This window comes from Pseudomonas sp. PKS, assembly GCF_051913525.1.
Lineage (GTDB): Bacteria > Pseudomonadota > Gammaproteobacteria > Pseudomonadales > Pseudomonadaceae > Aquipseudomonas > Aquipseudomonas guariconensis_D.
This window is the reverse complement of the sequence record NZ_JBEGDO010000019.1, coordinates 1-57671: the sequence shown is the minus strand read 5'-3', so window position 1 is coordinate 57671 and position 57671 is coordinate 1. Positions and strand designations below refer to the sequence as shown.

Sequence of the window (57671 nt, the reverse complement as noted above, 5' to 3'; positions counted from 1 at the left end):
CCTCGCGGGCGGGCGCGATCTTCACGGTGGCCGACACGGCCTACCCGAAGGCGCGTATCGCTCAGATCATGCATACGCTGCAACCTGCCTGCGTCTTGTTGGCCGGGGCGGCGCAGCTTGAACTCGATGACGCGTCCATCCGGGTGGAACGGGTACCGGAGCCGGCAGGTGAGGCACTGGCGCGCTTTGCCCATCATCAACAGCAGTTGCCATCGGTCGATCCTGATCAGCCGGCCTATATCACCTTCACGTCCGGCAGCACTGGCGAGCCCAAGGGTGTGGTGACGACCCACGCGCCATTGGTGCACTTCATCGGCTGGCATGTTCGCCAGCATGGATTTTCCCAAGACGATTGCTTCTCGCTGCTCTCCGGGCTGGGCCATGACCCGGTGTACCGGGATGTGTTCACGCCGCTGTCCATGGGGGCCAGGGTTGCGATTCCTGCACAGACTACAGTGATCGACCCGGCTGCGCTGGCGGCCTGGCTGCAGGCCCAGGCGGTTTCGGTGATTCACCTCACACCGCCCCTGGGCAAGCTGATCGAGACCGGCGCCAGGCTCGGCGGCATCAGGCTCGATGCGCTACGCTACCTGTTCTGGGGCGGCGAAGCGCTGGGCAGCGCGCTGTATGGGCAGATGCGCGAAATCGCCCCCAACGCCTGCAGCGTCAACTTCTACGGCACCACCGAAACGCCCCAGGCCATGGCGTACCACCGGATCGATCCGGGCGCCGACCACAGCAGGATCCCCCTGGGCAAAGGCATCGATGGCGCGCAACTGCTGATCGTGGATGACGCCAACCAACTGGCCGGACAAGGGCAGGTGGGCGAGATCCTGATCCGCAGCCCCTATCTATCCCAGGGGTACTGGGGCGATACGGTCCAAACCCGCCAACGCTATGTGCCCAACCCCTTCACCCAAGCCGAAGACGATCTGTGCTACCGCACCGGTGACCTGGGCAGCTACGGTGCCGACGGCAGCGTCACGTTCCTTGGCCGTGGAGACAGCCAGGTCAAGATACGCGGGCACCGGATCGAACTGGTGGAGATCGAAGCGGTGTTGGCCCGGCACCCGCAGCTCAGGCAATGCGTGGTGCTGGCTGACACCGAAGGCCCCAGCACCAAGCTGGTGGCCTATTGCGTTGCCAACGACGCAGCGTCCTCTCAGGCGCTGCGCGAGTACGCTGCCAGCCAATTGCCGGACTACATGGTGCCGGCGTTGTTCGTGATGCTCGAGGCGATTCCGATCACGCCGAACGGCAAGGTCGACAAGCGTGCCTTGCAGGCACTGCGCGGCGACACCGAGGCGAGCACCGCGCAGGCAAACCAGGCGCTATCGCCCGTGGCGCAAAAGCTGGTCAGCGCCTGGTCAGAAATCCTGCAGACGCCAGAGATCGACCCGAACCTGTCATTCGTCGAACTGGGCGGCGATTCGCTGTCGTTCGTCCAGGCCTCGATGGTGCTGGAGACGCTCATCGGCCCGCTACCGGCGCAATGGGAGCTCAAGCCCATCCATGAGTTGTGTCAGTTAAGTGCAACGCGACCGGCGTCCAGGCCTGTGATCCGCGCCGTGGAGATCCCAGTGCTGCTGCGGGTGCTGTCGATCCTGCTGATCGTCATCGGGCATTTTCACGGTGGCTCGGGTTGGCCGATCGTTGGCGAAACGTCGGTGTTGTTCGCGGTGTCCGGGCTTGCCCTGGCGCGGTTTCAACTCAAGGCCATCGACGACTATGGCAGCGTGCGCACGCTGCTCCGCTCGATCGCCGTCATCGTGGTGCCGACCCTGCTCTATACGCTGTTGACCCAGGTCGTGTTCGGCAACGTGCACTGGCAGGCCTTCTTGCTGATCGCGAACTGGTATCCGCCAGCGGTCACGGGAGGTTTTTCGTATTGGTACATCGAGCTACTGGTGCAGATGCTGGCGATCATGGCGGTGGTGCTGTCGTTCGCCCGGATCAGGGCGGTGATCATGGCGGCGCCGTTTCGCGTGCTGCTGGCCGGTGCCTGCGCGGCGGCCGTGGCGGGCCTGTTGATCGATGCCTATGTCTTCGATGCAAGTGCGCTCTACAACCGAGTGCCCCAGCATTACCTTGCGGTCCTGGTGCTGGGCATGGCGATTCATTTTGCCCGGACCACGCCACAGAAGTGGCTGGCCAGCGCGGTGGTGGTGCTCGTGCTGGGCGGGCAGCGTGTGGTGGATGTGGTGGCGCATGGCGTGGACTTCAGCCAATACGTCGATGTGGCCATCCCAGCGGTGCTGACGATGATCTGGTGGCGCGCCGTTCCCCTGCCTGACCTCATTGCCCGTGGGGCTGCCTTGATCGCGTCCTCGACGCTGTTCATCTACCTGACCCACTACCAGTTCCAGTCCGTCGCGCGCCGCCTGGGCGATGTGCCGGGGCTCGACGTGGTCCTGGCCGTCGTCGGCGGGATCGCTGTGACCTATGCCTGGAACAAAGCCGTCCGCTTCGTCTCGATGCGCTGGAGTGGCGGCGCCAAGCGCAGCGCGGAGAAGTTCGAGCGCGTCCTGTGACGGGGCTGTGCGGGGGACGACTGGCCTGCTAACGTGCCCACTTGCACCCGCACAGGCCTCGCCCCATGTCCGTCGTCGACAACCTGATTGCCTTCACCTTCGCCGCCACGGTGCTGACCCTCACGCCGGGCCTGGACACCGCATTGATTTTGCGTACAGCCACGGTGGAGAGCCGGACGCAGGCCATGCGCGCCGCCTTGGGCATCAACGCAGGCTGCCTGCTATGGGGTGCTGCGGTGGCATTCGGGCTCGGGGCCCTGATTGCGGTCTCGGAACTGGCCTACAACCTGCTGAAGTACTGCGGCGCGGCCTACCTGGCTTACCTGGGGCTGAACATGCTGTTGCGCCCGCGCCAGGTGTTGTCGCCTGCCGGCCAGCAGGCCAGGCCTGTGGCCAATTGGTTTCTCAAGGGCATGATGGGCAACCTGCTCAACCCCAAGGTCGGCATCTTCTATGTGTCCTTCCTGCCCCAGTTCATCCCCCAGGGCGAGCCGCTGGTGGCCTGGACCTTCGGTCTGGTCGGGATCCATGTGGTGCTGGGGCTGCTCTGGGCGAGCGCCCTGATCGCCGCGACCCAGCCTCTGGCGACGGTGCTGCGCCGTGGCCCGGTGATCCAATGGATGGACCGTACCACCGGGCTGATCTTCGTCGCCTTTGCCGCGCGCCTGGCCTTGAGCCGGCGCTGAGCAGCACGCGGTTCAGCGGCGCACGGGCAGCACCACCTGCGCCAGCAATCCGCCGCTGTCGCGATTGCGCAGGGTCAGCTCGCCGCCCTGTTCGCGAACGATCGCCCGCGCCGCCGAAAGCCCCAGGCCAACGCCGCCGGTGTCACGGTTGCGCGAGGCCTCCAGGCGAAAGAACGGGGCGAACACCTGCTCCAGCGCGGCCTCGGGAATTCCTGGCCCTTCGTCGCTGACCTCGATGCGCACCGCCTGATCGTCCTGGGCCAGTGTGATGGCCGGGTTTCGTCCGTACTTGAGGGCGTTTTCCAGCAGGTTGACGATCACCCGCTTGATGCCCAGCGGACGCCCCACGTGCACCAGGTGGGCAGGGCCTGTGAAGTCGACGGCGATGTCCTGGTCGCGGTAGTCGTCGACGATGGTGTGCAAAAGCTCGGAGAGATCGAACGCGGTGCTGGGCTCGCGCTGGGTGTCTTCGCGAAAGAACGCCAAAGCGGCGTTGATCATCGACTGCATTTCCTCGACATCGCGGATGAGCTTGCGCTGGTGATCCAGGTCTTCCATGAACTCGCTGCGCAGGCGCATACGTGTCAGCGGGGCGCGCAGGTCGTGGGAGATCGAGGCGAGCATGTGGGTGCGCTCTGCGACGAAATGCTGGATCTGCGCCTGCATGGTGTTGAAGGCGATGATCGCCTGGCGGATCTCCTCGGGGCCTTGCACCTCGATGGGTGGGGCACGCAGGTCATCGCCGAAGCGCCGCGCCGCGCTGGCGAAGCGCTGCAAGGGACCGGCCAGCTGGCGCGTGGCGATCCAGGCCACCAGCAGGGTGGCCACCAGGCCGAGGGCGATGATCACCGCGATGCGCACGTTGGCGCGCAGGCCCCAGCTGCGTTCGGGTGGGGTGAACGACAGCCAGCTGCGGTCTTGCAGCTGCACGAGCGCCACGTAGCGGGCCTTAGGGCTGTCGCTGGGCCAGTCGTCGGGGGTGAAGATGTCGATTTCCCGGCCATCGCCCAGCAATCTGTGTAGCACCGGCACCTGGCCTGCATCGAGCCGTGCGCCATCGCTGGGCAGCTGGAAGTCGGCGCGTTGCGCATTCCAGTCCACCCGCAGCATGGGGTTGCTGGCGGCACTTGCCAATGGCGCTCGCAGGGGGGCGGGCGCGGCTTCGATCACCCGGGTGGTCGAGGCGATCTGCTCCAGCAGGCCGGTACGTTCGATGGGCGGGCGTGCCCAGATGCCGGCGACCTGTACGAACAGGGCATTGAGGGCCAGCGAGGCGAGCATCGCGGCGACGATGGTCAGGGCGATGCGGCGCCTGAGGGTGTCGCGACGCAGCAGTGGCCCGATCATGAGCGGGTGACCTTGGCCGTGAACAGGTAGCCACCGTTGCGCACCGTGCGGATCAGCTCGGGGCGTTTGCTGTCCGGCTCGATCTTGCGCCGCAGGCGGCTGACTTGCACGTCGATGCTGCGGTCGAACGCCTCGTGGCCCTGGCCATGGGCCAGGTCGATCAACTGCTCGCGGGTGAGGATGCGCTGGGGGTGTTCGAGAAACACCACCAGCAAGTCGAACTCGCCACCGGACAAGGGCACCATCACGCCCTCGGAGGAGCGCAGTTCACGGCAGGTGATATCCAGCTGCCAACCTGCAAAGCGGATGACCGGCCGTGTCGGCTCGCCCGCCGGAATGACTGGCTGGCCGGCGCGCCGCTGCAGGGCGCGAACCCGGGCGAGCAACTCGCGTGGCGCAAAGGGTTTGGTCAGGTAGTCGTCCGCACCGAGCTCCAGGCCCACGATGCGATCGCTCAGCTCGGCCATGGCGGTGAGCATGATGATCGGAATACCGGTCTGGGCATGGACCTTCTGGCATAGGCTCAGGCCGTTTTCCCCGGGCAGCATCAGGTCGAGGATCACGGTGTCGGGCCGCTGCGCTGCGATCGCCGCCCACATGGCCTCGCCGTCGGCTGCGACGTCCACCTCGTAGGCGTGCTGAACGAAGAATTTCTTCAGCAGGGTCAGGATTTCCACGTCGTCGTCGACGATCAGCAATCGGCTCACGTTCACAGGGTCCAGGGCTAGAAAGGGCGGTATCTAAAACCATTCTGCTGCTTGGGTCATTTATTTCAATCGAGCAATATTCCTTCAGGCCCGACATCAAGCGGACATCCTTTGGCAAAACGCCTCGGGCACCCTGCACGCCTTCGTTTTTGGGGGCTTGCATGAAGGATTTGAGCAACAGGTACACCACCGAACAGGGTGCGGACGCACGTCCCTTGATCCTGGCCCAGCGCACCACCGCGCCAGGGCAGGATGCGCCGATTCTGTTCCAGCAGTCCTGCCTGGGCGTGGCCGAGGATCAGGAGCGCATCGTCCTGCGTCGCTATTTCGAGCGCTACAGCCCGGACAGCGGGCACTGGGTGGAATACGTCCACTCGATCGCCACGGCCGACTTCATCCACTGGATCATGACCCATGGCCAGCTGCGCATCGAATGCTCGGACAACATCCCGGACACCCACGGCCACGCCTGAACGGCGCCGGCCATCGAGCAGAACAAGGACCTTTGATTGATGAAAAAGCATCGCTCGCTGCCGCTGGTGTTGGCGGCCACCCTGAGCCTGTCGGCGTGCAGCAGCAAGACGGTCAGCCCCAAGATGTACACGGGGTTTCTGAAGGACTACAGCCAGTTGACGCCCCACCAGTCACCCTCGGGCCAGCACGTGTCGAGTTGGGTCAGCCCGACGCTCAAGGCCGGCCGCTACAAGCAGGTGTACCTGGAACCGAGCCAGTTCTATCCGCAGCCTAAGCCGACCGAGCGCATCCCCCGCAGCACCTTGATCAACGTCACCGGCTACTACGATGCGGCGTTGAGGCTGGAATTGGGAAAAGTCGTCCCCCTGGCCTCGAAGCCTGGCCCGGACACGCTGGTCGTCAGGCCTGCCATCACCCGGATCGCCACCTCCACCCAAGGCCTGCGCTTCTATGAGTGGCTACCGGTCACGCTGGTGGCCGCTGGCGTGAGCGCGGCGACGGGGATACGCGACCAGGACAGCGAGATCTCCACCGAGGTGTCGTTCGAGGACGCAGAAACCGGCGCGGTCGTCGCCGAGCTGGTGCGCAAGGGCACGGGGGTGCCGCTGGACAATGACAAGCAGGTGCTGACCGCGCACAACGTCAAGGCGGTACTCGATGGCTGGGCGGGCGACCTGCGGACGGCCTATTCGGCGCGTCTTCAGTAGAGACTTTTGCGCGGGGCGAACGAAAGGGCTGCGTAGCAGCCCTTTGTTTTTGCAGCACCAGACCTCTGAGCTGGCTCAGTCCCAGGTCGGCGCCAGGCCGTCAGGGCTGACCTCGCGGCCGTTGCGCTCGAGCTTGGCGATGCGCGCCATGTCCTCGTCGTCCAGGCGCAGGTCCCGGGCAAGCAGGTTGCTGGCCAGGTTCTCGGGCTTGGTGGAGGAGGGGATGACCGCGTAGCCCAGTTGCATCGCCCAGGCCAGCGCGACTTGTGCGACGGTCGCCTTGTGCTTGGCGGCGATGTCGGCCAGCACGGGGTCCTTGAGCACCTTGCCGTAGGCCAGGGTCATGTAGGACGTGACGGTGATGCCTTGCTCCTCGAGGAACGCCGCGAGCTTGGCGTTCTGCAGGTATGGGCTGAGCTCGATCTGGTTGGTGGCGATCTCGCCCTTGCCGACCACTTCGATGGCCTGGCGGGTCAGTTCGATGTTGAAGTTGGAGACGCCGATCTGGCGCGTCAGGCCCTGCTTCTTGGCGTCAGCCAGGGCGGTCATGTACTCGCGCAGTTCAACGCCGTTGCCGGAGGCTGGCCAGTGGATCAGCAGCAGGTCGACATGATCGGTGCGCAGCTTCGCCAGGCTCTCGCGCAGGCTCGGGATCAGCTTGTCGGCAGCATAGTTGTCGACCCAGATCTTGGTGGTGATGAACAGCTCGTCACGCGGCACGCCGCTTTCGAAGATCGCCTGGCCCACGTCGGCTTCGTTGCCATAGATCTGCGCGGTATCGATGACGCGGTAGCCCAGTTCGAGTGCGGACTTGACCGAGTCGATGACGGCTTGACCGGTGAGGCGGAAGGTGCCGAGGCCGAAAGCGGGAATGTTCATTGATCTGCTCCTGGTGAGTGTGGCAGGGATCGAATCCAGAGATAGTGTGGCCCGGAATCGATCGAGTGAGACCAGTGTGCGGATTTACCGAAGATTGATTAAGACGCCGGTGAACCAAGGTCATTTGACTTCAAATCATCAATGGCCGGTGGCGCGTGCGTGAGGCAGGGGCAATGGGCGAAAACGACACGGCCCGCCAAAGGGCGGGCCGGTCGGTACAGGCTGTGACGATCAGCGGCGGCGGAACAGCGGCAGCGGCTCGTCGGTGGCGCCCTGGTAGGTCACCGAGAAGTCCTTCAGACTCTGCAGCGCGTCTTGCGGGTCCTTGTCGGCGCGGATGGCGAAGGCATCGAAGCCGCAGCGGGCCATGTAGAACAGCTGGTCGCGCAGCACGTCGCCAATGGCGCGCAGCTCGCCTTTGAACTTGTAGCGGTCCCGCAGCAGGCGCGCGTTGGAATAGTTGCGCCCGTCGGTGAAGGCCGGGAAGTTCAAGGCGATGACCTGGAAGGCATCCACGTCTTCGCCGATCTCTTCGGCTTCCTCGTCGCTGTCCAGCCACACACCCAGGCCGCCGTCGCGGGCCTTGAGGGCATGGGCGTGGTCACGCCACATCTGCAGCGGGACGATGTAGTCGTCGCAGTTGGTCAACTCGTCGAACGAGGTGCCTTTGGGCAGCAGGTGCCAGGTTTCGTCGACCAGTTGGTTGTTTTTAATGATTCGCTGCATAGACGCGTTCCTTGAAGGGGTCGATGCCAATACGCTGGTAGGTGTCGATGAAGCGCTCGTCTTCGGTACGTTGTTCCACGTACACGTCGATCAGCTTCTCGATCACATCGGCCATTTCGTCCTGGGCGAAGGAAGGGCCGAGGATCTTGCCCAGGCTCGCATCGCGCGCGGCGTTGCCACCCAGGGAGACCTGGTAGAACTCTTCGCCTTTCTTGTCCACACCGAGGATGCCGATGTGGCCAACGTGGTGGTGACCACAGGCGTTCATGCAACCGGAGATGTTCAGATCGATCTCGCCGATGTCGAACAGGTAGTCCAGGTCGTCGAAGCGGCGCTGGATGGATTCGGCGATCGGGATCGACTTGGCGTTGGCCAGCGAGCAGTAGTCGCCGCCGGGGCAGCAGATGATGTCGGTCAAAAGGCCGACGTTCGGCGTGGCGAAGCCCTGTTCGCGCAGCTCCAGCCAGAGGGCGTGCAGTTGGCGCTGCTCGACGTCGGCCAGGATGATGTTCTGCTCGTGGGAGGTGCGCAGGAAGCCGAAGCTGTATCGCTCGGCAAGGTCGGCCACGGCGTCGAGCTGCTTGTCGCTGATATCGCCCGGGGCAACGCCGGTGGGCTTGAGCGACAGGGTGACGGCGACATAGCCGGGCTTCTTGTGGGCGCGGGTGTTGCGCGAGCGCCAGCGCGCGAAGCCTGGGTACTCCTGGTCCAGCGAGGCGTAGTCGACGTTGTCCAGGGCCAGGTAGGCCGGGTCGACGAAGTGGCGCGAAACACGCTGCAGCTCGGCTTCGGTCAGGGTGGTCGGGCCGCCGCGCAGGTGGGCCATCTCGGCCTCGACCTTTTCGGCGAACACTTCCGGAGTCAGGGCCTTGACCAGGATCTTGATCCGCGCCTTGTACTTGTTGTCACGGCGGCCGTAACGGTTGTACACGCGCAGGATGGCGTCCAGGTAGCTGATCAGGTCCTGCCAAGGCAGGAACTCATTGATGAACGAACCAACCACAGGGGTACGGCCCAGGCCGCCACCGACCAGCACACGGAAGCCCAGCTCGCCGGCCTCGTTGTACACCGGCTCCAGGCCGATATCGTGTACTTCGATGGCGGCGCGGTCTTCCTTCGAGCCGTTGATGGCGATCTTGAACTTGCGTGGCAGGTAGGCGAATTCCGGGTGGAAGGTCGTCCACTGGCGGACGATTTCACACCACGGGCGTGGGTCGATCACTTCATCGGCAGCCACGCCGGCGAACTGGTCGGTGGTGGTGTTGCGCAGGCAGTTGCCGCTGGTCTGGATCGCGTGCATCTGCACGGTGGCCAGCTCTGCCAGGATGTCCGGGATGTCCTCGAGTGCCGGCCAGTTGTACTGCACGTTCTGGCGGGTACTGATGTGGGCGTAGCCCTTGTCGTAGTCACGGGCGATCTTCGCCAGTACGCGGACTTGGCGTGCGTTCAGCTGGCCATAGGGCACGGCGACACGCAGCATGGGCGCAAAACGTTGGATATACAGGCCGTTCTGCAGGCGCAGAGGGCGGAATTCTTCTTCGCTCAGCTCACCGGCCAGGTAGCGGCGGGTCTGATCCCGGAACTGCTTGACGCGGTCCTCGATGATCCGCTGGTCGTACTCGTCGTATACGTACATATAAGTCCTGTCTCAGGCTGCAGGCAGCTATTCGCGCGCACGGCCGCGCACTCCGCTTCGGAGCCGGAGCACGATATCAGGTTGTGTTTATGCGCTAAAGTGATGTTTTTGCATATGAAAAGAACCAATCGAACTAAGTGAGATCCACTGGCATTTGCCCGCCTACAGGCCCCGTCCGTTTATACTCGCGCGTTTGTTTCGCAACGGAAGTCATTGAATGCTCAAGGCCTTGTGCCAGGGCCTGTGCCTGAGTCTGCTCCTGGCAGCAGTGAACGCGCAGGCTGCCTCCGTGGTGTTCCTCAACCCGGGCTTTTCCCATGAGGCCTTCTGGGTCGCCTATTCGCGCTTCATGCAGGCGGCCGCCCAGGAACTGGGCATGGACCTGCGCATCGAATACAGCGAACGGCGCACGGACCTGGCCCTGGCCCAGGCCCGCGCGGTGCTGACCGGGCCCCAGCGCCCGGACTATCTCGTGCTGGTCAACGAGCAGTACCTGGCCCCGGAAATCATCCGCCTGGCACAGGGGCTTGGCGTCAAGTTGTTCCTGGTCAACAACGGCCTGACCGAAACCCAGGCGCGCAGCATCCAGGCCCAGCCGGATCGCTATGCGCAGGTACTGGGCACCCTGACCGCCAACGACGAGCAGGCGGGCTACCAGATGCTGCGCCAGATGGTTGCCACGCTGCCGCCAGGTCCGGGACCGGTGGACCTGGTGGCGTTCGCCGGGGTCAAGACCACCCCAGCCTCCCAATTGCGTGAGCAGGGCATGCGCCGAGCCCTGGCGGACTTCCCCCAGGTGCGCCTGCGCCAGGTGGTCTATGGGGGCTGGAGTCGCAAGCGCGCCTATGAACAGGCTCAGTTGCTGGCAGAGCGCTATCCGGATACGCAGTTGGTGTGGTCAGCCAATGACGAGATGGCTTTTGGTGCCATGCAGGCATTTGTAGAGAAGGGACGCACGCCTGGGCGTGATGTGATCTTTAGTGCCATCAACAGCTCTCCCGAAGCACTGCGCGCGCGAATCGATGGGCGCCTGAGTGTGTTGATGGGCGGGCATTTCACCTTGGGCGGCTGGGCCATGGTGATGTTGCATGACGATGCCTTGGGGCTGGCGATCAATCGTGATGGTCTGCAAGCACACACGATGCCGGTGTTGCAGTCGTTCGACCAGGCCAAGGCCCGCCGCTGGCTCAAATTGCTGGAAACCTGCGATGACATGGGCGTGGACTTTCTGCGCTACAGCGCAGAAGGGCGACCGGAAGATTTTCGTTATCCGTTTTTGGCCAGGCCTGTCGACTATTGAAAGCCCTTGCTTGAGAGAAGGCCATTGCTGGGCTTAACTGCTGGTTGAAGTGCATTCCCATAACCACTACAAGAGGCAATGCAATGGGAAACTCGACCAAGTTGCGCAAAGCTGACAGCACTGTCGACGCCTGGGCGATCCTCTGCCTGATCGTCCTCGTCGTCGTGGCCGCCGTGTATTGGGTCAGCCACCAGTAGCGCCGATCTTCAGACCTTGAGCGAAACCAGAACCGCCCGTGGAAGGGATATCCGCGGGCGGCTTGCGTTCTAGCGGGCGGTCAGGTGCATGGCCAGTTGCACCAGGCCGATCAGTGCCAGGATGAACACCAGGGTGAACAAGGTGCCCAGTGCGATGAAGTGGCTGGCCTTGCCATGGGTGAAGTCGCGCGCGCGGTTCTTGCCGCTCTGCACGCCAAAGGCGGCGGCGAGGATGCTGTGAAGCATCTGCCAGAAGGTGGGCGGTTTGCCGGGGTCGTTGTCATCCATGAAGGGCTCCTGGAAACAAAGACAATCACACAACAGTGTAGACAGGCCTATGGGCGCTGCGCAGGTCTATTCGCGGTAAACCCGCTCCCACAAGGATCACTGCTAACCCTGTGGGAGCGGGTTTACCCGCGAAAGGGCCGCAAAGCGGCCGCCTTGCAGATCAGCCCTCGTAACCGAGGTTCGGTGCCAACCAGCGCTCGCTGACGCTGATGTCCTGGCCCTTGCGCGCGCTGTAGCGCTCGATCTGGTCCTTGTCCACCTTGCCCACGGCGAAGTACTGCGCCTGTGGGTGAGCGAAGTACCAGCCGCTGACCGCCGCTGCCGGGAACATGGCGAAGTGTTCGGTAAGGAACACACCGCTCGGCCCGGTCTCGCCGATGGCTGTGCCGTCGAGTAGGCGGAACAGCGTGGCTTTCTCGGTGTGGTCCGGACAGGCCGGATAACCCGGGGCAGGGCGAATACCGCTGTACTGCTCCTTGATCAGCGCTTCGTTGTCCAGGTGTTCGTCCTTGGCATAACCCCAGTACTGCTTGCGGACCTGCTCGTGCAGCCATTCGGCGCAGGCTTCAGCCAGGCGGTCGGCCAGGGCCTTGACCATGATCGAGTTGTAGTCGTCGCCTTTGTCCTGGTAGGCCTTGGCCACTTCCTCGGCACCGATGCCGGCGGTGGTGATGAAACCGCCGACGTAATCAGTCACGCCACTGTCCTTGGGCGCGACGAAGTCGGCCAGGGAGAAGTTCGGCTTGCCGTCCGGCTTGATGGTCTGCTGACGCAGGTGGTGCAGGGTGGCGAGCTTCTCGCCGTTGTCGCCGTACACCTCGATGTCGTCATGCTCGACCTGGTTGGCCGGCCAGAAGCCGAACACCGCACGGGCACTGATGAGTTTTTCGTCGATCAGCTTGTCGAGCATCTCGCGGGCATCGTTGTACAGCGCGGTAGCGGCCTCGCCGACCACTTCGTCGGTGAGGATACGTGGGAATTTGCCGGCCAGGTCCCAGGAAATGAAGAACGGCGTCCAGTCGATGTATTCGGCCAGCACGCGCAGGTCGATGTCCTCGAGCACCCTGACGCCCGTGAAGGAGGGCACCGCTGGGGTGTAGCCGGCCCAGTCATACTGAGGCTTGGCGGCGATGGCCTGGTCGTAGCCCAGGCGCTCGGTGCGGGCGCTGCGGTTGGCGGTGCGCTCACGGACTTCCACGTATTCCTGGCGGGTCTTCTCGACGAAGGCCGGTTTGAGTTCCTTGGACAGCAGTTGGGTCGCCACGCCGACCGCACGCGAGGCGTCGGTGACATAGATCACCGCGTCGTTGGAGTACTTGGGCTCGATCTTGACCGCAGTGTGGGCCTTGGAGGTGGTGGCACCGCCGATCATCAGCGGTAGCTCGAAGCCCTGGCGCTGCATTTCGCGGGCGACGTGGACCATCTCGTCCAGCGACGGGGTGATCAGGCCGGAGAGGCCGATGATGTCGCATTTCTGCTCACGAGCGGTCTGCAGGATCTTCTCCGCCGGCACCATCACGCCCAGGTCGACGATGTCATAACCGTTGCAGCCGAGCACCACGCCGACGATGTTCTTGCCGATGTCGTGCACGTCGCCCTTGACCGTGGCCATGAGGATCTTGCCCTTGGCCTCGGGGGTGTCGCCTTTCTCGGCCTCGATGAACGGGATCAGGTGGGCCACGGCCTGCTTCATCACCCGGGCGGACTTGACCACCTGGGGCAGGAACATCTTGCCGGCGCCGAACAGGTCGCCGACCACGTTCATGCCGCTCATCAGCGGCCCTTCGATGACCTCGATGGGGCGCGCGCACTGTTGGCGGCACTCCTCGGTGTCCTCGACGATGAAGGCGGTGATGCCTTTGACCAGTGCGTGCTCCAGGCGTTTTTCCACCGGCAGCGAGCGCCACTCTTCGTTTTCCACTTCCTTGGTCGCGCCGCCGCCCTTGTAGTCGTCGGCAATTGCCAGCAGTGCGTCGGTGCCGTGCGGGGTGCGGTTGAGCACCACGTCCTCGACCTTCTCGCGCAGCGCCGCCGGGATCTCGTCGTAGATTTCCAGTTGGCCGGCGTTGACGATGCCCATGGTCAGGCCGTTCTTGATGGCATGGTAGAGGAAGACCGAGTGGATCGCCTCGCGCACCGGGTTGTTGCCGCGGAAGGAGAACGACACGTTGGACACGCCGCCCGAGCTTAGCGCGTAGGGCAGGTGGTCGCGGATGTAGGCGCAGGCTTCGATGAAGTCCACGGCGTAGTTGTTGTGTTCCTCGATGCCGGTGGCCACGGCGAAGATGTTCGGGTCGAAGATGATGTCTTCCGGCGGGAAGCCCACTTCATTGACCAGGATGTCGTAGCTGCGCTGGCAGATTTCCTTCTTGCGCGCGGCGGTGTCGGCCTGGCCGACCTCGTCGAAGGCCATCACCACCACGGCGGCGCCGTAGCGCTTGCACAGGCGGGCGTGGTGCTTGAACTGCTCGACGCCTTCCTTCATGGAGATCGAGTTGACGATGCCCTTGCCCTGGATGCACTTGAGGCCCGCTTCGATCACCTCCCACTTGGAGGAGTCGATCATGATCGGCACCCGGGAGATGTCCGGCTCGCCCGCGATCAGGTTGAGGAAGCGGACCATGGCAGCCTTCGAATCGAGCATGCCTTCGTCCATGTTGATGTCGATCACCTGTGCACCGGCCTCGACCTGCTGCAGGGCGACTTCCAGCGCCTCGGTGTAGTTCTCCTCGCGGATCAGGCGGGCGAACTTGGCGGAACCTGTGATATTGGTGCGCTCGCCGACGTTGACGAACAGCGACTGGCGATCGATGGTGAACGGCTCCAGGCCCGACAGGCGGCAGGCCTTGGGGATGTCCGGAATTTCGCGTGGTTTGTACTTGGCCACGGCCTCGGCGATGGCCTGGATGTGCGGTGGGGTGGTGCCGCAGCAACCGCCGATGATGTTGAGAAAGCCACTGGCGGCGAACTCCTCGACCACCGCGGCCATTTCAGCCGGGGTTTCGTCGTACTCACCGAAGGCATTGGGCAGGCCGGCGTTGGGGTGGGCCGAGACGTGGGTGTCGGCCTTGGTGGCCAGCTCTTCGAGGTAGGGGCGCAGGTCCTTGGCGCCCAGGGCGCAGTTCAGGCCTACGGAGATCGGCTTGGCGTGGCGCACCGAGTTCCAGAACGCCTCGGTGGTTTGACCCGACAAGGTGCGGCCGGAGGCGTCGGTGATGGTGCCGGAGATCATGATCGGCAATTCGACGCCGTCTTCCTCGAACACCTGCTGCACGGCGAAGATCGCCGCCTTCGCGTTGAGGGTGTCGAAGATGGTCTCGATCAGCAGCAGGTCGGCGCCGCCTTCGATCAGGCCGCGGGTGGCCTCGGTGTAGTTTTCGACCAGCTCGTCGAAGGTGACGTTGCGATAGCCCGGGTCGTTGACGTCCGGGGAGATCGAGCAGGTGCGGCTGGTCGGGCCGAGCACGCCAGCGACGAAGCGCGGCTTGTCCGGGGTTTCCAGCGTCTTGGCGTCGGCCACCTGGCGGGCGATGCGTGCGCCTTCGACGTTGAGCTCGTACACCAGCGCTTCCATGCCATAGTCGGCCTGGGAAATCTGCGTGGCGTTGAAGGTGTTGGTCTCGAGGATGTCGGCGCCGGCGTCGAGGTAGGCTTTCTCGATCGAGGCGATGACATCGGGGCGGGTGAGCAGCAGCAAATCGTTGTTGCCCTTGACGTCGCTTGGCCAATCGGCGAAGCGCGTGCCACGATAGTCGTGTTCCTCGAGGCGGTAGCTTTGGATCATAGTACCCATGCCGCCGTCGAGGATCAGTATGCGCTCCTTGAGTGCTTGCTGGAGTGCTTGGAAACGAGCGCTGCGGTCGGACATAGGAACTACCTGGTCGGGCGAATTTCAGAAGGTGCTGAATAATAACAAAGCTGCACGGATTTTAGACGTGTCGGCCATTTGCATGAATTTCCTTCATGTTGGTGGGCGCGCCAAAGCACCCAAGGACCGGTCAGGCAAATCGTGATGGCTTTCAGGAATCAGGACATTCGGCACATGGTGCATCGTTTACTTGCTGGCGCCTTCGCCCTGCTCATCAGCGGCGTGGCGTTCGGGCAAGCCCCTCAATCGAGCCCGGCGATCTCGTACACCCGGGACATTCAACCGATCTTCACCGAGAAGTGCGTGGCCTGCCACGCGTGCAACGACGCGGCCTGCCAGCTCAAGCTGGAAAGCCCTGAAGGTGCGGTGCGCGGTGCTTCCAAGACCCCGGTGTACCAGGGCGACCGCAGCAAGGCGGTGCCCACCACGCGGCTGTTCTATGACGCCCAGGACGAGCAGGCCTGGCGCAAGAAGGGCTTCTACTCGGTGCTCGACAACCAGGGCAGTCAGGCCGCGTTGATGGCGCGCATGCTCGAGCTGGGCCACAAGACTCCGCTCACGCCCAACGCCAAGCTGCCCGAGGAGATCGTCCTGGGGCTCAACCGTAACAATATGTGCCCATTGCCCCACGAGTTCGATGCCTACGCCGGCGCCCACCCCAAGGAGGGGATGCCCCTGGCTGTCACCGGGCTCACCGATGCCGAGTACAAAACCCTGCAGCGCTGGCTGGCGGCCGGTGCGCCGGTCGAATACCAGCCGATCCAGCCCAGTGCCGCCGAGGCCCGGCAGATCAACGAGTGGGAAGAGCTGCTCAACCGTCCGGGTTCCACCGAGGCGTTGGTAGGCCGCTGGCTGTACGAGCACCTGTTCCTGGCGCATATCTATTTCACAGGCGGTGAGCCGGGGCACTTCTTCCAATGGGTACGTTCGCGCACCCCAAGCGGCAAGCCGGTGGACATCATCGCCACCCGCAGGCCCAACGACCCGCCCGGCACCGACTTCTACTACCGCCTGATCCCGGTGCAGGGCGTGATCGTGCACAAGACCCACATCACCTACCCGATGGGGCCGCAGAAGCTCAAGCGCGTCAAGCAGCTGTTCTATAGCGGTGACTGGCACGCCACTTCACTGCCGGGGTACGGCCCGCGCCACCGCTCCAACCCGTTCGAGACCTTCGAGGCGATTCCGGCGGTGGCGCGCTACCAGTTCATGCTGGATAACGCCGAATACTTCGTGCGCACCTTCATCCGGGGGCCGGTGTGCCGTGGGCAGATCGCCACCGATGTGATTCGCGACAACTTCTGGGCGCTGTTCCAGGAACCGGCCCATGACCGCTACATCACCGATGCCGAATACCGCGGCAAGGCGACACCGTTGCTGGCGATGCCCGGGCAGATCGACGACGTGGGCAGCGTGCTGAGCCTGTGGCATGCCTATCGCGACAAGCGCAACGAATACGAGAAGCTGCGCCGCGAAGCTTATGCCGAGATGCCTGCGCCGAGCTGGTCGACCCTGTGGGCGGGCAACGACAATGCGCTGCTGACCATCTTCCGCCACTTCGACAGCGCGTCGGTGAGCAAGGGCCTGATCGGCGACGTGCCGCTGACCACCTGGTTGTTCGACTACCCGCTGTTCGAGCGCACCTACTACCAGTTGGCGGTGAACTTCGATGTATTCGGCAACGTCTCGCATCAGTTGCAGACCCGTCTGTACTTCGACCTGATCCGCAATGGCGCCGAGATCAACTTCCTGCGCCTGATGCCGGCCGACAAGCGCGGCGCGATCTTGAGCGACTGGTACCAGAACAGCGGCAAGGTGAAGATGTGGCTCGACTACGAAGACATCGACACCAGCACGCCGAGCGGGCTGAAGCTGGACAAGGCAGACCCCAAGCGTGATTTCGGTCTCAAGCTGCTTCAGCGCACCGGCAGTCTCAACGCGGCCCCGGATCCGATCAACCGATGCCAAGGCGCCCATTGCTCACGGCCACAGATGGGTGTCGAGTTCCGCGATGCCGAGCAGAGCCTCAGTCGCCTGGTCTCGCGCCCGGCTGCCGGGCTCAAGGTGATCAACCAGTTGCCCGAGGCGACCCTGCTGCGTATCGAAGGGCAGGGTGGACAGCGCCAGGTCTACAGCCTGTTGCGCAACCGCGCCCACAGCAACGTTGCCTTCCTGCTCGGCGAGGCCTACCGCTACCAGCCGGGCCTGGACACCCTGACCCTGTACCCGGGCGTGCTCAGCAGCTACCCGAACTTCATCTTCAACATCCCGACCAAGGATGTGCCGGAGTTCGTCGAGGACATGGAGGCTGCCCGCGACGATACGGCCAAGTTCGAGCGGATCGTCATGCGTTGGGGTGTGCGCCGCAGCCACCCTGAGTTCTGGCGCTACTTCCATGACCTGAACACCTTCATCAAGGAGACCGAGCCTGTGGAAGCGGGTGTACTGGACATGAACCGCTACGAGAACCTTTGATCGGGTCGGGCTGACTTTTTCGGATACGTTGTGGTCGGACCTGCCGGGTGGTCCTGATCCATTGCAGGGGCTGCGTTGCAGCCCTTCGCGGGTAGACCCGCTCCCACGGTTTCGGCGCAAGCTTTGTGGAAGCGGGTTTACCCGCGAATGCACGCAGTGCTCGCTGCTGCGTTCGATCGGGGCCTCAATGCACCGAAAACCGCAGGAACCGGCATGCTGTATTCGCTTCAGGCTCTCCGGGCATTCGCCGCCTGGGTGGTGGTCTGCCACCACTTCATGCAGATCTTCTTCGACTTCCACGCCACCGGGCCGATCGGCCGACTGCTCGCCGAACGAGGCGCTGTGGGCGTGGACATCTTCTTCGTCATCAGCGGGCTGGTGATCTACCTCTCGACCCGCGACAAACCCATTGCGCCCGGGCAGTTCCTGCTCAATCGGGTGCTGCGCATCGTTCCTGCCTATTGGTTCTACACATTGCTGATGGCCTTGCTGTTGCTGGTGGCCAGTCGCTGGATGCCGCACCAGGTGTTCGACGGGCAGCACCTGCTGCTGTCGCTGCTGTTCATCCCGGCGGAAAACCCCGGTGGCTACGGCTTGTATCCAACGCTCAACGTCGGCTGGACGCTGAACTTCGAGATGTTCTTCTACCTGTTGTTCGGCCTGGCCTTCCTGGTGCGTCGGCGACATCACCTGTTGCTGGTGGCCGGGGCTCTGTTGCTGGTCAGCGAGGTGCTTGGACGCATGGGCGTACTCAGCCGCTTCTACAGCAACGGCATCATCTACGAGTTTCTGCTGGGCATCGGCATTGGCGTGTTGTATCGCCGCGGGCTGGTGCGCGAAGGGCTGTGGTTGCCGCTGATGGTGCTGGGTATGGCGGGGTATGCCTTGTATCAGCTAGATGCCTCCGTGCGCCTGCTGTACTGGGGAGTACCGAGTGCGTTGGTGGTGTTGGCATTCGTCGCGCTGGAGCCGTATTTCCATGGCAACCGGGTGCTCAAGTCGCTGGGCGACTGCTCCTATTCGGTATACCTGATTCACGTGCTGGTGCTCTATGGCGGCTGGTTTGCCAGTCAGCGCCTGGGCTTGAATCCCTATGGGGTGTTTGCCGTCTGCGTGCTGTCCATTGGACTAATGTCGTGGCTCAGCTTCCACTGGCTGGAGCGCGGCCTGTACCGGTGCATGCAGGCCTGGTTGCGTGAAGACAGGGAGCCAGCCCAGGTGTTGGCGCTTTCCCGAGTCAAATACTAGGACTTTGTTCGAGGGCCAGGTTGGCGTACACTTGCCGACAAGTCTGTGAGGAACTTCCATGAGCGCTATAACCATTACCGACGCCGCCCATGATTACCTGGCCGATCTGCTGTCCAAGCAGAACACCCCGGGCATCGGCATCCGCATTTTCATCACCCAGCCGGGCACCCAGTACGCTGAAACCTGCATTGCCTACTGCAAACCAGGCGAGGAGAAGCCCGACGACACGGCCGTGGGCCTGAAGAGCTTTACCGCGTACATCGATGCGGTCAGCGAGCCGTTCCTGGAGGACGCGCTGGTCGACTACGCCACCGATCGCATGGGCGGTCAGCTCACCATCAAGGCACCGAACGCCAAGGTCCCGATGGTCAACGAGGACAGCCCGCTCAACGAGCGCATCAACTATTACCTGCAGACCGAGATCAACCCGGGGCTGGCCAGCCACGGCGGCGCCGTGAGCCTGGTGGATGTGGTCGATGACGGCATCGCCGTGTTGCAGTTCGGCGGTGGCTGCCAAGGCTGCGGCCAGGCCGACGTCACCCTCAAGGACGGCATCGAGCGCACCCTGCTCGAACGTATCCCGGAGCTTAAGGGCGTGCGTGACGTGACCGACCACAGCAACAAGGAAAACGCCTACTACTGATCCATGCTGCCTGGCGTGGATTCATCCGGCGTTCTCTCTGCAAGATTTTGCTCCTAGCAACAAAGTGTTACGGAATCAAGCTCTGCGACAACAGGCCGCAGCCCGGATTTCAAGGGTTGCAGGCCGATCCCTCCTTCGTCGGGTGGATGCCCTTGGGGTGTCATGCCAGAATGCCTCGGTTTTTCGTCGGCCCATCCCAGGGGCCGGCACCTTCCCTATAAAGGATGGTTCCATGACTGATTTACTGACCCGGCGTGCTGTCGTCGCCGGGATGGGCGTTCTGGGGCTTGGCCTGCTGGCCGGTTGCAACCCGGCCCGGGGGCTTGAGTTCAAGTACGGCAAGAACATGAGCAACGAAATCCTCGGGCGCAAATTCCGCCTGAAGGACACCCAAGGCAACGAGCGCACCCTGTCGAGCTTCTATGGCTCGATGCCGATGATCTTCTTCGGCTTCACCCAGTGCCCGGCTGTTTGCCCGACCGCCATGGCGCGCGCGGCGCAAATCAGGAAGCTGCTTAGGGGCCGTGACCGCGACCTGTTCCAGGTGGTGCTCATCACCCTTGATCCGGAGCGCGACACCCCCGAAGTGCTCGATGCCTACGTCAAGGCTTTCGACCCGTCGTTCACCGCCCTGACCGGCACCCCCGAGGAAATCGCCGAGGTGGCCAAGGAATTCAAGGTGTTCTACGAGAAGGTCCCCACCGGTGATACCTACACCGTCTCTCATTCGTCCACCAGCTACGTCTATGACACACGTGGCACTCTGCGCTTGAGTCTTGGCCATTCCCTGACCGCCAAGGAATGCGCCGAAGACCTGGTCACCCTGATGGAGATTTGCTAATGGCTGTTTCACTGCAACCTGCCAAACGTGCGCTGGCCGCCCTGGCCATGATGGGCTTGGCCTTGCCGGCCCTGGCCCAGACCACCGTGAGTGATGCCTGGGTTCGCGCCAGCGTGCCGCACCAGCAGTCCACCGGCGCCTTCATGACCCTGACCGCCGACACCGACAGCAAGTTGCTCAGCGTCGCCTCGCCGGTCGCCAAGACCGTGCAGATCCACGAGATGAGCATGAAGGGCGACGTGATGAGCATGGGTGAGGTCAAGGCCGTCGACCTGCCCGCCGGTAAAGCGGTGTCCCTCGACCCTAACGGCTACCACGTGATGCTCATGGGCCTGACCCAGCAGGTCAAGGAAGGCGAGCAGGTGCCGCTGACCCTGACCATCGAAGATGCCAAGGGGACAAAGCAAACCCTGGAAGTCCAGGCACCGGTTCGCCCGCTGGGTGCTGAAGCCGGGCATGATCACGCGCACATGCACTGATCGGTGGCAGGGGCTGTCGCACAGCCCATCGCGACACAAGGCCGCTCCCACCGTGTGGGCGCGGCCTTGCTACATAAAAGGGGCGCCAAAGCACCCCGTTCGATATTACGGATATTGCTCAGCTACGAAACCTTGGCAACGGTCGCTCGATGGTCAGCGAGGTCAAGGTCTTGCGCACCTGGGCGTCTTCGGCCTCCAGTGCCTTGAGGCTGGCGCGGATCTTGCCAGCCGCGGGCACATCGCCCTGCCGGTCGATCCAGTCGGCAATCTCCTTGCAGGCACTGCTCAGACAGGCTTGGCGCTGGTTCATCAGCGTCAGGAGGGTGGTGAGCTCTCTATCGGACATGGCAGGATCCTCCGTTCAGCCCTCTCAGTGTAGCAGGGGTTGGGGTTCCTGCCTGATGTGGGGGCTGGGTACTCACTGCGCATCAGCACCCTCACGCCTCGCGCGATGCACAACGACTGCATTATCCATTGAATGGCATATATACACGGCTTGGGTAAGACGGTCTTCATCCTCTCTATATGGGGCTTGGTCGGAGTGCGAGGCGCCTGTAGAAATTGGTGTGGGGCAGATGTTGTTTGCAATGTTTTGAGCGCGTGGGAAGTTTCATGCAAGTTCGGTTTCATGATATTTCCTGTTACGGCTTCGTCGTGGATTCATGTTGTTTTCATGGGCTTATCAAACTACGGTTTATTTGCCCGGTCCTTGCTGGGAAAATAAAAATCAATCAAGTGCTAGAGAGGATGTTTGACATGAAATCAGCAATTCATATGTTCAAAGTCGATGTTGTTGGTGTAATGGGCTCTTTTTCTTCAACGCAGGGAGCGCTGGGTCATGGAGGATTTCGGTTATCACACGATCTGGGACATCACTGGTGCCAATTCCGCTGTGTTGCGTGACGAACAGGCGTTGCATTGGTTCTTTCATGCCGTGTTGTCATCGTCAGGCTTTACGTTAATAGACGATCGGGTACACAAATTCGTGTTGGGTGGAGAAGGCGTGGTGGGGTTGTTCCTGCTTTCCGAATCTCATCTTTCCTACCATACCCATCCCGAGAATAGTTACATCAGTATCGATGTCTACACCTGTAGCAAGAGCAATGCGTCTCGACACGCCTAGGCGGGACATCAGTGAAGACGAACTGATCTATGTGACGGCTTAGGGAAGGCGAAGCGGCATGCGTGGATTGAATTTGAATGCGGGTACCCGAGCGCTGGCGACCGGCTACTTCTTTTCCAAATGCGGTGAATTTGCCTTCGAAACAGCCTTTGCCGTGGTGGTGGTGTCGATGGTCGACGCAGACCTGCTGCTGATTGGTCTGGTGTACTTCTTTCGCTACCTGCCCAGCATGGTTTTTTCACCAATGGGTGGCTGGTTGGCTGACCATAGTGAACGCAGACGCACCTTAGTGTGGGTGGAGCTCACCAAAGCAGCTTTGGCATTGGTGTTCTTTGCATTGTTCTCCTTTTCCGAGCCGCCATTGGTTGTAGTCACCCTTGCCGCGATGGTCATGACGGCACTGGATTGCCTCTATGTACCAACGTTTCGTGCCTATTTCCCCGACATCGTCGAGCGGGACGAACTGCCTTCGGTCAACAGCGGCGTACAGGTGGTCGAGGATATGTCGTCGATCCTTGGACCGCTGGTGTTCTCGGCTGTGGCGTTGCTTTACGCCAGTGAGGCGACTTTCCTGTTCTTTGCTGTTTCCCTGCTGTTGTCGGCAGCCAGTCTGGCCAGGTTGCCTGCGGTTGGAAAGCCGAAAGCGGCGGCCTTCGATGGCATGGCGCTGGTGCGTGATGCCGTACACAGTGTCGGTCATATGCGTGCACGCAATGCACCGCTATTTGCAGTGATTTGTTGCACGACTTTTTGCGCGATGTTCGCTACTTCCGTCATACGCTTCATCCTCCCGGCATCGGTACTTGAACGGTTCTCCTCGGAGGCGGCGGTTGGCTACGTTTTCTCGCTGCTGGCCACGGGTACCGTGCTGGGCGGCCTGCTCTACACCAGGTTCAATCGACACACCTCGGCGCGTCTTGTATTGCGCTATTGGGGGCTATATGGCGCATTGTTCTTCATCGCTGCCGTGGCGCTTCAGTTCAACACCTAGCTGTTCCTGTTGGTACTGTTCTTTGTAGGGTTCATCGGCGCCTTTGTCGATATTGCCATCGTGACCAATATCCAGTGCTTGTCGAACGAGCAGGAGGTCGGGCGCAATTTCTCGCTGTACTACTTCACTGCGGTAATCGGTGATGCCTTTTCAGGGTTGATCGCCAGCGTCGTCTATTTGCTGGTCGGCCCGGCCACCTTCGTTGGGATGACGTTCATGCTGGTTGTCGCGCCCCTGCGCTGGAATATCAAGAAAGGAGCTCCGGATGAGCATCAGGATCGTGCATAGTGCTGTTATCAACCTTTGAAACCCCTGCACAAGGCCTGGAGCCAGAGGTCTTCCTGGGGCTGTGCAGACGGCTTTGGGAGACCAAGCGCCAGGGGCGTGCAGTGCGTTTGGTGGGCATTGCCGTCAAGGTGCGACGCAAGGCATTGACCCGCCTGCAGTTGGAGTTGCCTTTTTGAGCGGTGTGACCGGGTGCTAAACGAATCGACACGACTGCCGATACGCCCCCGGCGTCACGCCATAGGCCTGCTTGAACTGCCTGCTGAGGTGGCTCTGGTCGGCAAAGCCCAGGGCGAAGGCGACTTCTGAGGCGGGGAGGCCGCTCTTGAGCAGCTCTCGGGCGCGGGACAGGCGGCGCTGCTTGAGCCAGGCGTGGGGTGGCAGGCCGGTGGCCTGGCGGAACACCCGGGCGAAGTGGAAGGGGGAGAGGTTGACCGCCGCGGCCAAGGCTTCGAGCGACGGTGGGTCGGCCAGCTGGCTTTCGAGCAGTTCGCGGGCGCGGGCCACAGCGCGCGGTTCGTTGCCGGGGGTGGGCGCCTCGGCGCCGTGGCCATGGCGTTGTACCAGCGCCAGGACCGCCTGGCGCCAGGCGGTCTGTTGCTCCAAGGCGCTCGCGTCGGACTCTGACAGCCGGTGCAACTGGCTGAACAGGGTGGCCAGGGCGGGGTCCTGGATCACGCTGTCCTTGAAGTGCGGCATGCCATGGCGACCCAGCTCCAGCTCGTCGAGCACGCCGGTGACCCGTTCGTGCTCGGGGTAGAAGCCACGATAGCGCCAGCCTGCCTCGTGTGCCGTGGCGCCGGTGTGCAGCTCGTCCGGGTTGATCAGCACCATGCTGCCCACCGGTGCCAGGTGCTCGCTGCCTCGATGCCAGAAACGCTGGGCGCCGGACTCGATCACAGTGAACACGTAGCCTTCATGCACATGGGGGGCGAAGCGTTGCTGGAAATACCGCGCGTGCAGCATTTCCACATCGCCCAGTGCCGGGGCTTGCCAGAGGTGGGTCTGTTCGCGCGGGGGCGTGTTCATGCCAGCCAGCTGCGCAGGAGGAAGAAGATCAACATGCTCACCAGCATGCTCAGCAACACACTGCGGGTCAACAGCACCAGGGCGATCGCCACCAGTGAGCCGAGCAGGTAGGGGTTGGTGATGCTCAGGTCCAGCTGATGCCCGGGCAGGAAGATGATCGGCCCGCAGATGGCTGTCAGCATGCCAGGTACGGCGAAGCCGAGGAACTGGCGGGCATTGGAACTCAGGCGCAGGGGCAGGCGCGGTTCCAGGAAGGCGTAGCGGTTGAGAAACACCACCAGGCCCATGGCGAAGATCAGCAGCCAGGTCATGAGCGGCCTCCGGTGAGTTTCTGGCAAGCGAAGCCGGCGCTCATGCCCAGCAGGCCAGCGGCGACCAGAGCGGTCTCCCAATGCCAGTGGCTGAACAGCACCGAACACGACAGCGACACCGCGACGCACACCACTGTCGGCAGGTTGCGTACCAGCGGTGCGATCAGCGCGACGAACGTGGCGACGATGGAAAAGTCCAGGCCCAGCTGGTCCAGGTGTGGAATGTTCTGGCCTAGCAGGATGCCGGCCAGGGTGAACAGGTTCCAGGCCACGTAGAACGTCAGGCCGACGCCCAGGGCGTACCAGCGGTTGAACTGCTGTTGGTCGTAGCGGCTGGTCAGGGCGAAGAATTCATCGGTGAGCAGAAAGCCCAGCCCCAGGCGCCAGCGCAGCGGCTGGCCGGACAGCACCGGACGCATGCTCAGGCCGTAGAGTAGGTGCTGGGAGGTCAGCAGCAAGGTGGTGAGCAGGATCGAGAACAGGTTGGCTCCGCCCTTGAGCATGCCGATTGCCACCAACTGCGCGGCCCCGGCGAAAACGATGGCCGACAGCCCTTGGCCCTCCCAGGCGCTGAGGTTGGCCTCGATGGCCATGGAGCCGGCGAGCAGGCCCCAGGGGGCTACAGCCAGGGATAAGGGCATGATGGCGATGGCGCCATGGAGGAAGGCTTGGCGGGCGACAGGTGGGCTGCTGGGCATGGTGGTGACTTGAATCGACAAGGCAGTCCAGCATGCCAGAGCGGATGCGGCATGGCTTGAACATTCTTGCTGCCCAACCCCTTGGTAAGTGAGCCTAGCGTTTGCTGGTCAGGTGTCGCTGGGCTGCGGCGCAGCCATTGATGTCCACTGCCTTTTGCAGCAAGGCCTGGCGATGTTGGGGATCGAGGTCGCCGAGCAGACGATACACCTCGGCCTGGTAGTCCCGCTGATGCCCCCATTGCATTTCCAGCCCTTGGGGTTGATTGCGGTTGCAGGCCAGCCGTACCGCAGGCTGCGGGTAATAGGCGGCATAACGGGTGGCCATGCTCGGGATCGCTTCCAGCGCTTGGCGGTAGGCGGGGCTTGCGTTGTAAGGCGGGCACCAGGTCGCGATCGCCGGAGCGGGTGGCGCGAACCCCTGTTGCAGGCTGGCCTCGAGCAGCGGGCAGGCCGCGTCCGGAATCTGCGCTGTCGGCAGGTAGGTCATGTAGTACAACGCCAGGCGGTACTGGGCGACCGGGTGGTCGAGTGCCACCGATTTTTTCAGCAAGGCCACGGCGGTCGGCAGGGTTCGGGCCAGGGCCTGGCCCTGGCGGCTGAGTTCCGGGTCGCTGCCAACCGAGGTGCGCAGTGGGCTGGGTCTGTCGTTCTGGTGGTCGGCCTGCTCCAAGAGGGGCAGGGCCTGGCGGTAGAGCAGATCGGCATGGGGGTCGATCTCTACCTCCAGGGCTTGGGCGTCGAGCGCGAGCACGGCCATGAACAACGGCGGCCAGAAGAAGGCGCGGTTCACAGGTAGGCCCCGCAGGCGGGCTGGCCAGGGTGGGCCAGATACGGCAGGACGGCTTCGATCATCATGGCGGTTACGCATGTACCTCAAGCGAATCAAGAGCGACGACGCCGTATTCTAGCCATCCAGCGATGCCTGCCGATAGGCCAATCCTGATTTGTCAGACGAGCCTGACGGGCGGTGCCCGATAATTGGCGTGCTTTTCCTGGGCCAGCCCGAGCTTGGCGGTGATCACCTTGGCCAGTGCATTGTTGCCCAGGTCGTTGAAGTGCAGGCGGTCGACGAACAATGGCTGGTCGAACATCGCGCAACTGCTGAGCATGCCGTTCATGTCATAACAGGGCACCTGCGCGGCCTGCTGCTTGATGCGTCGAAAGAAGTCCGTGTGCAACTGGCTGTCGAAGACATCGGCCAGCAGTCGGTCGAAGTTCGTCGGCTGGCGTTGCAGGTTCTGGAGCATGAGCTGCTCGCCTTGAGGGATGGCTTCCCGGCACCAGGGCAGCAGGGGCTGGAGGATGAAGGTGAGGGTGGCATAGCCGCCGCCCAGCAGGCGGTCCCATTGCTGCAGGCTGCGGCCGATGGTGTCGGCGGCGCGGGCCAGGCGTTTGTCGGGGGCCGACAGTTTCCAGGCGGGGGCTGGCGGTTGTCTGCGAGGCGCCAGGGCCTGGCCCAGGCGGCGCCAGAGCGACTCGCCGGGTGGTGGATGGGCGGTATGCACGCCTTCGTTGAAGCTGTTGAGCAAGTCCTGGTAGGCCAGGGCGTGTCCTTGTTCGTGATCGCCGGCCAGTACTTCGCCCAGCGCCTCGTGTGCCACGGTGTTCAGGCCACTGAGTACGACTACGTGGCCGACCTCTGTGAAGCGATGTTGGTGGGTCAGGAACATCAGCAGTTCCTGAGTGGCATTGAGGCCGCAGCCGGCCAGGCTCAGCCAGACCTCGCCGGTCAGCGCCGACAGGTAGGAGGCGATCGTGTGTTTGTCGGAACTGGCGCCGATGCCCAAGGTGGTCGAACCACCCACCAGCAGATTGACCCGCTTGACGCCGCTGTGCTCGGTCACCGAGCAGCGTTTGTCGGCACAATGGCTGTAGCGCATGCCATGGCTGTCGGTGTTGATGGTGCCGGAGCGATAGCCTCGTTCATGCATGTAAAGGGTATGCGGTGCGCGACGGCTGCCCAGAAGCAGGAAGCGCTGGTAGTCCTGCTGCAGGGGACGAGGGCTGCCCTGGACGGTCGTGTCTGGGTCGATCGGTCTCATGGGCGCTCCTTTGGCACGCGAGGTCGAGGGTGCTGCGGCTCAGCCGGCCAGCTCCTTGATGTTGTACGCCAACCCGGCGAGGGCGATCAGCAACAGGGCAACGCCTGAGGCGAGGGTGATGATGCGGTTGCTGCGTTGCGAGGCGATCTTGCCGATGGCGAAGATGTACAGGCTGAGCACGGCGAAATCGATAGCGATCCACAGCAACGACAGCACCACCATGCTCTTGCCGAACGATTCGGTGATCTGGATGAACTGCGGGAAGAAGGAAATGAAAAAGATGATGTCCTTGGGGTTGGAGATGCCCACCATGAAGCCTTGGAGCAGCCCGCTGCGCCCAGGCTGTTCAAGGGCTTGTGTCGGCGCATCGGGGGCCGGCGTCTGCATCGCTTCTCGGAGGGTGGTAATGGCGATGTAGGCGATGAACAGGCAGCCTAGCAGGCTCATGCCGCTGAGCCAGACCTTGTCGATGGCGGCGCTGGTCATGATGATCCAGGCAGCGGCACCGATCAGTACCAGCGATGCCCAGTTGGTGCCGATGGCGGTGGACAGCGCCTTGCGTGAGCCTGAGGTGGCTGCGGTGTTGACGATCAGTGCCACGACTGGGCCAGGGGTGGCGATCAGCAGCAGCACGGTGAGGGCATAGGTGGCGGTGAGTGCGGTGTTCACGGTCAGTTCTCGATCAGGGTTTCAGGTGTTGCGTGAGCATGGAACGGGCAACGCGAAGGGTTCAGTGAGCCCGGTTCCTGGAGTTGATACTGGCGCCATTCGAAGTTGTCGTCCTGGCCGAAGAAGCCCAGGGTCTCGGGAACGACGCCATCGTTGTAATGACGTACCCGCTCGCGAATGCGTGCACGGATGCGTCGACCGCTTTCAGTGGCGGCGCTGGCGACCTCATCGAAGCTCTCCCGCGGGTTGATGACGAAGGCGATGTGTGCGCCCAGGTTGCGGCTTTTCATCTGCCGGTGGGCCGGGAAATTCATGTTGATGAACAGCGGCATGCCAGCAAAGCAGAACGACCAGCCGCTGTCGTGGGGGTCTGTGGGTAGCGTCCGAGGCCAGGGTTGCGGGTCCAGCGCATGGACTTGTTGCAGCACCGACCAGGCCAGCATCTGCTGTTCGGCCAGCGTGCTGTCTGGCTCGGTTTCGAGAAACACCAGCAACGGGTTGCCGATGCGCTGCCTGAGCGGGATCGGTTCGAGGATGCTCACGTAATCGGCAAGCCCTCGGGCGATGTCTGTCGCCAGGTGCGTCGCGCGCGCGAAGACCAGATGGCAGGTACCGGCGGCGACCGCCTTGCGGCCGAACAGGCAGGGAAAGTCGGGATGGGCGAGCAAGGTGCGAAACTGTGCAAGGGTTTGGTACGCCCAATGTTGGCGATTCTGGATATGTTCAGCGGCCAGCTCTAGCGCATCCAGGCGATAGCAATTTCCATAACCCGTAAACATGGTGTCCCCAGAGATTCAATGACATCTAAGCAAGATGTATGCGGTTTCCGTTGTAAATTTGTGATTTAACAGCATTTTCTGGGAACCCTCCGACGTTGTAAAACGTGTGGAACTATGACCTACTATTAGTCTTACTCATGCTTTGGGCAGGACCATGTCAGAACGGATTCAAGCACTCCACGCCTTGCGCGCCTTCGAAGTGGCCTCGCGCTACGGCTCCTTCACCCGAGCAGCCCAGGAGCTGGCCTTGACCCAGGGGGCAGTCAGCCATCACGTCAAGACGCTCGAGGCCATGTTCGGCTGCGACCTGTTCGAGCGGCGCGGGCCCAAGCTGCGCCTGACTGAGCATGGCCGGTTGCTGGCCCAGGAACTCAAGGTAGGTTTCAAGATCATCGAAAACGCCTGTGCCTTGCTGCGTCAGGATCGCTATGGCCTTCGTCTGAAGGCGCCTTCGACCCTCACTGTGCGCTGGTTGCTCAAGGCGCTGGATGGCTTCAAGAAAATCGACAACAGCTGCACTGTGCAGTTGTCGAGCGTCTGGATGGACATCGACACGGTGGACTTCTATTCCGAGCCCTACGACTGCGCCATCCTGTTGGGCAATGGACGCTTCGCGGCCGACGTCGAGAGCCTGAAGCTGTTCGACGAGTGGCTGATCCCGGTGTGCCATCCTGACTACCTTCAAGGCGCAGAGCCAGGGCTGTCTGCGCTGCAGCATTGCGACCTGTTGCACCCCTCGCCGGATCGGCGCGACTGGCGGCGCTGGCTGGCACGGATGGACGCCCAGGACATCAGCATCGACCAAGGGCAGGTTTTCGACACCCTCGACCAGGGCATTTCGGCGGCCCAGCAGGGCCTGGGCATCTCGGTGGTCGATCTGGTGCTGGCCAGCGCCGACCTGGCCGCAGGCCGTCTGGTGACGCCGTTCAAGCATGCGGTGGCCACAGGTGATGGCTATTACATGACATGGCTCAAGTCCAGCCCCAAGGCGCGTCACATGCAGCGCCTGCGTGACTACTTGCTCAGCCAGGTGCCACCACTGGCGTACAAGGACATCGATTACCTCTACGGCTGATCAAGCCCACCGCGCGGATCGGCCTGGCCTGTGGAAGCGGGTTTACCCGCGAACGAGCCTGAACCCGCAGCACTGAATGAATGGCCCCACGCAATCAAGACAGTCGCTCCTGTCACGGCGCGGTAGAATGACGCTTTGCCAACGAACATGATCGAGGTCGACGCGGTGCAGTTGCAGCAGGGCTTTGTCCTCACCCGCCATTGGCATGACACGCCCGAGGGCACCTGCGTGGAGTTCTGGCTGGCCACCGACCAGGGCCCACGGCAGTTGCGCCTGGCGCCGCAGGTGTCGGTGGCGTTCATTGCGGCTGGGCAAGGCGAGCACGCGCGGCTGTTGTTGGGGAACGAGCAGGGCGTGGAGCTGCGCCCGCTTGGCCTGTGCGATTTCGACCAGCGTCCGGTGCTGGGCTTGTACTGCCGACAGCATCGTCAGCTGATGCAACTTGAGCAGCGCCTGCGCAGTGCCGGCATCGAGGTCTTCGAGGCCGACATCCGCCCACCGGAGCGTTACCTGATGGAGCGCTTCATCACCGCGCCGGTGCTGTTCAGCGGCCAGGCCGATGCCCAAGGCGTGATCTGCGACGCCCATCTCAAACCCAACCCTGACTACCGCCCTACCTTGCGCCTGGTGTCGCTGGACATCGAGACCAGCGAGCGCGGCGAGCTCTACAGTATCGCCCTGGAAGGCTGCGGCCAGCGGCAGGTCTATATGCTGGGGCCGGCCAACGGCGATACCCGCGAAGTGGATTTCGACCTCGAATATTGCCAGGACCGCGCACAGTTGCTCGAGCGCCTGAACCAGTGGTTCGCACATCATGATCCGGACGCGATCATCGGCTGGAGCCTGGTGCAGTTCGACCTGCGCCTGCTGCATGAACATGCCGCGCGCTTGCAGGTGCCGCTGGCCCTGGGGCGCAACGGTGCGCCGATGACCTTGCGCGCCCATGGCAGCCGCAACCATGTGTTCGCCGATGCCCCAGGCCGGCTGCTGATCGATGGCATCGAATCACTGCGTTCGGCCACCTGGAGCTTTCCGTCGTTCAGCCTCGAGAGCGTCGCCCAGACCCTGCTGGGCGAGGGCAAGGCCATCGACTCGCCCTACCAGCGCATGGACGAAATCAACCGCATGTTCGCCCAGGACAAGCCTGCGCTGGCGCGCTACAACCTCAAGGACTGCGAACTGGTCACGCGTATCTTCGCCCATACCCGTTTGCTGGAGTTTCTCCTGGAGCGCGCCACGGTAACGGGCCTGCCGGTCGATCGTAGCGGCGGTTCGGTGGCGGCGTTCTGTCATTTGTACATCCCGCCCATGCACCGATTGGGGTATGTCGCGCCGAACCTGGGAAGCCGCCCGGACGAAGCCAGCCCCGGTGGCTTTGTCATGGATTCGCGCCCTGGGTTGTACGACTCGGTGTTGGTGCTTGATTACAAGAGCCTGTATCCCTCGATCATCCGCACCTTCCTGATCGACCCGGTGGGGCTGGTCGAGGGCCTGGCCCAGCCGGACGATGCGCATTCGGTGGAGGGGTTTCGCGGGGCCCGGTTCTCCCGTACCCGGCACAGCCTGCCGGCGATCGTCGAGCGGGTCTGGCAGGGCAGGGAGGCGGCCAAGCGCGCAGGTAATGCGCCGTTGTCCCAAGCATTGAAGATCATCATGAACGCCTTCTATGGCGTGCTGGGTTCCAGTGGCTGTCGGTTCTTCGACCCCCGGCTGGCATCGTCGATCACCATGCGCGGCCATCAGATCATGCGTCAGACCCGGGCGCTGATCGAAGCCCGTGGCTTCGATGTGATCTATGGCGACACCGACTCCACGTTCGTCTGGCTCAAGGGGGCGCACAGCGAAGGGGCCGCCGCGCGTATCGGTCGCGAGCTGGTAAACGAGGTCAACCAATGGTGGCGCCAGCACCTTGAGGCAACCATGGGGCTGGACAGCGCCTTGGAATTGCAGTTCGAAACCCACTATCGGCGCTTTCTCATGCCGACCATCCGCGGCACCGACGAGGGCAGCAAGAAGCGCTACGCCGGCCTGGTACGCCGCGCCGAGGGCCAGGAAGAGATGGTCTACAAGGGGCTGGAGTCGGTGCGCACGGACTGGTCACCGCTGGCGCGGCAGTTCCAGCAGGAGCTATATGGGCGTATTTTCCGCGGGCAGCCCTATCGGGATTATGTGCGCGATTTCGTACGGCGCACCCTGGCCGGTGAGCAAGATGATTTGTTGGTCTATCGCAAGCGTCTGCGGCGTCCCCTGGCCGACTACCAGCGCAACGTGCCCCCTCATGTGCGCGCCGCGCGCCTGGCCGATGAGTACAACAGCCGTCTGGGGCGGCCGCAGCAGTACCAGAACGGCGGCTGGATCAGCTACGTCATCACCACGGCCGGTCCCGAGCCATTGGAAAACCAGCAATCGCCGATCGATCACGAGCATTACCTGTCGCGTCAGTTGCAGCCTGTGGCCGACGCGATCCTGCCCTTCGTCGGTGATGACTTCGGCACATTGACCGGTCGGCAACTGCTGCTGTTTTGAGGTAGTAGCTATCTAGCGTCCACCTGCCAAGCCAGGCCCCTAGCCTCGTCGCTCCCAGACAATCAGGAGATGGATATGGGCGACGAGGCAGACAAACCAGAAGTGAACGACGCAGGTCTACTGACAGCAGAACGTGCCTATCAGGACGGCTTCATTGCCGAACGCTTGCCGCAGTGGATGAAGTCGGCGACGCCGCAGCAACTGGCTCGGCTCGGGGAGACGATGGGCGAAAGCGTCGCGCTGCGTTCGCACCTCAAGCGCGTTCTGGCGCGGATCGAGGCGCTGGACGGCTTTCTCAAATCCAAGCTGCAGGCAGCGTTGCGAACGCGTTATTCGGCTCAGTTCAACCTGCATCAATGGAGCTTTATTGGCGGACACCCGGAGCCTGTGATCAACACCCAGCCGGTCGGCGTCCATCTGACTATGCTGCAGTACGACAAACGCTCGCTACTGGAAGCGGCAGTGCGCAATTTCACGGCCCAGGAGACCGAAGCGGGCGGGCAACCGCGTGGCAATCGCCTGACCAGCGCCAGGCAGGGCACGATCAAGGCGCCGTCTGCAACTGAGTTTGCCAAGGTGTGCCGTGAGCTCGATCTTGGCCGCGCGTACCAACAGCATCTGGACGACGTCCTGAGTGGGCCTGTGACAGATGACAAGCCGGCGTGGACCGTCCTGTCCTTGCTGGCTGACTGGAGCCGCCATGCCATGCTGCTCGATGCCTACAAGGCCCGTGACAGCGCTGGACTGAGCGAGCGCGAGCTCGAGTCGATTGCCAGGCTTTGCGCGAAGGATGAACCGCAAGGCAAGGCTTCACCCGTGACGGCGCAGCGTCTGAGCCTGTTGGACTGCGACCTGCAGCAAATCGTGGTCATCGATGAGTCGCACAACGACGCCAGGGTGCTGCTCTACGTGCCTGGCGATCCAAACGGGGCCTGGAGCGCGTTCTCCAGCCTGCGCAAGCTCGCCAACGAACTGGGCAGGCGGCTGCGCAGCCAGGCCTACCAGACGTTCTTTCGCCGCTTCGTGCGCAGGCGCGACAGCCACACGTTCTATTCAATCGTGGTCCCGGCATACGAGGACTTGGCAATCTGGGCCAACATCAGCCTGGATGAAAGCCTCGCGCCCTACGGCACGCCGTTTTTTTCAGCGCTGGCTCATGCGCGCATCGAGCAAATAAAAGACGACGCGAAGGTGATCGTGGCGCCGGTGGATGAACTGGACCGCGCGTTGCAGCGCGAACATGATGAGCGCCTGGCCGCCGAGGGCCAGGCCTTGTTGTCCGCGGCCGGCCTGTTCGTGCCAGTGCTTGGTGAGGTACTTCTGGCCGCTAGCGCCTGGGACGTGCTTGGGGACGTCTACCACGGCATCGAGGCCTGGCAGGACAACCGCACCCGGCTGGCCTGCAAGCACTTGCTCAATGTGGCTACCGCGGTGGCCGTGGCCAGCGCTACCACCACGGCTGTCGGTGGGGTACGGTCATTGATGGCGCGCTCTAGCGTGGTGGACGACCTGGTGCCGGCCCATCTGGAAGATGGTTCGACAAAACTTTGGGACCAGGACATCACGGCCTTTCGCAGTGAAGCCCCACCTGCGGGCGCGACGAGTGACGCCGCCGGTATCTTCCGGTTGGGGGCGCGGGCCTGGATCAAGATGGAGGGGCACTACTACGGCGTGCGCCAGCGAACCGAGGATGGGCAGTGGCAATTGCTGCCGCAGGCAGGGCACGGGCCGCTGTTGCGACACAACGATGCAGGTGCCTGGCGGCTGTGGTGCGAGCAGCCGGCGAACTGGGAGGATGTCCATTACCTGTTCCGTCGCCTGGGAGGGCACTTCCGGGAGCTGGATGATGAGCGGATCGACCTAGTCCTGAGCTTCCATGGGTTGGAGGCAGAGGATCTGCGGGGCCTGCACGTGTATGGCCGGGCGCCGGATGCCGGGTTGCTGGATAGCACGGTCCGAGCCCATCTGGACCAGCGTATCCGCGACATGGTCAATCGCCTGCGCTCGGGCCAGCAGGTGGAGGATGCCTTTGCATTGCAGGGTGCCCAACGCCTTCCCGGTGCGGCCGAATTGCCAGACCAGGCGTTGGCCGAGGTGGTATGGCAGGCTCGGCGGGCGTTGCTGCAGGATCTCTACGAGCACATGCCCAACCGCGAGAGTCTCGGCAGTACGATGCTGCGTCAGGTGTTTCCCCGCTTGCACTGGCGCGCTGCGCAAGGGTTGGTGGACGCGGCGACGACCATAGACCGGCAACGCCTGCTCGACAGTGGACGTGTGCCGCTGCAGTTGGCTGAAGAGGCCAGAGCGTGTGCACACAACCTGCGTGTGACACGCGTCTATGAAGCGCTGCACTTGGACACGCCGCAGGACGCCGATGTGGCCCGGGTCGCCATCGGCATGCTGCGCTACTTGCCCGGCGCTGCCACGGGTATCCGCTGGCGTTTGCTCGAGGGCAGTGCGAGCGGCCCCTTGCTCGTTGCGAGCGAGGAGGGGGCCACCGCCTGTGATCTGATACATGTCGATGGCAAGTTCCTGGTCGTCGCCCCCCAAACGAACCTTTTGGGCGAGCCGCGTGAGTTGTTCGACGCGATGGCCGCCGCCTATGCAGGCCAGCAAGCGGCCACGGCCATGGGCATCGCTGATCCCTTTGCCCACAACTTGCGCGTGCTGCTAGCTCGCCAGGCGATCGATCGGCCCAGTGAGGTCAGGGAGCTATTGAGCAAGGGGCAAGGCAAGGATCGCTGGCAGGCCCCGCTGCGCCAGGACGATGGCCGTCTCGGCTACCCTTTGAGCGGGCGCCTGACCGGCAGCAGCGCGCGCAGAAGGGGGCCTTGGATGATCCAAGTGGAACTGCGGCGAATCTATCCCACCTACACCGATGCCCAGATCAGCGCTTGGCAGGTGGCCATGCAGCGTGCCAGCAGGGATATGGCGGTAGAGGTTCGTCAGCTTCGCCACGCACTGAAGACCCTGGAGCAGACGCTCAATGCCTGGCTCACAGCCACCACCGCGTTGTTGGCGAGGTCGGACCGCCGGAGGGTCATGGGGCAGTTGCTGGCGTGTTGGAAACGCATCACCGACGACGCTGCGCCGTTCAATCCGTTGGGGGGCGAAAACCGGTTGGAACTCAACGGCCTGAGGCCAGGATCCTTGCCCCCGCTGCCTAGCCGAAGCTTCTCCCATGTCTCTGAATTGACGATTCTGAACATGGATCTGGGCCACGTACCGGAGTACTTCCTGCAAGCGTTTCCCAACCTTCGGATACTGCGAGTCAGCGGCAACCGACTAACTCGACTGCCGGCGCACCTGCACCAGCTACCGCGCCTGCGTGAACTGAACCTGTACGACAACCGGATCATCCTGGATGACGACCAGGTATCGGAGCTGGCCCGCTGCTCTCGCCTGGAGTACATCAACCTTTCGCACAACCCTCTGGGGCAGGCGTTTTCCGTCGGCGGCTTTGCCAGGCTCAGGCGCCTGCTTCTGCGCAACACGTTGATCGATGCGCTGCCCCCCGGATTGCTGGAGTGCGCAGACTTGGACTATGCAGACCTGAGCGACAATCGAATCAATCGGATACCGCCGATGTTCCATCAGGCCCCCCTGTGGCTCAGGCATCGTGTGTTGTTGATGGGCAATCCACTGGCCGAACAGGATGTGCAGGCCTTGCGTGTGGCGTTCCAGTCAATCCAGGGAGTCAATACTCAAGCCATCGCCTGGAGCGGTACCGTCGCGGTCCCGGAGCGTGACCAGATGCTCGAACTGTGGCACGCGATCGAGGCTGTTGAGGGCTCGGGCGGGATAATGACGGTCCTGCGCAGGCTGCTCGATACCGCGGATTTCCAAAAGCAACCCAAGGTACTGGCCAGACGTGTACTGAACATGCTGCGAAACATGCATGAGCAGACTGATTTGAGGACCGAGTTGTTCACCCATGCCGACGATGACCTCACCTGCCAGGACAGTGTGACGCTGCGTTTTACCAATCTTGAGGTTCGGATGTTGGCGGTCAAGGCCAAGGCCCAGGCGGGTGCGGAGGCGGGGGCCCAGACGCAGGCGCTGCTTGAGTTGGGGCGGCGTCTGTGGCGCCTGGCACAGGTCGAGGATCATCTTTTCAGTTTCCTGCGTGCCCAGGCCGAGGCCGGCACCCCACTTGATGAGGTCGAGGTGATGCTGGGCTATCAACAGGCATTGCGTGGCTCACTTGATTTGCCCATCGAGGCGAGTGAAATGGCGTTTCCTGAGTATGCCCATCTGGATCCGGCACGGGTTGATCGGATCCGCGCCCGGGTACGCGCCGCAGAACAGCAGGAAGCGCTGGCCAGCTGGATGGTGGATCAGGATTTCTGGCGTGAGCATCTGTTGGCGGAAAACGCTGAGCATTTCGACCAAGGCAACACACGGCATCACCGAAAGCTGGAGCAGTTGACGGCGCAGCGGGATGCGCTGATGCAGCACGACACCCAGACGCAAGCCTTGTCGGCCCAGGCGCAGCAACAGGTGGAGAAGATCGAAACCCAGATGAAACAAACCCAGAGGTTGCAGAAGGCTGACGAGCGATACGAGATGCGTGTCCTGACCAACCGGCTGCTGGAGACAGCCTTGGCGGATGTCAGCATTGATGCCCGTTGATGTAGGTCGTGCCGTATGAAGGGCTGGGTACAGCCCTACACGAACGCTGTCAGCGCCTGCAGCTACTGCGCTGCCTGGGTGGCTTTGGACTATGCTCAGTTCGGGGCCGGCGTTTTCTGCAGAGGTCGCAAGCCTGGTTGGACGGGCTGCTGGTAATGGCAAGTTACCTTTCGCCTTTTCACCTGGTTTGTCGGGTGGTTTAGGCTCGCACGTCGGATCTTTCTCAATGATCTGTAGTCTTTGAGTTATCGAGAAATAAGGAGATGCGCATGCTCGTCCGGTCACTGACCCTCGCCACTCTGCTTGCCCTCGCAAGCCCTGTGTTCGCTGCGGACAGCGATGCTCCGCTGGCCAAGGAACTGGGCAAGGCAAGGCCCTTGGTCATCATCGCCCCCAGCAGCGCCGACCCGACCTTGCGCGGGTTGAACGAGGCACTCCAGGACCCCGCTACCCAAGCTGCCTTCAAGGAGCGCAGCCTGGTGCTGTACAGCGTTGCCAATATGATGGGCAAGCGCGAGGACAAGAACCTCGAACAGCAGACCACCATGGCGTTGATTCGCGAACTCAAGCTCGGCGCCAGCAAGGGCACCAAGGTGATCCTGGTGGGCAAGGATGGCGAGCGGCATGTGCTCAAGGATGACGACAGCGGCGAGAAAATCGATCCGCAGGTGATCATCAAGGCCGTGGACGAACTGCCTGCCAGTGAGAAGGCCGTCAGCGCACCGGAGCCTGTGGCGGCTTCCGAGCCTGCTGAGCCCAAGTCCAAGGGCAAGGACAGCAAGCCTGCCAAGCCGGCAAAGCCGGCGGCACCGCCCAAGCCGCTGGAGGACTGATCGGTACAGGCGCGCCGGTTGCTCTGGCACCTCGCCTGCCTGATGAGCAGACCCTACGCTTCGGCTTGCTTGGGCTGCGTCGAAGCTGCCTGTTTCTTCGCAGGCTTCAGGCGCGTCACGCCGTACAACACCAGCGCCAGGCCCGCCAACTGATACCCCGAGATCTGCTCACTGAGGATCGCCCACGACGCGAGCATCGTCAGCACCGGCCCCAGGTTGCCCACCGCCGCGGTATGGGTGGGCCCCAGGCGCTGGATCGCCAGGGCCACCCAGTAGATCGGCAAGACCGTGGAAAACACCGCCATCAGCGCCGCATGTATCCAGATCGCCAGTGGCTGCTGCCACAGCTGGCCGATGTCCGCCACCAGCAGGTAGTGCGCCAGCACCATCAATGACGAGGCGATGCCGCAGAGCCCGGCCAGACGCATCGAACTCATGCGCTTGAGCATGATGCCGGTGCCCGAGTAATAGAGCGCATAGCTCACCGCACTGGCCACCACCCACAACGCCCCCCGCACCACCTGCTCGCCGACCCCGGCCACGCTGACATCGTGTACGAAGGCGATGCCCAGGCCCAGGTAACACAGGCCCATGGCCGTCAGGGTCCGCAGGGTAGGGCGTTCGCGCAGGGCGATGGTCTGGAACACCAGTACGAGCGTGGGATAGGTGAACAGGATCAGCCGCTCGAGCCCGGCGCTGATGTACTGCAGACCGTAGAAATCGAACAGGCTCGCCAGGTAGTAGCCCAGCAACCCGAGCCCTGCCACGCGCAGACCATCCCCAAGCCCCAGCTTCGCACCGGACTGGCCACGGCTGAGCCAGGTCAGCCAAGCGAACAGCGGCAGCGCCAGGCCCATGCGCATGGCCAACAGGGTGATAGCGTCCACCGGACCTGCGGCATAGGCCAGCTTGACGAAGATGGCCTTGAAGCTGAATCCCAAGGCTGCCAGCACGGCGTAGAGACCGCCGTTCTGGATCGCAGTCTGAAGGCGAAGGTGCAAACGCGTCATGGCAAAGTCCACGGCAATTGAAGGCAGGACTTATTCTGTACAGAACGGGATGTGGCTAGAATCGCTTTTTCTCGAACATGGCTTTCGCTTTTGGAGAACGCACAAGGATGCACTTCGACTTGCCCGATCTGCGCCTGTTTGCCGCAATTGCCGTCACCGGCAGCCTGAGCAAGGCGGCGGCGACCATCCCGGTGGCGGTGTCCGCCGCCAGCACCCGCCTGCGCCTGTTCGAGTCACGCTGTGGCTTTGCCCTGTTCGTTCGCAAGGCCGATGGCATGCAGCTGACCCCCGCTGGCCGCCTGGTTCTGGAGGCGGCCCGTGGTGTGCTGGGTGAGGCGCAGAAGCTGCAGGACACCTTGAAGGAATTGGCAGGTCAGCGGCGCATCACGCTGCACCTGGCGGCTTCCACCGTCAGCAACAGCACGCTGTTGCCAGCGGTGCTCGGGCCGTTTCTGGCCGACTATCCTGAGGTCGACCTGCAACTGGTCGAGCACAAGAGCATCGATGTATTGCGCGTGGTGCTGGCAGGCGAATGCGAGATCGGGGTGTATGACGGCAACCTGATCAACGAAGGTATCGTCTCGCTGCCGTTTCGCAACGAGCGCCTGGTGATGCTGGTGCCTGTGGATCATCCCCTGGCCGGGCGCGAACAATTGCGCCTGGCCGATGCCCTGGGTTACCCGTTCGTGTGTCTGCCGGCAGAGCGGGCGATGCAGCGCTTCGTCGAGGAGCTGGCGATGAATCTGGCCATGCCGTTGAAGGTGCGTGTGCGCGCGCCGAGTTTCGAGGCCATCGCTCAATTGGTGGCCCAACGCGCGGGTATCGCCATGCTGCCGGAAACCGCCGCCGTGCGCGCCGAGCAGGAACTGGCGGTTCGCAGGGTGATCCTGGAGGAGCGCTGGGCCACCCTGGAGCTGCGTATCTGTTTTCGCGACTGGGAGCGCCTGAGCTCCCATGGTCGGCAACTGGTCAGCTATCTGTCGACGGCGTAAGCCCATCGGATACGCTACTGTCATTTTGATATTTCGTGGCGACGTCGTTGTGACGTGTTCGTGTTCGAGTGGTTGCCCGCAAGCTGCTTATTATCGTGGGCCATCCAGTCGGTTGGCGACCTGCTAAAAGAGCATCCGAACGCTTACAATCCACGCCCTTCAATACGATCGCTCAGGCCTGTCCGCTCATGGCACTAGACCCCCTCACGATGTTGACCATCAGCATTGCCCTTGCCGCCGCGGCTGCTTTGTACCTGGCGGTCGAATGGCGCACCGTGCGTGCCACCTCGCTGCTGTTCTGGGCCGCTGGGTTCGCCACCATCAGTGTGGGTTCGACCTTGGCATTGTTGCGCGTCAGTGGGCTGATGCTCATCGGGGTGTGGTTCGCCAATGGCTTGTTGGTGTTGGCGCATTGGTTCTTTCTGGTGGGTGTGGCGCGGTTTACCGAGATGCGGCTTTCCCGTGGCTGGTACCTGTTGCCTGTTGTATGGCTGATGCTGTTGCTGCTGCCCGAAAGCCCGCAGTGGTCGAAGGTGATGTTGCTGGCTAACTCGCTGCTGGTGGCCTTGCCCACTCTGTGGGCCTGCGTACTGCTGCGGCCCCATGGCAAGTCGCTGCGCGTGGGTGCGGTGCAACTGCGTTACGTGCTGCTGGCCCACGGCATCTTCTACCTGGCCAAGATGATTCCCCCGTTGGTGCCGGGGACGTTGATCGATCTGGCGGCCTTGCGTGGCGCGATCATCCAGGTGTCGCTGGTCGAAGGCGCCATGGCGATCATGCTGATCGCCTTGTCCATGACCGGCACCGAGCGCCACCGACGCGAACGGCAGATCGCCCGGCTGGCGGCGCGCGATCCCTTGACCGCCCTCTACAACCGGCGGGCCTTGGAGGCACGCGCCCCGCGTCTGCTCGAGGACGTGGCAATGGACCGCCCTGGTGCGCTGTTGCTGATCGACATCGACAACTTCAAGATGGTCAACGACCTGCATGGTCATATTGCCGGTGATCGTCTGCTCGTCGCGTTGGGCGAGATGATTCGTGCATCGACCCCTGCCAGCGCCTTGGCCGCCCGGTTGGGCGGCGATGAGTTCGTCATCCTGCTGGGTAACGCGACCCGTGAAAAAGTCGAAGGGTTGGGGAGCGCCTTGCGTGAGCAGTTCCATCGGCTCACCGCGCAGAATTTCGCCACACCTGCGGCGGTCACCCTCAGCATCGGCGCGAACCTGTTCGACCGTGCACCTGCCAGCCTGGCGGCGCTGATCGAACAGGGTGACGTTGCGCTTTACGAATCCAAGCGAGGCGGGCGTGACAGCATCCGCCTGGTCGATCGCACTCAGCCAAAGGCGTAGCGAATTGTTGCCTTGGCATCTGGATCGAGCCGGCCCGGCTCGGTCGGTGTTCTTTTTCTTCAGCCCACCCGCAACCAGATCGCCGATGCGTCGTCACTCATCTTGAACCGTGGGTAACGAATACAGGCGGCGTCGTCGCGCTCGATCTGCCGCAGGCGCAGCGCAAGTGCCGCCAGGCCCTGCTCGCGCAGTTGGGTCATGAAGGTTTCGGGCGTGCAGGCCTGGTAGGTATCGAACAGGGCCGCGAAACCATCGCTCATCAGCACCAGGTCGTCGCCGCGGCTTACCGGTGTGCGGGTATAGACGGTACCGGCCTTGGCCATCTGGGCATCGACACTGAGCACGGCCTTAGGACGTTCCCGGGCGATGCGCCGATCTGCCTGCACGGCGGGCGTGCGCACGCCATGAGCCCCGGTGCCCGGGCCCAGGGCGACCGCCTCGGCGCGCTCGGTTTCGCGGTCCGGCTCAGGTGTCAGGAAGGCAATGCCGCGTGAGCTGCGATGGAGTACGACACAGTCCGCCAGGTGGGCGCAGACCACCTCGTCATCTTCCAGGGCCACCGCCGCGAACGCCGCGCGGGGCAGCTCCCAGCCGGCGATCGGCTCACGTTGGCGGTCGCGTTCGTAGGCGGCGGCCAGGGTCGCGAATACCCGTTCGCAAATGCGCTGCAAGGGCCCGCTTGCGCTGACAAAGGCAGCCTGCGCCGCCGCTGCCAGCCAGGCCGCGCCCCCTCGTTCACCCAGCAGGCCAGGCGGGCCCAGGTCGGTTGCGCCGTCGATGACCCAAGCATGACGGCTTGCACAGCCAATACGGTCGTCATTGGGAACATCGGCCTTGCCGGCCAGGTTGATACTCTGGATCAGATCGAAGTGCATGGTGTGTCGTCTATCTCGTTCGAAAGAGGCTTCGACAAGCGCGGCTACTTTGAGTTGTGTTGCGCCGGTTCGTTGTACAGGCGATGCAGGTGAGGCAGCGCCGAGCGGTCCAGAGTAGGCCAAATGCCGTTTCAGTTATGTAGGAAACCACCGTGAACCACGCCCGCACTGCGCGACTATCGCCTAGCGCATCCGCAATCGTCTGCAACCGACGAAGCGCTGGGCCAGGCCATCGCCTGCCAGGGGTGAGGGTCTAGACTCTAGGCTTTGCGATGTGATCGTGGAGGCTCCAATGCCCAGTAAAAATACCCTCTGCCTCTGGTTCGACGACGATGCCCTGGAGGCGGCGACCTTTTATGCCAAGACCTTCCCCGACAGCGCAGTAGGGGCGGTGCACCACGCACCGGGCGACTACCCATCGGGCAAGGCTGGCGATGTCATCACCGTCGAGTTCACCGTAGCCGGTATTCCCTGCGTCGGCTTGAACGGCGGGACGGCGTTCAAGCACAGCGAGGCGTTTTCGTTCCAGATCTGCACGGAGGATCAGGCCGAGACTGACCGTCTGTGGCAGGCCATCGTCGGCAACGGCGGCCAGGAAAGCGTCTGCGGCTGGTGCAAGGACAAGTGGGGCATCTCGTGGCAGATTTCCCCGCGAGTGCTGCTCGAGGCCATGGACAACCCAGACCGGGCCGCCGCCAAGCGCGCATTCGACGCCATGATGCAGATGGGCAAGATCGACATCGCCAAAATCGAGGCGGCGCTCAACGGTTAGCGACATCACGCTGTGCCGCGCCCTGGCATAGCCCGCTGATCAACTGGCGGGCTATTGCCAACTGGTGGCTTGTGGAAAGTTGCGCTAACTATCTAGAGGGCTGACTTCGCTTGCGAGGCCGATTCAGGCGCAGGGGCGGCAGACCGATACGCCGCATGAGCCTTGCGCACGACAGGGAGTACACAACGAGGCATCACGTCTCGCAGGAGGGAACATGAACACCACGAAGACGTTGAGATGGGCCTTGGTGGGCCTCACGTGCGGCATCCTCAGTGCCCAGGCCGCCGAGACCAAACGGGTCGATGTACTGTTGGTCGGGGGCGGGATCATGAGCTCGACCCTGGCGGTCTGGCTGAATGAGCTGGAGCCGGGCTGGTCGATGGAGATGGTCGAACGCCTGGACAAGGTCGCCGAGGAAAGCTCCAACGGCTGGAACAACGCAGGCACCGGGCACTCGGCCCTGGCAGAGCTCAACTACACACCGGAGAAGAACGGCAAGATCGACATCACCAAGGCCATCGAGATCAACGAGTCGTTTCAGATCACCCGGCAGTTCCTCGCCTGGCAGGTCAAGCAGGGCGTGCTCAAGGACCCGCATTCGTTCATCAACACCACACCGCACATGAGCTTCGTGTGGGGTGACGACAACATTCGCTTTCTGAAAAAACGCTACGAGGCCCTGCAGGCCAGCCCGCTGTTCAAGCCCATGCAGTATTCGGAGGACCCGGAGCAGATCAAGCAGTGGGTGCCGTTGATGATGGAGGGCCGTGACCCCGCGCAGAAGCTCGCGGTGACCTGGACGCCCATCGGCACCGACGTCAACTTCGGCGAGATCACCCGCCAGTACGTGGGCTACCTGCAAGGCCGACCGAACTTCGACCTTAAGCTCTCGAGCGAAGTCCAGGACATCACCCGCAACGATGACGGCTCCTGGCATGTCGAATACAAGAACCTCAAGGACGGCACCACGGCTGCCACCGACGCCAAGTTCCTGTTCATCGGTGCGGGCGGCGCCGCCTTGCCGCTGCTGCAGAAGTCGGGCATCCCCGAAGCCAAGGATTACGCGGGCTTCCCGGTGGGCGGCTCGTTCCTGGTGACCGACAACCCGGCCATCGCCCAGCGGCACATGGCCAAGGCCTACGGCATCGCCGCGACCGGCGCGCCGCCCATGTCGGTCCCCCACCTGGATACCCGTGTGCTCGATGGCAAGCGCATGATCCTGTTCGGTCCATTCGCCACCTTCTCCACGCGGTTTCTAAAAGAGGGCTCGCTGCTGGACCTGTTCGCCAGCATGTCCGTGCACAACACCTGGCCCATGGTGCGCGTCGGGGTGCGTGAGTTCGACTTGGTGCAGTACCTGATCGGGCAATTGATGCAGTCCGACGATGACCGCTTCGAGGCGCTGCAGACCTACTTCCCGCACGCCAAGAAAGAGGATTGGCGCCTGTGGCAGGCGGGGCAGCGGGTGCAGATCATCAAGAAGGACCCGGAGCTTGGCGGGGTGCTCAAGCTCGGCACCGAAGTGGTGATGGCCAAGGACGGCAGCATTGCCGGCCTGCTGGGCGCCTCGCCGGGGGCCTCGACCGCACCGCCGATCATGCTTGACCTGCTGCACAAGGTGTTCAAGGACAAGGCTGCCTCTGCGACCTGGCAGGAGAAGTTCCGGCAGATCATTCCGTCCTACGGGATTCGCCTGAACGACCATCCTGACAAGCTCGAGCAGGAATGGGCCTACACCAACGAGTTGCTGCAGTTGGCGCCACCGTCGAGCCACGGTGGTCAGACCGAAATCGCAGCGCCTTAGCCTGCGTGATGCCCTGGGGGGGCCTTGCGCCCCCGGCGGCTTCTATCCCGCGTGATTGGCCACCTCCCAGACCTTTTGGCGGAACCACCTGCGCAATGGATCGGCGTGGGTGCGCTCATGCCAGATCTGCATCAACTCGACCCTCGGCAGCGTCAGGGGCAGCGGGTATACCGCCAGCTCCGGGTCCCGTGCCGCCGCATCTTCGGCCAGCGAACGCAGGCAGGTGAGCAGCAGGTCAGTCCCGCTGACCAGGCGGGCTGGGGCGAGAAAGCTCGACAAACCCGCGATCACTCGTCGTCGATGGCCTTGGGCACGCAGCGCGCGGTCCACCAGGCCGTCGAGGTCGCCGGTGAGGGTGGTCAGCACATGCTCGCAGGCCAGAAACGCCTCTAGGTCCAGGCCGTCTGCCAGGTGGGGGTTGTTCCGTGCGGCCAGCACCACCAGGTCTTCGCCGAGCAGACGCTGCTGCTGGAAGGTGTCCGGCAGGTCGGTGAAGAATCCAGCGATGGCCAGGTCGCACGTACCTTTCTCCAGGGCGTCGCGCGGCAACTGGCCACGGGTGTTGTGAGTGACCAGCACCAGGTTGGGGGCCTGGCTGCGCAGTATCGGTAGCAGACGGGGCAGCAGGGTCTGCTCCAGATAGTCGGTGCTGTACAGGTGCAGGCGGGCAGGGCGGGTGAGCATGTCCGCGCCGTCGCAGCGTTCGTAGAACAGCTCCAGTTGCTCCACCAAGTGCTGAACCTTGGGCGCGAGCTCATGGGCGCGAGGTGTTGGGGTCAGCCCGCGAGGCGCGCGGACGAACAGCGGGTCGCCGAACTGATGGCGCAGCTTGTTCAGCTTGTGGCTCAGCGCCGGCTGGCTGAGCGCCATGCGCTCGGCGGCCAGGGACGCATTGCGTTCCTGATAGAGCATCTGGAAGACCAGCAGCAGGTTCAGGTCCTTGTTGACGATATTCATATTTTGGATCGCTGAAATTAGATCTTTAGAATTATCGAATCATAGCGCAGTCGATAGCATGGCCTCACTGACCGATACCGACCTTGGAGTCCAGTCATGCCTATCAGTATCTTCGCCACTATTTTCCCTAAGCCCGATCACCGTGACGCGGTGGAGCAGGCCTTGCGGGTGATGGTGGAGCGTTCGCGCGCCGAGCCCGGCAACCTGCGCTACGACCTGTTCATTCGTGAAGGGGACGAACCGGCCTTCGACCTGTTCGAGCTGTATGTCGACCCGGCGGCCATCGAAGTGCACCGCAACAGCGCCCATTACCAGGACTATCGCGCTGCCACCGCCGACTGGCTGGCTGCGCCGACCCAGGTCCGCGTTGCCCACCCACTCGACATTGCCCCCTTCGCCTGAACAGGACCCTGACCATGAACAAGATTTCCACCCTGGCGCTCACAGTGGCTGGCGCGTTGCTGGCCGGCCAGGCTACTGCCGCGTCCAAAGGCGAGGTGCTGGTATTGCTGTCGAGCGAGCATCAATTGCAGCTCAAGGACGGCAAGCCGTACCCGACCGGCTATTACCTCAACGAGTTCGGCGTGCCGGCCGACCACCTGCTCAAGGCCGGCTACACGCTGGTGCTGGTGACGCCCAAGGGCAATGCGCCGAGCGTCGATGAGCGTTCGGTCGATCCGCAGTACTTCGGTGGCGATGCGGCCGAGATGCAGCGTATTCACAAGGTTGTGCAGAGCCTGCCGGGCATCGACGACACCTTGTCGGTCAAGGAGGTGTTGGCGGGCAACCTGGACCGTTACGCGGGCCTGTTCATCCCCGGGGGCCATGCGCCGCTGATCGATCTTGCCAACAACCCTGACGTCGGGGCATTGCTGCGCCACTTCCATCAGGCAGGCAAACCGACCGCTGCGATCTGCCATGGCCCGATCACCCTGTTGTCGGCCCAGCAGGACCCGGTTGCCTACCGCGCAGCCTTGGCCCGTGGCGAGACGCCGGCCGCTCGTGATTGGGTGTACCAAGGCTATCGCATGACGATCTTCTCGGATCCGGAAGAGCAAGTGTTCGAAGGCTCGCTCAAAGATCAACGCCTGCAGTTCTATCCGGCCAAGGCCATGGCCGCAGCGGGTGGCGACATGAGCTACGCGAAGGCCTGGGCGCCCCATGTGGTCATCGACCGCGAGCTGATCACCGGGCAGAACCCGTTCTCCGACAAGGCGCTGGCCAAGGCATTGGTGGAGAAGCTCGACGGTGCCAGGCAGTAAGGCCTGAGCCTTCAGTACCGGCGGTGGCACTTGCCATGCTCGTCTAGACTTAAAGCCCGGGCCTGTTTCGCGCAGGCCCGGCAATCATCCATCCGACCACCGCCTCCCGGCCCGGACGTCGCCGACGGTGGCCTTCTTGCAGAGGAGGGCAGGTCATGGACGAGGCAAGACTTCACGAGTTCATGGGCAAGCTGGTGGGCGACATGGGCGCGGCGGCGACACTGGCCAACGTGATCCTGGGCGATGAGTTGGGGCTGTACCGGGCCATGGCCGATAGCCAACCCGTGACCCCAGAGGTACTGGCTCAGCGAACCGGCTGTCATCCGCGGCTGCTGCGAGAATGGCTCAGTGCCCAGGTAGCCGCCGGCTACATGGTCCACCAGAACGGCACGTTCAGCCTCCCCGAAGAGCAGGCCCTGGCCCTGGCCATCGAGGAGTCGCCCGCCTACATGGCCGGCGGCGCGTCGGTGGTGGCGGCACTGTTCCATGACAAGGACAAGCTGATCGCAGCCATGCGTGGCGATGGGGGCCTACCCTGGGGTGACCATCATCCGTGCATGTTCAGTGGCACCGAGCGTTTCTTCAGGCCTGGTTACCGTACCTTCTTGGTGGCTGAGTGGCTACCGGCGCTGGAAGGAGTGACCGCCAAACTACAGGCCGGAGCCAAGGTGGCCGACGTGGGATGCGGCCACGGCGCCTCGACCATCGTCATGGCCCAGGCCTTCCCCGCGTCTCGCTTTATCGGCTACGACTACCATGGGCCCTCGATCACGACCGCCACCGCGCGTGCCGAGGAGGCGGGCGTGGCCGGGCAGGTCAGCTTTGCCCAGGCCTCGGCCAAGGACTATCCGGGGCATGACCATGACCTGGTGTGCTTCTTCGATTGCCTGCACGACATGGGGGATCCGGTCGGTGCGGCCAGGCATGCCTATCGCGCGCTCAAGGACGACGGCACGGTGATGCTGGTCGAGCCCTATGCGGAGGATTCGCTGGAAGGCAACCTGAACCCGGTGGGGCGGTTGTTCTACGCGGCCTCGACGTTCATTTGCACCCCCAATTCGTTGTCTCAGGAAGTAGGGTTGGGGCTGGGGGCCCAGGCCGGCGAGGCGCGGCTGAGGGCGGTGTTCGAGGAGGCGGGGTTCACGCGGTTCCGGCGGGCGACGCAGACACCGTTCAACCTGATCCTGGAGGCGCGCAAGTAGAGGGCGAGCCTGTGAGAGCGGTGCGACTTCAAAAGGGGCACCGTGCGCAGCGGGGCGTCTGTGGGCACTGGCCACACGCAGAAGGGGCGCCATCTGGCGCCCCTTCTGTTTGCTGCTTAGGCTTCAGCGTCCCAAGGACGATCGCCTTTTTCGTCTTTGATGCGGGTCGGCAGGCCCATCACGTCCAGCGCCTTGAGGAACGGCTCGGCCGGCAACTCCTCGACGTTGACCATGCGCTTGGCATCCCATTCGCCACGGGCGACCAGCAGGGCCGCGGCCACTGGCGGCACACCAGCGGTATAGGAAATACCCTGGCTGTCGGTCTCGGCGAACGCCTCTTCGTGGTCGGCCACGTTGTAGATGAACACTTCACGTGGCTGGCCATCCTTGGTGCCCTTGACCAGGTCACCGATGCAGGTCTTGCCGGTGTAGCCCGGAGCCAGCGAGGACGGGTCAGGCAGCACGGCCTTGACCACTTTGAGTGGCACCACTTCCAGGCCTTCGGCGGTCTTGACCGGCTGCTCGGAGAGCAGGCCCAGGTTCTTCAGGACGGTAAACACATTGATGTAGTGCTCGCCGAAGCTCATCCAGAAGCGGATGTTCGGCACGTCGAGGTTCTTCGACAGCGAGTGGACTTCATCGTGGCCGGTCAGGTAGAGGTTCTGCGAGCCCACGACCGGCAGGTCGTCGGTGCGCTTGACCTCGAACATTTTGTTGCTGGTCCATTGGCTGTTCTGCCAGCTCCAGACTTGACCTGTGAATTCGCGGAAGTTGATTTCCGGGTCGAAGTTGGTGGCGAAGTACTTGCCATGGGAACCGGCATTGACGTCGAGGATGTCGATCGAGTCAATGCGGTCGAAATACTGTTGCTGCGCAAGTTTGGCGTAGCTGTTCACCACACCCGGGTCGAAGCCGACGCCGAGAATGGCGGTGATGTTCTTTGCCTGGCACTCTTCGAGGTGTTTCCACTCGTAGTTGCCGTACCAAGGCGGCGTTTCGCAGATCTTGCCCGGCTCTTCGTGGATCGCGGTGTCCAGGTAGGCGGCGCCGGTATCGATGCAGGCACGCAGCACCGACATGTTGAGGAAGGCGGACCCGACGTTGATCACGATCTGCGATTCGGTCTCGCGGATCAGCGCCTTGGTTGCCTCGACATCGAGGGCATTGAGCGAGAAGGCCTGGATGTCGGCGGGTACCTTGAGGCTACCCTTGGCCTTGACGCTGTCGATGATGGCCTGGCATTTGGAGATGTTCCGTGACGCAATCGCAATACGACCGAGCTCGTCGTTATGCTGTGCGCACTTGTGGGCCACCACCTTGGCGACACCTCCTGCACCAATGATAAGAACGTTCTTCTTCAATTTACCTTTTGCTCCTTACTGAAAGGGCCTGCCTCAGGACAGGCTGGAAACGTAGTCTTCGAAACCGAACTCGCGCACCACCTCGACGCTGCCGTCGAGCTGCTTGACCACGATGGCCGGCATTTTCAGACCGTTGAACCAGTTTTTCTTGACCATCGTGTAACCGGCGGCATCGACGAACGACAGGCGGTCACCGATTGCCAGAGGCTTGTCGAACTGATACTCGCCGAAGATATCGCCGGCCAGGCACGACTTGCCGCAGACCATGTAGGTGTGCTCGCCGTCGTTGGGCGCCATCTTGGCGTTCAGGCGGTAGATCAAGAGGTCGAGCATGTGCGCTTCGATGGAGCTGTCGACCACGGCCAGGTGCTTGCCGTTGTACAGGGTGTCGAGAACGGTGACTTCCAGCGAGGCGCTCTGGGTGATGGCTGCTTCGCCCGGCTCCAGGTAGACCTGCACACCGTACTTCTCGGAGAAGGCCTTCAGGCGCGCGCAGAACGCGTCCAGGGCATAGTCTTCGCCTGTGAAGTGGATACCGCCGCCGAGGCTGACCCATTGGACCTTGTGCAGCAGGTGGCCGAAGCGCTCCTCGATGTGCGAGAGCATCTTGTCGAACAGGCCGAAATCGCCGTTCTCGCAGTTGTTGTGGAACATGAAGCCGGAGATCTGTTCGATCACCTTCTCGATCTTCTCAGGGTCCCATTCGCCCAGACGGCTGAACGGGCGCGCCGGGTCGGCCAGCAGGTAGTCGGAGCTGCTCACCTGCGGGTTGACGCGCAGACCGCGCACCTTGCCCTGGGACTGTTCGGCATAGCGTTGCAGCTGGCCGATGGAGTTGAAGATGATCTTGTCGCAGTTCTCGAGCATCTCCTCGATCTCGTCGTCGGCCCAGGCCACGCTGTAGGCGTGGGTTTCGCCGGCGAACTTCTGGCGACCGAGCTTGAGCTCGTAGAGCGACGAAGAAGTGGTGCCATCCATGTACTGCTGCATCAGGTCGAACACCGACCAGGTGGCGAAGCACTTGAGTGCCAGCAGGGCCTTGGCCCCGGAGTGTTCGCGTACGTAGGCAATCTTTTCCATGTTGCCCAGCAGCTTTTGTTTGTCGATGAGGTAGTACGGCGTCTTGATCATTTAAAGGCCCCCGGCCAGGCCGGCCAAAAAAAGGACACGCATTGTGCCTTCACTTGCCCCGGATCGAAAGGGTCGGAGGCGCATTTCGTCCGAGTTGCGCGTGTATTTGTTGTCCCTTTGCCATCAAGGCATCGGGCGCCTCGCTCAGATGGACCTCATCAGGGTATCGGCAGCCTCGTGGCAGGCCCAGTTGAGCAGATGAATGTGACCGTTGCGATCACGCGCCTTGGGCTGCCAGCCACGCCTGGATCTGCTCCAGCGTGGCGGTGGCCCCGCCGCAGACGATCACCAGTACGTTGCGGTAGGCCGCCAGCGACTCGCTCTGGTAGGCCAAGGCCAGTGCCGCGCCGCAGGCCGGCTCGACCAGCACGCGATGGTCCAGCAAAAAGCGCTCGCAGGCCTGCAGCGCGGCACGGTCGCTGACCCGGTGGCTTTCGACCGGATGACGCTGTGCGCAGGCTAGCGCCTGTTCGGCGACACGCTTGGCGCCCAGGGAGGTGGCTACTGAGGTGATGCGCGGCAGTTCCACGGTATGTCCGGCTTCAAGGGCTGCATGCAACGAGGCCGCGCCGTCGGTTTCCACCGCCAGCACCGGCACGTCGTGCCAACCGTTGCGTTCGAGCCCTTCGACCACGCCACTGAGCAGACCGCCGCCGCCTACCGAGAGCACCACGGCATCGGGCTTCAGGCCGGCGCGGGCGACCTCGTCGATCATGCTGGCGTGGCCGGCCCACAGCAGCGGGTCGTCGAACGGGTGTATGAAGGCATCGTCCGGCCCGACCAGTGTCTGCGCCAGTTCGTTGGCCTCCTGCCAGGAACTGCCGTGCACCACGACCTTGGCATCTTCCAGGCGCAGCAGCGCCTTGGCGCGTTCGGTGGTGGTTTCTGGCACCACCACGGTCACCGGCACGCCGAGCTTGCGCCCGGCGTAGGCCACGGCCAGCCCGGCGTTGCCGCCGGAGGACGAGACGAAGTGGCGGGCACCACGGGCATGATGGACCTGGCAGGCATGACCGACGCCACGCAGCTTGAAAGAGCCGCACGGTTGCAGGGCTTCGAGTTTGAGCCAAACCGAGCGGCCGGCGATCAGGGAGAGGGGACGGGATTCGATCAGGGGCGTCTGGATGTGCAGGGACATGAGGGCTCTCCAAAGGGATGCTTCATTGTTCCGGCAGACGCAATCGCGGGGCAAGCGGGTTTTTGCAGGTGCATCGGGGGGGTGCCCGTTCGCGGGTTGGCGATGCTCGTTGTGGGAGCGGGTTTACCCGCGAAGCAACCGACTCAGTGCTTGCGGATAAACCTGCTCCCAGCCAGGCGCTGGATCAGCCCAGTGGCGGGGTGCGCGGCGGGATCATGCGGCGCGAGCCGGTGGCCTCGAAGGCCGCGCCGAAGCTCAGCAGTGCATTGTCGCTGTAGGCACGACCTGCGAAGGTCAAGCCGACCGGCATGCCGATGTCGGCCATCACGCCCATCGGCACGGTCACGGTGGGCACGCCCAGGTGACGGATGGCCAGGTTGCCGTTGGCGACCCAGATGCCGTTGCTCCAGGCGATGTCCGCCGAGGCTGGATTGACGTCAGCATCGGCCGGGCCCACGTCGGCCACGGTCGGGAACAGCACCGCGTCCAGGCCCAGGTTGTCCATCCAGTCTTCCAGGTCCATCTTGCGGGTCTTTTCCAGGCCACGCAGACCGTCCGGCAGGGTCTCGATCTGGTCCCAGGTCTTCAGGCCGCGCTTGGCCATATTGACGTACTCGTCCATGCCGGCCGCCAGATCGTCCTCACGGTTGGGCAGGGTGCCCGGGTCGTGGGGGAAGATCTGTGGGCCGTCGACGTCCGCCAGGCGGTTGAGCTTCGGATCATTGTTGGCGCGCAGGAAGTCATCGAAGGCCCAGCCGGACAGTTCCCACAGTTCATCGTGCAGGAATTCCTTGGAGACGATGCCGCGGTTGTACACGGTCGGAGCGCCCGGGCGATCGCCTTCGCAGTTGGACACCAGCGGGAAGTCCACTTCGATCACTTCGGCACCGGCCGCTTCCAGGGCTTGACGCGCCTGCTTCCACAGGTCGATCACGCTGGCGCGGGTATTGATGCGTTGGCCGGTCGGGCCACCGATGCCAGGCTTTTCCGAGGTACCGGCGTCGGGATCGGCATTGATGTACATCTTGGGGACGCCGAAACGCTTGCCTTTGAGAGCGCTGGCGTCGACGGCCAGGTCCAGGTAGGAGGCAGGACGAACCGAGGATGCGGCTGGGATTGGCACCCATGGCTGCAGGCGCCACAGGTCGCCACGCGTGTCGGCGTCATCGGCGACGACGACGTCGAGGATTTCCAGCAGGTCGGCCATGGTGCGGGCGTAGGGCACCACGACATCCATGGTTGGCGTCAGCGGCCAGTTGCCGCGCACCGAGATGACGCCGCGCGAGGGGGTATAGGCGCACAGGCCGTTGTTCGAGGCAGGGCCGCGGCCGCTGGACCAGGTCTCTTCGGCCAGGCCGAAGGCCGAGTAGCTGGCGGCGGTGGCGGTACCGGCACCGTTGGAGGAGCCGGAGGCGAACGGCGCGGTCAGGTAGGCGGCGTTGTACGGGCTTTCGGCGCGGCCATAGACACCACGTTGCATGCCCCCGTTGGCCATGGGCGGCATGTTGGTCTTGCCCAGGCAGATGGCGCCGGCGGCGCGCAGACGCTCGATGGTGAAGGCGTCGCGCTGGGCCACCAGGTCCTTGAAGGCCGGACTGCCGGAAGCGGCGGTCAGGCCTTTGACCAGGTAGCTGTCCTTGGCGGTGTAAGGGATGCCATCGAGCGGACTCAAGGTTTGGCCCTTGGCTCGGCGAGCGTCGGAGGCCTCGGCCTCTTTGAGTGCTTCAGGATTGCGTACCACCACGGCGTTCAGGGCAGTGGCGGTGTCGGCTCCGTCATAGGCGTCGATGCGGGCCAGGTAGGCCTTGACCAGCTCAACCGCCGTCGTACGGCCGGACTCGAGCGCGTCGCGCAGCTCGGCAATGGAAACCTCGGTTACCTCGATCATGCTGTCACCAGTTATGCAGGTGGAAACTCGTGGCGCGAGTGTAGCAAGAAGCCCTTGCCCGGCGCAGGCATGCAGCGTGGCAATGGTCATTTGCACGGCGGCAGTCTTGTCCGCTGCAAGTGTGCGCCAGTGCATGTGCCGACGGTAAGGGTGAGGCCCGTGTCAGCCCTGACTTGAGCGGCGTTTTCTGGATTGTGGGGCCGCTACGCGACCCATCGAAGGTTTCGCCAGCACCTACAAGGTTCCGTAGGCGCTTGCTCAGCGGGAGTTTGCGATGGGCTGCAAGCAGCCCAGGCACTCACGCGAGGTCTGCCGCCGAATGCCGCTCCGGCACTTGGCTTTGCTCATCTCCCCAGGTCCGGTTAACCCGGGTGCCACGCTGCACGGCCGGCCGCTGGGCGATGGCCTCGGCCCAACGCTGCACATGAGGGTATTGCTGCACGGCGAGGAACTCCGCCGCGCCATACAGGTTGCCGCGCACCAACTGGCCATACCAGGGCCACACGGCGATGTCGGCGATGCTGTACTCATCGCCGCCCAGATAGGTACTTTCGGCAAGCCTTCGGTCAAGCACATCCAACTGACGCTTGGCTTCCATGGTGAAGCGGTTGATGGCGTACTCGAACTTTTCAGGCGCGTAGACATAGAAGTGGCCAAAACCACCGCCCAGGTAAGGCGCCGAGCCCATCTGCCAGAACAGCCAGTTCAGGCATTCGGTGCGAGCGGCCGGGGCCTTGGGCAGGAGGGCACCGAATTTCTCGGCAAGGTACAGCAGGATCGAGCCGGACTCGAACACCCGTACCGGCGGTTCCACGCTGCGATCGAGCAGGGCGGGGATCTTCGAGTTGGGGTTGACCTGGACGAACCCGCTGGAGAACTGGTCGCCTTCGCCGATGCGTATCAGCCAGGCATCGTACTCGGCGCCTGCATGGCCGAGGGCCAACAGCTCCTCGAGCAAGATGGTTACCTTCACCCCGTTGGGGGTGGCCAGGGAGTACAACTGCAAAGGATGCTGGCCGACCGGCAGCGCCTGGTCATGGGTGGGGCCGGCGACAGGCCGGTTGATGTTGGCGAACTGGCCGCCGGACGGCGCCTCGTGGGTCCAGACCTTGGGCGGGACGTAGGGTGTGCGCATGGGCGAAATCTCCTGAAGGCTTGAGGTAGGCACATCGTAAGGTGGACCTGCATCTATGCCATGGGTTCGGCGTCGGGGCAAATGCACCGGGTGCGGGCGTTGGGTGCATCACACTGATGCCGTCGAGCGGTGGAGTGGGGCGCAAAGCGCCCCGGATGAGGGGCCTACTTGAGCGTTCTGCGGCACATAGACCTGTACCTGTCGCTACCTGGCGTTTCGATCACGGCGCCGTAAGTGCCTCCGTCTCCGTTGCTCAAACGAAGGTATTTACCGGCTCCGGCAGCGTCGCTCAACCACAGGTCCTGAGCCGCGCCGCCCTGAACTGCGCCCCATTCGGACGCTACAGTACCGATGCCGCGCGCGTTCTCACCCTTGGTGGCTTCAGCCTTGGACACGGGCGAAAGGGACAAGGAGGCGCAGTGTTTCATGGCCGCACTCCAGTCAGTACCAGTGCCCAACTTACCAAGTTCATACCACTTCGTTATCTTGAAATCATAGGTATGTACGATATTGCCGCCTTTACTGGTTGCAGTGATCGTCACGTGGCCCGAATCGGTCGGCGGCGCGCCAGTGAAGACAAAATAGCTCGGGGGTTGGAAGGTCAGCCAACTGACGCTTGAGCGCCAAGTGAACAGATCGTCTGGCACTTTGTTGGCGAGGACTGGAATAAAGGTCGCCTCTTGGTATGCCGTAGTCGGGAACCCACTGCTGCGAGGGAAAAGGTAGTCACCATAGGTTCTTAACTGTTCGATTCGGCTTGTCAGCAATGCAAAGGACTGGGTCCGTTTGCCCATTGGAACACCGTTGATTTTAGGGGTGATGCGATAATCACCTGCCAAGAGGCCAACAAACTCCGCTTTGTATACGCCCGAGTTATTGACTTCGCCCAGGCTCCCCATCTTGATGCTGGAGGGCGCGGGGTGTGCTGCACTGTCGGTGATCTCGAAGGTAATCTGTTTAGCGATACCGGTGATGGGGCGACCGATCGAGTCTCGAACCTCAAACGCTATGCCGTTGGTCGTGAAGTCATCGGCCACCATGGTTGATCGGGTCAGGGTCAGCTTGGAGGTCGCCTCTGCGGGTGGCAATGGCGTCAACGTAAGGTTGACTTTCAGGCTATCCATCGTTTCGCTGCCGATTTGGGGGGTGAGGGTATAGGTACCCTCCAGAAGCCCTTTCGCCGTTGTGGTGTAGACCCCGGTCTTGTCGATTTCATCGAAGGGGGCGACGACGATGTCGGTGGGTGCCGGTGGGTCGCCTGCGTCATTGGTGATGGCGAGGTTGAGGGTGCCTTCTAGGCCGCTGACAGGATTGTCGTTGATGTCCTTGGCGGTGAACTCCAGGGTTGAGAACTCGTTGCCATCGGCCGCGATCGTGTCTGGCTTGATCTCGAACTTCGAGCGACCTGCGACCGGCGCAAGAGCCTGCAACTCGACCTCGGCTTTCAAAGTGCCGAAGGGGGCGCCGTTGTAGTGCGGGATGAAGGTGTAGCGGCCCGGGACGGTGCCCTGGAGCGTCGCCCGGTACTCACCGGTTTTAGCTTCTGAGATATCGCCGAGCGTGATCCCGGGGGCCGTGCCGTTCGCCAGTTCGAACTTCAGCTGGTCGGCGAGACCTCCTACGGGTTTGTCGTTCGCGTCCCTGGCGGTGAAGGTCAGGGTCGAGGTGTCGGTGCCACTGGCCGGGATCTGCCGCGGCAGGGCCTGGAAGGTCGATCGGCCCAGCGCGGGCGGCAAGGTCGTCAGTTGCACGGTGGCGCTCAGGCCATTGACGGGCTGACGGCCGATGGTCGGGATGAAGGTGTAGGTGTCTGCCTGCAGGCCGCGCACGGTCGTGTGGTAGACGCCGGTGTTGCCGTTTTCCTGGATCGGGTCGAGGGTGAGCTCGCCGGTGGCCGGTGGCTGGCCGCTGCCGTTGGTGACCGTCAACGCCAGCGTGTTGCCCAGGCCGGTGACGGGGTTGCCGTTGGGGTCCTTGGCGGTGAAGGTCAGCGTGGAGGTGTCGTAGTCGTTGGCCGGGATGACGTCTGGCTTGGCTTCTAGTTTCGACGTGGACGGTACGGGCCGCAAGGCCTGCAGCTCTATCTCGGCGTTGAGCCGGCCGATGGGTTTCCCGCTCAGTTGGGGGGTGACGGTGTAACGGCCGGCCAATTTGCCCTTGAGCGTCGCGCTGTAGTGGCCCTTGGCGCTTTCCACGATGGTGCTCACTGTCACGTCCGGGGGCGACACGCTGCCCTTGTCACCGTGCACCGCGAGCGTCAGGTTCTTGGCGATGCCCTCGACCGGAACGTCATTGGCATCCTGGGCGGTGAAGGTCAGCAGGGTGGTGGTCTTGTCGTTGGCGGGAAGCCTTGCAGGGTTTGCAGTGAACGTGGATTTGCCATCGTCCGGCAGGCTGCTGACGGTGCTGACCCGCGCTGGCAACAGCGCAGTTCCTTGCACGGACGGCGTCAAGGTAATCGATTGCGGCGTGGTGCCGGCAGTCACGCGCACTTCATAGTTGCCCGCCGAGACGCGCTCGGGCTTGGCGACCACGATGCCGTCTGCGCGGGCCTGCGCCTCGGTGACGGCGATCTGGATGTCCGCCAGGGCGATATCCACCGGTTGCTGCTGCTCGTCGCGGATGGCCAGGGTCAGGGTTTCGTAGGTGGTGCCATCGGTCGGCAGCACGGTATTGGCGGGGGTGAAGGTGGAATGGCGTGCACTCACCGCCGGGGCATTCACGGTCACGCGGGTCTCGCTGCGCCCGGAGCGGTTGCCTTTGCTGTCCA

47 protein-coding genes and 1 pseudogene (1 of these 48 running past the window's edge) are annotated in these 57671 nt (G+C 63.1%); 24 read left to right on the top strand and 24 right to left on the bottom strand.

The genetic code is table 11. The features are described from left to right. On the top strand, positions 1-2531 hold the 3' portion of the coding sequence (locus tag ABOA88_RS18165; protein WP_367850935.1) for an amino acid adenylation domain-containing protein. It extends 262 nt beyond the left edge of the window; only the last 2531 of its 2793 coding nucleotides appear in the window; the start codon falls outside the window, past its left edge; the stop codon is at positions 2529-2531. Between the two features lie 65 nt (positions 2532-2596). Continuing rightward, the gene (locus ABOA88_RS18160) at positions 2597-3217 is read left to right on the top strand and encodes a LysE family translocator (protein ID WP_196168530.1); all 621 of its coding nucleotides are present in this window, start codon (positions 2597-2599) and stop codon (positions 3215-3217) included. 12 nt (positions 3218-3229) lie between these two features. Here ABOA88_RS18160 and ABOA88_RS18155 read toward each other — a convergent pair whose 3' ends face one another. After that, positions 3230-4564, bottom strand: a complete 1335-nt coding sequence (locus tag ABOA88_RS18155; protein ID WP_367850934.1) for an ATP-binding protein — start codon at positions 4562-4564, stop codon at positions 3230-3232. Beyond that, a complete protein-coding gene (locus tag ABOA88_RS18150) occupies positions 4561-5286 on the bottom strand; it encodes a response regulator (protein ID WP_196168842.1) in 726 nt (241 codons plus the stop codon). The genes ABOA88_RS18155 and ABOA88_RS18150 overlap by 4 nt, the downstream gene beginning before the upstream one ends. A gap of 146 nt (positions 5287-5432) precedes the next feature. Between ABOA88_RS18150 and ABOA88_RS18145 the strand changes: the two genes are divergently transcribed. Together ABOA88_RS18145 and ABOA88_RS18140 are read left to right on the top strand one after the other, a co-directional pair. Continuing rightward, positions 5433-5744, top strand: coding sequence for a hypothetical protein (locus ABOA88_RS18145; RefSeq protein ID WP_196168528.1), 312 nt, complete (start codon positions 5433-5435; stop codon positions 5742-5744). Between the two features lie 39 nt (positions 5745-5783). Beyond that, entirely contained in the window at positions 5784-6452 is a 669-nt protein-coding gene (locus ABOA88_RS18140; RefSeq protein WP_367850933.1) for a DUF3313 domain-containing protein, read from the top strand. Between the two features lie 75 nt (positions 6453-6527). On the opposite strand, the gene dkgB is transcribed toward ABOA88_RS18140, so the two are convergent. From dkgB to ABOA88_RS18125, 3 genes are all read right to left on the bottom strand, one after another. Then, on the bottom strand, positions 6528-7331 hold the full coding sequence (gene dkgB / locus ABOA88_RS18135; RefSeq protein ID WP_367850932.1) for a 2,5-didehydrogluconate reductase DkgB: 804 nt from the start codon (positions 7329-7331) through the stop codon (positions 6528-6530). A 231-nt stretch (positions 7332-7562) separates the two neighbouring features. Continuing rightward, positions 7563-8057, bottom strand: a complete 495-nt coding sequence (locus tag ABOA88_RS18130) for a DUF934 domain-containing protein (protein ID WP_196168525.1) — start codon at positions 8055-8057, stop codon at positions 7563-7565. Further along, entirely contained in the window at positions 8041-9693 is a 1653-nt protein-coding gene (locus ABOA88_RS18125; RefSeq protein WP_070571599.1) for a nitrite/sulfite reductase, read from the bottom strand. Before ABOA88_RS18125 ends, ABOA88_RS18130 begins: the two co-directional genes overlap by 17 nt. 217 nt (positions 9694-9910) lie before the next feature. Between ABOA88_RS18125 and ABOA88_RS18120 the strand changes: the two genes are divergently transcribed. Beyond that, positions 9911-10993, top strand: coding sequence for an ABC transporter substrate-binding protein (locus tag ABOA88_RS18120; protein WP_367850931.1), 1083 nt, complete (start codon positions 9911-9913; stop codon positions 10991-10993). A 266-nt stretch (positions 10994-11259) separates the two neighbouring features. On the opposite strand, the gene ABOA88_RS18115 is transcribed toward ABOA88_RS18120, so the two are convergent. Beyond that, on the bottom strand, positions 11260-11478 hold the full coding sequence (locus ABOA88_RS18115) for a DUF2970 domain-containing protein (protein ID WP_043206924.1): 219 nt from the start codon (positions 11476-11478) through the stop codon (positions 11260-11262). 160 nt (positions 11479-11638) lie between these two features. After that, positions 11639-15346 carry a methionine synthase gene (gene metH / locus ABOA88_RS18110; RefSeq protein WP_367850930.1) on the bottom strand — a complete coding sequence of 1236 codons (3708 nt, stop codon included), beginning with the start codon at positions 15344-15346 and terminating at the stop codon, positions 11639-11641. Between the two features lie 174 nt (positions 15347-15520). Between metH and ABOA88_RS18105 the strand changes: the two genes are divergently transcribed. The 5 genes from ABOA88_RS18105 to ABOA88_RS18085 all read left to right on the top strand — a co-directional run bounded on the left by ABOA88_RS18105 (position 15521) and on the right by ABOA88_RS18085 (position 21032). Then, complete coding sequence (locus ABOA88_RS18105) at positions 15521-17821, top strand: fatty acid cis/trans isomerase (protein ID WP_196168522.1); 2301 nt, start codon at positions 15521-15523, stop codon at positions 17819-17821. A gap of 213 nt (positions 17822-18034) precedes the next feature. Then, positions 18035-19069 carry an acyltransferase family protein gene (locus tag ABOA88_RS18100; RefSeq protein ID WP_196168521.1) on the top strand — a complete coding sequence of 345 codons (1035 nt, stop codon included), beginning with the start codon at positions 18035-18037 and terminating at the stop codon, positions 19067-19069. A gap of 58 nt (positions 19070-19127) precedes the next feature. Next, positions 19128-19712 carry a Fe-S biogenesis protein NfuA gene (gene nfuA / locus ABOA88_RS18095; RefSeq protein ID WP_043206916.1) on the top strand — a complete coding sequence of 195 codons (585 nt, stop codon included), beginning with the start codon at positions 19128-19130 and terminating at the stop codon, positions 19710-19712. A 232-nt stretch (positions 19713-19944) separates the two neighbouring features. After that, positions 19945-20553, top strand: a complete 609-nt coding sequence (locus tag ABOA88_RS18090; protein ID WP_196168520.1) for an SCO family protein — start codon at positions 19945-19947, stop codon at positions 20551-20553. Beyond that, positions 20553-21032, top strand: a complete 480-nt coding sequence (locus tag ABOA88_RS18085) for a copper chaperone PCu(A)C (RefSeq protein WP_196168519.1) — start codon at positions 20553-20555, stop codon at positions 21030-21032. The genes ABOA88_RS18090 and ABOA88_RS18085 overlap by 1 nt, the downstream gene beginning before the upstream one ends. Positions 21033-21150: 118 nt before the next feature. Here ABOA88_RS18085 and ABOA88_RS18080 read toward each other — a convergent pair whose 3' ends face one another. Next, the gene (locus ABOA88_RS18080) at positions 21151-21378 is read right to left on the bottom strand and encodes a hypothetical protein (protein ID WP_043206911.1); all 228 of its coding nucleotides are present in this window, start codon (positions 21376-21378) and stop codon (positions 21151-21153) included. 492 nt (positions 21379-21870) lie between these two features. On the opposite strand from ABOA88_RS18080, the gene speD reads away from it, so the two are divergent. The 3 genes and pseudogenes from speD (at position 21871) to ABOA88_RS18065 (ending at position 23610) form a co-directional block, all read left to right on the top strand. Further along, positions 21871-22155 (top strand): S-adenosylmethionine decarboxylase, encoded by a 285-nt coding sequence (speD, locus tag ABOA88_RS18075; RefSeq protein WP_196168518.1) that lies wholly within the window; start codon positions 21871-21873, stop codon positions 22153-22155. A 58-nt stretch (positions 22156-22213) separates the two neighbouring features. Beyond that, a pseudogene (locus tag ABOA88_RS18070) lies at positions 22214-23434 on the top strand (MFS transporter). After that, complete coding sequence (locus ABOA88_RS18065; RefSeq protein ID WP_196168516.1) at positions 23434-23610, top strand: hypothetical protein; 177 nt, start codon at positions 23434-23436, stop codon at positions 23608-23610. The pseudogene ABOA88_RS18070 and the gene ABOA88_RS18065 overlap by 1 nt, the downstream one beginning before the upstream one ends. A gap of 16 nt (positions 23611-23626) precedes the next feature. Here the strand turns inward: ABOA88_RS18065 and ABOA88_RS18060 are convergent, their stop codons facing one another. The 7 genes from ABOA88_RS18060 to ABOA88_RS18030 form a co-directional block, all read right to left on the bottom strand. Further along, positions 23627-24460, bottom strand: coding sequence for an AraC family transcriptional regulator (locus tag ABOA88_RS18060; RefSeq protein WP_367850929.1), 834 nt, complete (start codon positions 24458-24460; stop codon positions 23627-23629). Next, positions 24457-24771, bottom strand: coding sequence for an AzlD domain-containing protein (locus ABOA88_RS18055; RefSeq protein WP_196168515.1), 315 nt, complete (start codon positions 24769-24771; stop codon positions 24457-24459). Before ABOA88_RS18055 ends, ABOA88_RS18060 begins: the two co-directional genes overlap by 4 nt. Beyond that, positions 24768-25469 (bottom strand): AzlC family ABC transporter permease, encoded by a 702-nt coding sequence (locus ABOA88_RS18050; RefSeq protein WP_196168841.1) that lies wholly within the window; start codon positions 25467-25469, stop codon positions 24768-24770. Before ABOA88_RS18050 ends, ABOA88_RS18055 begins: the two co-directional genes overlap by 4 nt. 94 nt (positions 25470-25563) lie before the next feature. Beyond that, entirely contained in the window at positions 25564-26226 is a 663-nt protein-coding gene (locus tag ABOA88_RS18045; protein WP_367851096.1) for a sel1 repeat family protein, read from the bottom strand. A 190-nt stretch (positions 26227-26416) separates the two neighbouring features. Then, on the bottom strand, positions 26417-27511 hold the full coding sequence (locus ABOA88_RS18040) for a hypothetical protein (RefSeq protein WP_196168514.1): 1095 nt from the start codon (positions 27509-27511) through the stop codon (positions 26417-26419). A 39-nt stretch (positions 27512-27550) separates the two neighbouring features. After that, positions 27551-28180: a LysE family translocator gene (locus ABOA88_RS18035; protein WP_196168513.1), complete on the bottom strand. Its 630-nt coding sequence runs from the start codon at positions 28178-28180 to the stop codon at positions 27551-27553. Between the two features lie 2 nt (positions 28181-28182). Further along, positions 28183-28959 (bottom strand): YqcI/YcgG family protein, encoded by a 777-nt coding sequence (locus tag ABOA88_RS18030; protein WP_196168512.1) that lies wholly within the window; start codon positions 28957-28959, stop codon positions 28183-28185. Between the two features lie 154 nt (positions 28960-29113). On the opposite strand from ABOA88_RS18030, the gene ABOA88_RS18025 reads away from it, so the two are divergent. The 4 genes from ABOA88_RS18025 to ABOA88_RS18010 all read left to right on the top strand — a co-directional run bounded on the left by ABOA88_RS18025 (position 29114) and on the right by ABOA88_RS18010 (position 38025). Continuing rightward, on the top strand, positions 29114-30034 hold the full coding sequence (locus ABOA88_RS18025; RefSeq protein ID WP_196168511.1) for a LysR substrate-binding domain-containing protein: 921 nt from the start codon (positions 29114-29116) through the stop codon (positions 30032-30034). A 165-nt stretch (positions 30035-30199) separates the two neighbouring features. After that, positions 30200-32560 carry a DNA polymerase II gene (locus ABOA88_RS18020; RefSeq protein WP_367851095.1) on the top strand — a complete coding sequence of 787 codons (2361 nt, stop codon included), beginning with the start codon at positions 30200-30202 and terminating at the stop codon, positions 32558-32560. Between the two features lie 75 nt (positions 32561-32635). After that, on the top strand, positions 32636-37192 hold the full coding sequence (locus ABOA88_RS18015; RefSeq protein WP_367850928.1) for an NEL-type E3 ubiquitin ligase domain-containing protein: 4557 nt from the start codon (positions 32636-32638) through the stop codon (positions 37190-37192). A 269-nt stretch (positions 37193-37461) separates the two neighbouring features. Beyond that, positions 37462-38025, top strand: coding sequence for a DUF4174 domain-containing protein (locus ABOA88_RS18010; protein ID WP_196168509.1), 564 nt, complete (start codon positions 37462-37464; stop codon positions 38023-38025). A gap of 53 nt (positions 38026-38078) precedes the next feature. Here the strand turns inward: ABOA88_RS18010 and ABOA88_RS18005 are convergent, their stop codons facing one another. Continuing rightward, entirely contained in the window at positions 38079-39035 is a 957-nt protein-coding gene (locus ABOA88_RS18005) for a DMT family transporter (RefSeq protein ID WP_367850927.1), read from the bottom strand. A gap of 107 nt (positions 39036-39142) precedes the next feature. On the opposite strand from ABOA88_RS18005, the gene ABOA88_RS18000 reads away from it, so the two are divergent. Both ABOA88_RS18000 and ABOA88_RS17995 read left to right on the top strand, forming a co-directional pair. Beyond that, entirely contained in the window at positions 39143-40027 is an 885-nt protein-coding gene (locus ABOA88_RS18000) for a LysR family transcriptional regulator (RefSeq protein WP_196168507.1), read from the top strand. 188 nt (positions 40028-40215) lie between these two features. Beyond that, positions 40216-41376: a GGDEF domain-containing protein gene (locus tag ABOA88_RS17995; protein ID WP_196168506.1), complete on the top strand. Its 1161-nt coding sequence runs from the start codon at positions 40216-40218 to the stop codon at positions 41374-41376. A 59-nt stretch (positions 41377-41435) separates the two neighbouring features. On the opposite strand, the gene ABOA88_RS17990 is transcribed toward ABOA88_RS17995, so the two are convergent. After that, on the bottom strand, positions 41436-42251 hold the full coding sequence (locus ABOA88_RS17990; RefSeq protein WP_367850926.1) for a protein phosphatase 2C domain-containing protein: 816 nt from the start codon (positions 42249-42251) through the stop codon (positions 41436-41438). Between the two features lie 292 nt (positions 42252-42543). Here ABOA88_RS17990 and ABOA88_RS17985 point away from each other — a divergent pair, with 292 nt between their 5' ends. Beyond that, the gene (locus tag ABOA88_RS17985; RefSeq protein ID WP_196168504.1) at positions 42544-43023 is read left to right on the top strand and encodes a VOC family protein; all 480 of its coding nucleotides are present in this window, start codon (positions 42544-42546) and stop codon (positions 43021-43023) included. A 214-nt stretch (positions 43024-43237) separates the two neighbouring features. After that, a complete protein-coding gene (mqo, locus tag ABOA88_RS17980) occupies positions 43238-44827 on the top strand; it encodes a malate dehydrogenase (quinone) (RefSeq protein WP_196168503.1) in 1590 nt (529 codons plus the stop codon). A gap of 42 nt (positions 44828-44869) precedes the next feature. On the opposite strand, the gene ABOA88_RS17975 is transcribed toward mqo, so the two are convergent. Next, positions 44870-45784 carry a LysR family transcriptional regulator gene (locus ABOA88_RS17975; protein WP_367850925.1) on the bottom strand — a complete coding sequence of 305 codons (915 nt, stop codon included), beginning with the start codon at positions 45782-45784 and terminating at the stop codon, positions 44870-44872. Positions 45785-45880: 96 nt separating this feature from the next. Between ABOA88_RS17975 and ABOA88_RS17970 the strand changes: the two genes are divergently transcribed. From ABOA88_RS17970 to ABOA88_RS17960, 3 genes are all read left to right on the top strand, one after another. Continuing rightward, entirely contained in the window at positions 45881-46186 is a 306-nt protein-coding gene (locus ABOA88_RS17970) for a putative quinol monooxygenase (protein ID WP_367850924.1), read from the top strand. 14 nt (positions 46187-46200) lie between these two features. Further along, entirely contained in the window at positions 46201-47046 is an 846-nt protein-coding gene (locus ABOA88_RS17965) for a type 1 glutamine amidotransferase domain-containing protein (protein ID WP_196168500.1), read from the top strand. A 155-nt stretch (positions 47047-47201) separates the two neighbouring features. Then, on the top strand, positions 47202-48248 hold the full coding sequence (locus ABOA88_RS17960) for a class I SAM-dependent methyltransferase (protein WP_367850923.1): 1047 nt from the start codon (positions 47202-47204) through the stop codon (positions 48246-48248). A gap of 116 nt (positions 48249-48364) precedes the next feature. Here the strand turns inward: ABOA88_RS17960 and ABOA88_RS17955 are convergent, their stop codons facing one another. From ABOA88_RS17955 to ABOA88_RS17930, 6 genes are all read right to left on the bottom strand, one after another. Further along, positions 48365-49609, bottom strand: coding sequence for a saccharopine dehydrogenase family protein (locus tag ABOA88_RS17955; protein WP_043206871.1), 1245 nt, complete (start codon positions 49607-49609; stop codon positions 48365-48367). Between the two features lie 33 nt (positions 49610-49642). Continuing rightward, entirely contained in the window at positions 49643-50740 is a 1098-nt protein-coding gene (nspC, locus tag ABOA88_RS17950; RefSeq protein WP_196168498.1) for a carboxynorspermidine decarboxylase, read from the bottom strand. A 217-nt stretch (positions 50741-50957) separates the two neighbouring features. After that, positions 50958-51878, bottom strand: coding sequence for a pyridoxal-phosphate dependent enzyme (locus tag ABOA88_RS17945; protein WP_196168497.1), 921 nt, complete (start codon positions 51876-51878; stop codon positions 50958-50960). 184 nt (positions 51879-52062) lie between these two features. Beyond that, positions 52063-53766, bottom strand: a complete 1704-nt coding sequence (locus ABOA88_RS17940; RefSeq protein ID WP_367850922.1) for an amidase — start codon at positions 53764-53766, stop codon at positions 52063-52065. Positions 53767-54064: 298 nt separating this feature from the next. Beyond that, on the bottom strand, positions 54065-54901 hold the full coding sequence (gene yghU, locus ABOA88_RS17935) for a glutathione-dependent disulfide-bond oxidoreductase (RefSeq protein ID WP_367850921.1): 837 nt from the start codon (positions 54899-54901) through the stop codon (positions 54065-54067). Positions 54902-55065: 164 nt separating this feature from the next. Further along, positions 55066-57671 (bottom strand): invasin domain 3-containing protein (locus tag ABOA88_RS17930; RefSeq protein ID WP_440127983.1); only part of this gene is annotated, 2606 nt, incomplete at its 5' end.

What these genes read in the sequence shown, in the direction of transcription:
- ABOA88_RS18160 (WP_196168530.1), top strand. Translation starts at nt 2,597, where the DNA reads ATGTCCGTCGTCGACAACCTGATTGCCTTCACCTTCGCCGCCACGGTG.
- ABOA88_RS18090 (WP_196168520.1), top strand. Translation starts at nt 19,945, where the DNA reads ATGACTGATTTACTGACCCGGCGTGCTGTCGTCGCCGGGATGGGCGTT.
- ABOA88_RS18125 (WP_070571599.1), bottom strand. Translation starts at nt 9,693, where the DNA reads ATGTACGTATACGACGAGTACGACCAGCGGATCATCGAGGACCGCGTC.
- ABOA88_RS17975 (WP_367850925.1), bottom strand. Translation starts at nt 45,784, where the DNA reads ATGAATATCGTCAACAAGGACCTGAACCTGCTGCTGGTCTTCCAGATG.
- ABOA88_RS18140 (WP_367850933.1), top strand. Translation starts at nt 5,784, where the DNA reads ATGAAAAAGCATCGCTCGCTGCCGCTGGTGTTGGCGGCCACCCTGAGC.
- ABOA88_RS18005 (WP_367850927.1), bottom strand. Translation starts at nt 39,035, where the DNA reads ATGACGCGTTTGCACCTTCGCCTTCAGACTGCGATCCAGAACGGCGGT.
- ABOA88_RS17965 (WP_196168500.1), top strand. Translation starts at nt 46,201, where the DNA reads ATGAACAAGATTTCCACCCTGGCGCTCACAGTGGCTGGCGCGTTGCTG.
- nfuA (WP_043206916.1), top strand. Translation starts at nt 19,128, where the DNA reads ATGAGCGCTATAACCATTACCGACGCCGCCCATGATTACCTGGCCGAT.
- yghU (WP_367850921.1), bottom strand. Translation starts at nt 54,901, where the DNA reads ATGCGCACACCCTACGTCCCGCCCAAGGTCTGGACCCACGAGGCGCCG.
- ABOA88_RS18050 (WP_196168841.1), bottom strand. Translation starts at nt 25,469, where the DNA reads ATGCCCAGCAGCCCACCTGTCGCCCGCCAAGCCTTCCTCCATGGCGCC.
- ABOA88_RS18015 (WP_367850928.1), top strand. Translation starts at nt 32,636, where the DNA reads ATGGGCGACGAGGCAGACAAACCAGAAGTGAACGACGCAGGTCTACTG.
- metH (WP_367850930.1), bottom strand. Translation starts at nt 15,346, where the DNA reads ATGTCCGACCGCAGCGCTCGTTTCCAAGCACTCCAGCAAGCACTCAAG.
- speD (WP_196168518.1), top strand. Translation starts at nt 21,871, where the DNA reads ATGGAGGATTTCGGTTATCACACGATCTGGGACATCACTGGTGCCAAT.
- ABOA88_RS17970 (WP_367850924.1), top strand. Translation starts at nt 45,881, where the DNA reads ATGCCTATCAGTATCTTCGCCACTATTTTCCCTAAGCCCGATCACCGT.
- ABOA88_RS18025 (WP_196168511.1), top strand. Translation starts at nt 29,114, where the DNA reads ATGTCAGAACGGATTCAAGCACTCCACGCCTTGCGCGCCTTCGAAGTG.
- ABOA88_RS18100 (WP_196168521.1), top strand. Translation starts at nt 18,035, where the DNA reads ATGCTGTATTCGCTTCAGGCTCTCCGGGCATTCGCCGCCTGGGTGGTG.
- ABOA88_RS18055 (WP_196168515.1), bottom strand. Translation starts at nt 24,771, where the DNA reads ATGACCTGGCTGCTGATCTTCGCCATGGGCCTGGTGGTGTTTCTCAAC.
- ABOA88_RS18155 (WP_367850934.1), bottom strand. Translation starts at nt 4,564, where the DNA reads ATGATCGGGCCACTGCTGCGTCGCGACACCCTCAGGCGCCGCATCGCC.
- ABOA88_RS17945 (WP_196168497.1), bottom strand. Translation starts at nt 51,878, where the DNA reads ATGTCCCTGCACATCCAGACGCCCCTGATCGAATCCCGTCCCCTCTCC.
- ABOA88_RS17960 (WP_367850923.1), top strand. Translation starts at nt 47,202, where the DNA reads ATGGACGAGGCAAGACTTCACGAGTTCATGGGCAAGCTGGTGGGCGAC.
- ABOA88_RS18085 (WP_196168519.1), top strand. Translation starts at nt 20,553, where the DNA reads ATGGCTGTTTCACTGCAACCTGCCAAACGTGCGCTGGCCGCCCTGGCC.
- ABOA88_RS18115 (WP_043206924.1), bottom strand. Translation starts at nt 11,478, where the DNA reads ATGGATGACAACGACCCCGGCAAACCGCCCACCTTCTGGCAGATGCTT.
- nspC (WP_196168498.1), bottom strand. Translation starts at nt 50,740, where the DNA reads ATGATCAAGACGCCGTACTACCTCATCGACAAACAAAAGCTGCTGGGC.
- ABOA88_RS18105 (WP_196168522.1), top strand. Translation starts at nt 15,521, where the DNA reads ATGGTGCATCGTTTACTTGCTGGCGCCTTCGCCCTGCTCATCAGCGGC.
- ABOA88_RS17995 (WP_196168506.1), top strand. Translation starts at nt 40,216, where the DNA reads ATGGCACTAGACCCCCTCACGATGTTGACCATCAGCATTGCCCTTGCC.
- ABOA88_RS18130 (WP_196168525.1), bottom strand. Translation starts at nt 8,057, where the DNA reads ATGCAGCGAATCATTAAAAACAACCAACTGGTCGACGAAACCTGGCAC.
- ABOA88_RS17990 (WP_367850926.1), bottom strand. Translation starts at nt 42,251, where the DNA reads ATGCACTTCGATCTGATCCAGAGTATCAACCTGGCCGGCAAGGCCGAT.
- ABOA88_RS18030 (WP_196168512.1), bottom strand. Translation starts at nt 28,959, where the DNA reads ATGTTTACGGGTTATGGAAATTGCTATCGCCTGGATGCGCTAGAGCTG.
- mqo (WP_196168503.1), top strand. Translation starts at nt 43,238, where the DNA reads ATGAACACCACGAAGACGTTGAGATGGGCCTTGGTGGGCCTCACGTGC.
- ABOA88_RS18120 (WP_367850931.1), top strand. Translation starts at nt 9,911, where the DNA reads ATGCTCAAGGCCTTGTGCCAGGGCCTGTGCCTGAGTCTGCTCCTGGCA.
- ABOA88_RS17985 (WP_196168504.1), top strand. Translation starts at nt 42,544, where the DNA reads ATGCCCAGTAAAAATACCCTCTGCCTCTGGTTCGACGACGATGCCCTG.
- ABOA88_RS17940 (WP_367850922.1), bottom strand. Translation starts at nt 53,766, where the DNA reads ATGATCGAGGTAACCGAGGTTTCCATTGCCGAGCTGCGCGACGCGCTC.
- ABOA88_RS18080 (WP_043206911.1), bottom strand. Translation starts at nt 21,378, where the DNA reads ATGTCCGATAGAGAGCTCACCACCCTCCTGACGCTGATGAACCAGCGC.
- ABOA88_RS18000 (WP_196168507.1), top strand. Translation starts at nt 39,143, where the DNA reads ATGCACTTCGACTTGCCCGATCTGCGCCTGTTTGCCGCAATTGCCGTC.
- ABOA88_RS18010 (WP_196168509.1), top strand. Translation starts at nt 37,462, where the DNA reads ATGCTCGTCCGGTCACTGACCCTCGCCACTCTGCTTGCCCTCGCAAGC.
- dkgB (WP_367850932.1), bottom strand. Translation starts at nt 7,331, where the DNA reads ATGAACATTCCCGCTTTCGGCCTCGGCACCTTCCGCCTCACCGGTCAA.
- ABOA88_RS18040 (WP_196168514.1), bottom strand. Translation starts at nt 27,511, where the DNA reads ATGAGACCGATCGACCCAGACACGACCGTCCAGGGCAGCCCTCGTCCC.
- ABOA88_RS18045 (WP_367851096.1), bottom strand. Translation starts at nt 26,226, where the DNA reads ATGGCCGTGCTCGCGCTCGACGCCCAAGCCCTGGAGGTAGAGATCGAC.
- ABOA88_RS18060 (WP_367850929.1), bottom strand. Translation starts at nt 24,460, where the DNA reads ATGAACACGCCCCCGCGCGAACAGACCCACCTCTGGCAAGCCCCGGCA.
- ABOA88_RS18145 (WP_196168528.1), top strand. Translation starts at nt 5,433, where the DNA reads ATGAAGGATTTGAGCAACAGGTACACCACCGAACAGGGTGCGGACGCA.